Consider the following 55,379-nt stretch of genomic DNA (forward strand, 5'->3'; position numbering starts at 1 on the left):
CCGCTATCCGCTTGCTGCATAAGTTTGTAAATCGTTGGACGTGCTAACCCGACTATGCCCATTACTTCCGGCATACGGATCAGAATCGCTGAAGGATCTGCAGCAGGATGACTGGTTCGCTTGGCGTTCAGATCGCTCGTTTCGTAAGAGCGGATTTCGGTGGGATTTGCGTACTTGCGGGTATGGTCTTTCATGGATAACCCCTGGTTATGGATACAGGGGTATCTATCTATACATTTATCTAGACGAAGAAAACCACTTTTCCCCTAGACCGATCAATGTGTATTCAATATGGGGGCAACGCAGGGTGAACGCGGCGGTTTAGTAATTGCGCAGCTAGCACTGGTCGATCAGGTGGCAGGCGTCAGCGACCTGTCCACGGCAGAGATCATAGAGCGGTTGCGCTGAGAGAGATTTGAGCAGGCCGCTGCTTAGCCGAATGCAATACGGTTTGGCGATCAGTCATTGCCAAGTGTCTCAGGCACTGTGTAACCGAAAGTCCCACGCCCTGCGCTTGAAGGGCGGAGCCAGCGAAGGTCGCTTGGTAGGCTCGGGCGAAAAACGCCTGCCCGCAGCACCTGAGCGCTGACTTTTGCGTTACACGTTGGGCCAGCGTTACATCGGATGTACGCTATGTCGCTCAACTGTGTAACGGGCGTTAAAGCCAATGAATCCGGGCACTTGGCGAGTGGCGTTACACGAGTAACACGCGTTACACCGGATTCAGAGGGGGGGCAGGGTAAGTGCTCTCACACGGCTTTCCCAAATTGACCTTGCACTACATTCCCGGCCTCTAGGGAATCGAGATGATCGGCGTACCACTGCATCATCTGTGTGCGTTGCTCAAGGTACTGAGCCTTGTTGTAAATCCCTCGAACACCTTGTGACTTGTGGCTAAGTTGGGCCTCGATATGGTCAGCTGGATATCCGTGCTCGTTAAGGATCGTGCTGGCGATATGGCGGAAGCCATGGCCGGTCTGGCGGCCCTCGTAACCAAGGCGTCTGAGTGCCATTAGGAATACGGTATCGCTGCGAGGTTTAGTGCGATCGCTTCTACCGGGAAATAGGAGTGGGTAAGCGCCGGTGAATTGCCGAAGTTCCAATAGTGCTTCGATTGCTTGAGTGCAAAGTGGTACCAGGTGCTCACGACCTTTCTTACGACCCTTGCGCTCGACTGGTACGGTCCACAGCTTCTTGTCGAAATCGAACTCTACCCATTGTGCTTCTCGGAGTTCGCTGGGGCGTACAGCCATCAGGGTCAACAGCCTCAGGCCGAGCTGAACATCTTTGGCGTGGGGGTAGGAGCGTATCGCTCGAAGTAACCCCGGAAGCTCCTCAGGGGAGACGTGGGCGTAGTTCTCTGCTTTTCCCGAGGACAGAAATTTATGCACGCCTTCCAACGGGTTGTTGACGGCTCTGCCGGTCACGCGAGCCAGGTCATATATATCTTTGCAGTAAGCCCTCACACGGCTCATCTGCTCCAGAATCCCCTGACGTTCAAGCCCTCTCAATAGCTCCATCCACTCCATCGACATGATAGAGGTGTAGGGGCGTTTACCGAGCGAGGGGAATACATGACGTTCGAGTGCGCCGAGTATTCTTTTGGCCGTACCAGCATCCCAGCCGCTCAGGCGAGACGTGTGCCACTCCCTTGCCAATGCTTCAAAGGTGTCGTTGGCCGCATCGATCTCGGCGGCTTGGCGGGCTTTCTTGGAGGTGATTGGGTTCTTACCTTCCGATGCGTCTGAGCGTAGATCAGCCGCTTTCTGTCGAGCGAAAGCGCCGCCTACTTCCGGGTAGCCGCCAAGACCAAGCCATGACCATTTGCCGTCTGGCTTCTTGTAGCGTAACTCCCAGGACTTTTGGCCGTTCGGCTTGACCCTGAAATACAACCCTGGGCTGTCTAGTTCGCGGTATGCCCCGGCCTCAGGCTCCAGGCTGGAAAGTGTAGTGTCAGCGAGAGGGCGCCGCTTGATATCGGTGCGTTTCATCCTTGTATGCCTTCAGTTCAATTATTTATGAAGCATACACGTGGGCATACACGGAGGGGAAGGATAGGGGTAGATAGAGGTGGACAGCCAGAAACAAGAAAGCCCGCACTAGGCGGGCTTCTTGAGGTGATTCATAGACTGCTGTAGACATCTATGGATCGGTACTTGGTGGCTACACAGGGACTTGAACCCCGGACCCCAGCATTATGAATGCTATGCTCTAACCAACTGAGCTATGTAGCCAAGTGGCGCGCATTATTCGCGTAGAACGGGAATGCGTCAAGTATTTATTTTGAATTTTTATCTACGCTTTCAACTGTTTAAGCGAAATCAGCGGATCGGGCGACGAGTGGTTCGCGATTCACGCTGCCGAGCCCCCGGAAAGTCTGATCGCGTCGGGCAGATATCCCTGCCGCCCAACGCGGGGCCTGACTTTAAGGATACGTCGAATTGTGAGTGGCGCGTTTAAGCTGCTCGCGTGCCCGTGACAGGCGAGAGCGAACGGTGCCGATAGGAATCGCCAGGGCGTCGGCCGTGTCCTGGTAACTACCGTCGGTTTCCAATGAGGCGTACAGCGTCTTGCGCATTTCCATCGGCAGGAGGTCAATGGCGCTCAGGGTCTTTTCCAGGCGTCGGTTGACCTCAAACTCCCAATCCAGGTTGTGGGTGTCTTCCTGGCCATGCCACAGCGACTCATCGAATTCGCAATGCACGGGTTTGGCGTACAGGCGCCGGAAGTGATTGCGTATCAGGTTCTGCGCGATACCGCACATCCACGTCGTAAGGCTGGCATTGCCGCTGAAACGCTCGCGGTTTCGCCAGGCTTCCAGGTACGTCAATTGCAGCAGATCGTCTGCGTCTTCCGGGTTGAGTACGCGCTTGTGAATGAAGCGCCGAAGTTTTTTTTGCTGATCGTCTGTCAGGTGAAGCATGAATTGAGGCGAGCTGCCAACCAGGTGCGCTAAAGCTTCAATAGGGATATTCATGATTTTTTCCTTGGTGTAGACGCAGTCGAAAGAGTGTCGACGGGAAGCCCGTTTGCACTGGCTGTGCCAAAGAAAAATTTCTATTAACCTATTGATTTATATATATAAATATCTTGTATTGATGCAGTTTTGTGCAGCGACTTGCATAGCGCCTTGAAGGCGCGTGCAAGTCTTTTCAAATTTGCCGTGCAAGCGTTTATCGATGGAACCGCAAGGGCTGGCATTGCCACACAGGGAAACACTCTTCCTGTTCAGGCCTGTCCATGAAAGTCGAATCCTCCCACGATGTGCACAAGGTCCAGCAGCCGGACCAGCCTGTTATCAGCCAGACCTCCTTTCAGGCACCCGTCAAGGGAATGGACGAGCTCGCTCATCTGTTCAACCAGGAAGTGGAACTCAACAGTCGCACGCTGAGCGAGAGGAAGATTGGCGTGCGCGTGCTCCCATCCGAACAGCTGGCGCAGTTTTATGACCAACTGGGTCATCCCGCCCAGGCAAGCCTGGCGAGCATTTCACGTCGCGTGCGATGGCAATTGCTGCAGCAACCCCATGTCGACAAATTGCTGGAACTCACTGGCGGGGACCCCGCACGCGCGTTCGTGGTGCTCAAGTATGTGGCGGCCCAGGCCGACAGTGAGGTGCGCCCCTCCGAAGCAGCCCTGGCGCGTGATGCCCTTGCCAAGCTGGAGGTCCGCTTCAAAGGGGAGATCCAGGCGGGCCTCAACATCGCCGTGGCGTTGCAGGCGGCCAGTGTCGACCCACAGGAGCGCCAGGCGCTGCGTTCGCTCTACTATGCCAGCGTGGTTACGCGTCAATCGTTGGCGTCGATGATGCAGGCGCTGCTGGGCGTGTACGGCGGCGAACGGTTTGCTGACGGGCTCAAGGTGATGCGAAAGGCGTTGGCGGACGACATCGCGGCCAAGGTGTCGTCAATGCCAACACCTCTGTTGCGCACCTTGTTGCTGGGGCTGCAAAGCTGTGGGCAGTTGGGTGGGGTGCTGGCGGGGTGTCACACGCTACGTCAACGCCTGGGCGTCGATCATGACGCGGTCGCCCTGTTGCAGCGTCTTTTGGGCTTCGCTGGCAGCGGTATCACTGCTGCTGAAATCCTGCGGTTCGGGGCTGATTTGCTGGGTGGTTCCAACGCCCAGCAATTGTTGGCCCTGAATGCGCTTTACCCTTTGGTCCAGCAACTGCCATTGGCGCTATGGCTCGATGGCCGAGTGCGTGAAGAAACCCTGCGTGGCTTCCTGGCGGTGATGGGGGAGCTGGACAGAGTGACACGTAGCCCTGCACGTTTTCCCGGTGAGCCGGGGGCCGTGGCGTGACTGCGCTGTCGGCCATCAACCGCATTTTGCTCAAGGTCGCGCAGCGCGCTGAAGTGCTGGGCGCCGTGGTGGTGATGGCCATCGTGTTCATCTTCATCGTGCCGCTGCCCACTTGGCTGGTGGACATTCTGATCGCAATCAACATCTGCATCTCGTGCCTGTTGATCGTATTGGCGCTCTACCTGCCGGGCCCCTTGGCGTTCTCTTCGTTCCCCTCGATCCTGTTGCTGACCACCATGTTCCGCCTGGCACTGTCGATTGCGACGACGCGCTTGATCCTGCTGGAGCAGGACGCGGGTGATATCGTCGAGGCTTTCGGCAATTTTGTGGTCGGCGGCAACCTGGCCGTGGGGATGGTGATCTTCCTGATCCTGACCCTGGTCAACTTCCTCGTGATCACCAAGGGGTCGGAGCGGGTGGCTGAGGTGGCGGCGCGTTTCAGCCTGGATGCGATGCCCGGCAAGCAGATGTCCATCGACAGTGACTTGCGTGCCGGCTTGATCGACGGCATGCAGGCACGGGACAAGCGCGAGCAATTGTCCCGTGAGAGTCAATTGTTCGGGGCCATGGACGGCGCGATGAAGTTCGTCAAGGGCGATGCCATCGCCGGTTTGATCATCGTCGTGGTGAACCTGCTGGGCGGGTTCTCCACGGGCATGTTCCAGCACGGTTTGAGCGCTGCCGATTCAATGGCGCTGTACTCGGTATTGACCATCGGCGACGGCCTGATTGCACAGATTCCGGCACTGCTGATCTCCCTCACCGCCGGCATGATCATCACCCGTGTTGCACCGGACGGGCGCAAGGGCATCACGAACATGGGCACCGAAATTGCCCGGCAGATGACCAGTGAACCCAAGAGTTGGATGATCGCTTCGGTGGGCATGCTCGCCTTTGCGGCGGTACCCGGCATGCCCACCGGCGTGTTTATCCTGATAGCGCTGATCACCGGCTCCCTGGGGTATTACCTGGTGCGCCAGCGCCAACGGCAGGAACAGCCCGCAGCTGAAGCGGCTGAAGCAGTGCGTCCCGAAGAGAACGGCCGTGAGGACCTGCGTGGGTTTGATCCGTCAAGGCCCTACCTGTTGCAGTTCTCCCCGGTACTGCGAGGAACGCCTGAGGTGACGGATCTTATTCACGCCATTCGCCAGGCCCGAAATGCGTTGGTCGCCAATATCGGCCTGACACTACCACCGTTCGAAGTGGAGCTCGATGACTCGCTGGCCGCCGACGAAATGCGCTTTTGTGTGCATGAGGTGCCGATGGTCAAGGCGTCGGTTGTCAGCCGGGTGGCGGTTGAACGCAAAGCTCTGGCGGTTGAACCTGCGCACGCCATGCCGGGGCTGGCAGAGCGCGATGAGCAGGCTTGGCTTTGGTTGGCGCCCGATGATCCGCTGCTGGATGACCCGCAGTTGGAGCGCTTTACCGCGTCGAGCCTGATCGTTGAGCGCATGAAGCAGGCCATGATGCTCAGCGGGCCGCAGTTCCTGGGGATCCAGGAGAGCAAATCGATCCTCAGTTGGCTGGAGCACAACCAGCCGGAATTGGTTCAGGAACTGCAGCGGATCATGCCGCTGTCGCGGTTTTCGGCGGTGTTGCAGCGGCTGGCCGGCGAGGGCGTGCCGTTGCGCGCGGTGCGGCTGATTGTCGAGTCGCTGATCGAATACGGTCAGCATGAGCGTGAACCGGATGCGCTGGCCGATTACGCACGCATTGCGCTTAAGGCACAGATCTACCATCAGTACAGCGAAGCCGACGGCCTGCATGCCTGGTTGCTATCGCCGCAGACCGAAAACGTCTTGCGTGAAGGGTTGCGCCAGACCCAGACCGGGGTGTTCTTCGCACTCGACGACGAACACAGCGCGGGGTTGGTCAACCTGCTCAATCAAGCCTTTTCCGTACGGCCCAAACGCAAAAGCGTGATGCTCGTTGCCCAGGACTTGCGTAGCCCCCTGCGCACGTTGTTGCTGGAGGAATTCAACCATGTACCGGTGCTGTCCTTTGCCGAGCTGGGCAGTACCTCCAAGGTCAAGGTGCTGGGGCGCTTTGACTTGGGCCAGGATGAGTTGATGCGGGGTGCGGCGGCATGACGGCGTGGCGATGTCCCGCACGGTGGGCTCGATGATGTTCGAGCTGCGTGTGCTGGATGGACAGCATCAGGGCGCGGCACTGCCCTTGTTCGGGGAGCACTGGAGCATCGGCGCCCACGCCGATGCAGACCTGGTGCTCAGCGATCCGGGCATCGCCCAGCAGCATGCCCGGCTGCGGCTCATCGACTCGAACTGGTCGGTGCAGGCCGAAGCGGGGCTGTTGCAGGGGGCGGATGGTCAGGTGTTGGCACAAATCGCTTACCTGGCACCGAACATGGCGTTTTCGGTAGGCGGCGTTCGGCTGTGCGTCACCTTGGCCGATGAGCCGTGGCCGCAGGCGCCTGCCCCCGTTCCGACTGCGTCGCCACAGACCGATGAGCCGGCGCAGATGCTTAAGTTATCGACCCTCTCGCATTCGCAGCAAAAGCGCCTGTTGACCCTGGTGCTGGTCGTAACGGTCGTCTTCATCGGCGTGGGCATGGTCTCCACTGGAGAGCCTGAAGCCCAGGCGTCCCTGATGCCGCCGGTGGTGCACAAACTGGAACTGGCCTCGCCGTTTGAAGTGCGCCAACAGTTGTTGAAGATGCTCAGCGAACGTGAGTTGAGCCCACGCATTGATTTGCAGGTGATCAATGGGCAGGTCGCGCTCAGTGGGGACGTCTCGCAGGAGGATGTAGAGCTGGTGGCACGCATGCTCAGCCGTTTTGGCGAGCAATTCGACAGCGCGGTGCCCGTCATCAGCCGTGTGCGTGCGCGTGATGGAACCTTGCCGTTCAAGATTGTGCAGATCGTGGGTGGGCCCAATGGCCATGTGGTCCTGGAGGAGGGCCGGCGGCTTTTTGTCGGCGATGAACTGGACGGCCTGCGCCTGGTGCTGATCGACAACAGCAAGGTGGTTTTCGATGGCGTACAGCGTTATGAGGTGCGGTGGTGAACCCGCAGTTGCAAGCGCGTCTCGACGCCTGGCAGCAGCGCCAGGCCCAGTCGCTGGCCACCTTCGCGCCTGTGACGATGCGAGGTCGCATCCAGCGTGTAAATGGCATGTTGCTGCAGTGTCGGCTGCCCCAGGCGCGTATCGGTGATTTGTGCCAGGTCGAGAAAAAACCCGGCGACTACATGCTCGCCGAGATCATCGGCTTCGATCAGCAGGACGCGGTGCTCAGTGCGCTGGGCAACCTGGAAGGCGTGCAGGTGGGCGCCGGCGTGGAGCGCCTGGGGGTGTCGCATCGGGTGCAGGTCAGCGAGGCATTGCTGGGCCAAGTACTGGATGGTTTCGGGCGACCGATCACGGGAGAAGGCCCCAGTGCGTTCGTCGAGGCCGACTTGCCAGAGACCAGTGCAGTGTTGTGTGAGGCGCCGTTGCCCACCGAACGGCCACGGATCAGCCGTGCATTGGCCACCGGGGTACGTTCGATCGATGGCCTGCTGACGCTGGGTGAAGGCCAGCGCGTGGGCCTGTTTGCCGGGGCAGGGTGCGGCAAGACCACCCTGCTGGCCGAGATCGCCCGTAACGTGGAGTGTGACGTCATCGTGTTCGGCCTGATCGGCGAACGGGGCCGGGAGCTGCGCGAATTCCTCGATCATGAACTCGACGAGCAACTGCGCGCCAAGGCGGTTCTGGTGTGTGCCACGTCCGACCGTTCGAGCATGGAGCGGGCGCGAGCGGCATTTACGGCGACGGCATTGGCGGAAGGTTATCGGCGCAAGGGACTGCGCGTGTTGTTGTTGATCGACTCCCTGACCCGCTTTGCCAGGGCGCAGCGCGAAATCGGCCTGGCCGCCGGCGAACCCCTTGGTCGCGGTGGTCTGCCGCCCTCGGTTTACAGCCTGCTGCCGCGGCTGGTGGAGCGCGCGGGGTTGACCCGTGAAGGCGTGATCACCGCGATCTATACCGTGTTGATCGAGCAGGACTCCATGAACGACCCGGTGGCTGATGAAGTTCGCTCGTTGCTCGACGGCCATATCGTGCTGTCCCGCAAGTTGGCCGAGCGTGGGCACTACCCTGCGGTGGACGTACTGGCGAGCCTGTCGCGGATCCTGGGCAACGTTGCCGAGCCCGCGGATATCCAGGCGGGTACGGCGTTGCGACGCCTGCTGTCGGCCTATCAGCAGATCGAGCTGATGCTCAAGTTGGGCGAATACCAGCCGGGAAGCGATGCCTTGACTGACCTGGCAGTGGACAGTCGCCAGGCTGTCGATCGTTTCTTGCGCCAGGACTTGCGTGAGCCTTCACCGATGGCGGTCACGCTGGCGCAACTCAAGGAGCTGACCGCCTATGTCCCCTTCTGACGAGCTGCTCGGTGAAGTGGAAACGCTGCGACGGCTACGTCGACATCGAGCGGACCGGGCTGAGCGCGCCCTGCGTGAAGCGAAGCGGGCGCAGCAGGCGCTGCTTGCCCATATCCGCGAGGCTCAGGATGCACTTGAGCAAATCCGACAGGAAGAGGCGCTGCAAAGCGCCCAGTTGCTCGACCAGCACCAGGGGCAGGTGCTGACGCTGCAGGCCTTGAAATCCTGGGGCGCGCAGGAGCGCACCTTGTCTGCCAATACCCGGCGAGGCATGGGCCAATTGGAGACGTTGCAAGGCCAGCAGCAAGAGACGAGAACCCGTGTCGGCAGTGCCCAGAAGCAGGTGACTGAATGCCTGCGGCAGGTGGAAAAACTTCAAGAGTTATCCCTTTTACTGACGCAGGAGCCGACATGACCCAGGTTTCAGATAAACCGGCAGAACGTCCACGCCTGCACGAAGCGCGAGAAGAACGAGAGCCGGGAATGGCAGGCGCGGTGCCCGCAGAGTTGACGCGGTTGTTTGCTCAGTTCTGGGCTGCTGACGATGACGTGGCAGGCGCGCGGGGCGGCGGGGTGGCAACGAAGACGGCGGACGGTGCCGCCATGATCGAGGCGCTCGTCGACCAACTGGCGCCGCGTCTGCAGGCCGCTTCGCAGTGGCCGCTCAATGCCGTCCTGTACTTGCCCCGCCTGGGGCGGATCAATGCGAGCGTGCGCCGCGAACAGGGGGCCTGGAGTATCGATCTGGAGGCGCAAGAGGAGTCGACGGCGCGCTGGCTCAGCGGCATGCGGCAACAGTGTGAGGGCCGGCTCGCGGACACGCTCGGGCAGCCGGTCAGCCTGTGTCTGCCCTCTGTCGGTTGCGCATGATAGTGCCGTTGCTGACGTTGCCGTTGGTCAAGGGCGTCACGGTGGCGGCGCGACGTCGATTGGGGCGTGGCCTGTGCCTGGCGTTCCAGGTGGCTGGGCAGCGCGGCCAGTTGCGGCTCGAACCTGGACGTGCGCCAGCAGGTGGCGAAGCGGTATGCGTCGAAACCGCGTGCGGTGTGCTGGCGCTCGCCGAAGCCGGGCCGTTGCTCAGCCTGTTGGGCGAGTGCCCGGTCGCGTTGGCCCCGTGCGGTAACGATCCGGATTCCTGGTTCTGGGCATTGTTCCAGCTTCACCTGAGCCCGCAGGTGAGGTCGCTGTTGGGCTATGTGCGCTTGCTGGGCATCGACCCGCCCAAGGCGTTTGGCTGCCGACTCAGTGTGGCCCTGGGCAAAACACGGGTGGAGGGGTATGTGTGGCTGGCCCCCGAGAGCTTCTTGGCGCTGTGCGATGCCGGGCCGTGGCGGGCGATTGCCGGGCCGATGACGGCATCATTCCGGTTGTCGATTGCGGTGACCCTTGGGCGTTTGCGCTTGCCGATCGCGCAGGCACGCAGCCTGCGCGCGGGAGATGTGCTGGTGCTTGAACAGACGTTCTTTCTTGCCCAGGGCAGCGGCTACGTACAGGTTGGCACTCAGCGATTGCATGGGTGCATTGACGATGACAGCGGGCCGCTGTGCCTGACCCTTACTTCAATCGAGGAAACCTCTGTGGACGAAGATTTCATAGCCCCCCACCACGCTGGAGACGAGGGCGATGAACCTGTAGTGGACGTATTCGGCCATGAGCCATTCGATGAGCTGATGATGGCGTTGAACGTACGCTGCGGCACCTTGAACCTTACCCTGGGCGAGTTGCGCAACCTTGCGCCCGGCGCGGTGCTGGGCATTGCCGGTTACGCGCCGGGCATGGCAGGTCTCTATTACGGCGACCGACCGATTGGCCAGGGACAGTTGGTGGAAGTCGATGGGCGCCTGGGGTTGCAACTGTCCCGCGTGATGTTCGGCCAATGATACTCCAGGGGTTGGACCCCTTGGTCCTGGCGGTCTTTCTGGCGGCATTATCATTGATGCCCATGCTGTTGATCGTCTGCACGGCGTTCCTGAAAATCGTGATTGTGCTGATGATCACGCGTAACGCTATCGGTGTGCAGCAGGTGCCGCCGAGCATGGCCATCAATGGCATCGCGCTTGCGGCCACGCTCTTTATCATGGCACCGGTGGGGTACGAAATCGCCGAGAGCGTCAACGCCTCGCCTCTGGACATGAGCAACGTGCAAGCGCTCCTGCAATCGGGCAACGAAGCCATCAAACCGTTGCGCGCCTTCATGCTGCGCAACATTGATCCGGATGTGCTCACGCACCTGCTAGAGAACACCGCACGCCTGTGGCCCGCGCAAATGGCGCGGGAAGTGCAGCGCGAAGACTTGATACTGCTGATCCCGGCGTTTGTGCTATCGCAACTGCAAGCGGGGTTTGAGATCGGCTTTCTGATCTACATCCCTTTCATCGTCATCGACCTGATTGTCTCCAACTTGCTGCTGGCGCTGGGCATGCAAATGGTCTCGCCGATGACCATTTCCCTGCCGCTCAAACTGCTGTTGTTCGTGATGGTGTCCGGCTGGTCGCGGTTGCTCGACAGCCTGTTCCTTTCCTATCTCTGAGTGGCTTATGGAACCGATCGTGCTGTTCAAGCAAGGCATGTTGCTGGTGGTGGTGTTGTCGGCACCGCCGTTGATCGTGGCGGTGGTGGTGGGCGTACTGACGTCCCTGGTACAGGCGCTGATGCAGGTGCAGGACCAGACGCTGCCGTTTGGCATCAAGCTGGTGGCGGTGGGCATCACGCTGATCATGACCGGCCGATGGATTGGCGTGGAGTTGATCCAATTGATCAACCTGACCTTCGACATGATCGGCCGCTCGGCCCTGAACTGAGGTCCTGCCCGTGCTGATTTATCTCGAGTATCTGCCCAGCCTGTTGATCGGCATGGCGCGGATCTACCCCTGCGGGATCCTGGTGGCGGCGTTCTGTTTTCAGCATATACGTGGCATGCCCAGGCATACGATCGTGATGGTCATGGCATTGGTGCCTGCACCGGCTATTCATGCGGCGCTAGCCGGCCAGGACTATTCAGCAATGCTGCTGGGGGCGCTGGTGCTCAAGGAAGCGGCCCTGGGCATTCTGCTGGGCGTGCTGCTGGCGATGCCATTCTGGATGTTCGAGTCAGTGGGGGCGCTGCTGGATAATCAGCGCGGCGCCTTGGCTGGCGGCCAGCTCAACCCCTCGTTGGGACCGGATGCGACGCCGATCGGGCACTTGTTCAAGCAGCTTGCGATTTTCCTGCTGATGGTCAGCCTTGGGTTGGGGACGTTGACCCAGGTGATCTGGGACAGCTACCTGATCTGGCCTCCCACGGTGTGGTTTCCACTGCCGACGGCGAATGGAATGAACGTGTTTATCGACCTGCTGGGCGATACCTTCACCCACATGATGCTCTACGCCGCGCCCTTTATCGCGGTGTTGCTGTTGCTGGAGTTCGGTATCGCGTTACTGGGGGTCTACAGCCAGCAATTGCAGGTAAGCACGCTGGCGCCACCGGTCAAATGCCTGGCGGGTATCGGTATTCTGCTGCTGTACTTCGCGCTGCTGCAGGACCTGATTGTCGGGCGCATGGGCTTGCTGGGCGACCTGAAGCATTCGCTGAGACTCTTGATCAAGGTGGCAAGCCCATGAGTGATTCCGGCGAAAAGAAGCACCCGGCTTCAGCCAAGAAACTGCGTGACCAACGCAAGAAAGGCCAGGTTGCCCAAAGCCAGGATGTTGCAAAGCTGCTGGTGCTGACGGCGATCAGTGAGATTGCCTTGTTCACCGCCGAGACCAGCCTGCAACGCTTCCAGCAATTGATGCTGCTGCCGATGTCACGCCTGACGCAACCCTTTGCGCGAGCGCTGGAAGAAGTGCTGTTTGAGGGGCTGGTGATGTTTTTCTCATTTGCCTTGTTGATGGCCGGGGTCGCGATTGCCACCAAGCTGATCAGCAGTTGGATGCAGTTCGGGTTGCTGTTTGCACCGCAGACCCTGCAGCTGGATTTCAATCGCCTCAATCCGGTCAGCCAAATCAAGCAAATGTTCTCTGCCCAGCAGTTGATGAACCTATTGATGAGTGTCGTGAAGGCAGCACTTATCGGGTTGATCCTGTATGTCGTGATCCGTCCTTCATTGGGCACGCTGATCAACCTGGCCACCAGTGATCTGCAAAGTTACCTGCTGGCGTTGATTGCGCTGTTTCGTCACCTGCTGCATGTCTGTCTTGGCATGCTGCTGGTGCTGGCGCTCATCGACCTGGTACTGGTAAAGCACTTCTTTGCCAAGCGCATGCGCATGACCCAAGTGGAGGTCGTCAAAGAGTACAAGGACATGGAAGGTGACCCCCATGTCAAGGGACAACGGCGCTCGCTGGCGTATCAATTGGCCCAGGAAGAACCCAAGGTCAAGTTGCCCAAGTTGGAGGAGGCCGACATGCTGGTGGTCAACCCGACCCACTTTGCTGTTGCCTTGTATTACCGCCCGGGTAAAACGCCGCTGCCGTTACTGGTCGACAAGGGCACGGATGCCGAGGCCCGCAAGCTGATCCAGCGCGCCAAGGCCGCCGAGGTGCCGGTGATCCAGTGCGTATGGCTGGCCCGCACGCTCTACACGAAAAAACGGGGGGCAAGCATCCCCCGCGAAACCTTGCAGGCGGTGGCGCTGATTTACCGCACCTTGCGCGAGCTCGATGCTGATGCCAAGCGCGAAACCCTCGAACTGCCGGAGCTTGAGCAGCGTTGATCAGCGGCCTGAACCCGTATCCAGGGCTTGCAGGTTTGCCAGTGTCAGCATCCGGCTGAGGACCTTGTCGCGTGCGCTGTGCAGTGCCGGCAGCGCGTGCCAGATCACCAGGGCGTTCTGGGCGTCGAGGTAAATAAAGCAGCCGTCGAACGCCAACGCTTGCTCAAAGCGTCGCTCCAGCACGCGCTGCAATTGCCCGGCCTGCAACGCTTCACGAGCGACGTGCAGGGCAAGCCCCGGGCAATTTCCAGCGTTCAGTGCGCCTACCTTGATACCGGGCGCGAGGGACAGGTGAGCGGCAGTGCCGCTCACCAGGTCGTCCAGGAATGCCTGGCGTCGATCGTCGGGCATACCTTGAATCTTCACCGTTCCAGCGACACTGTCTGGTAATCCGGCCGCTCGCCGGCGGGCCCAGGTTCGACGCGCATCTGCGGCGGCCACCAGATCACCATCTTGTCCTGGGTCGACTGTGGGCGTGAGCATGAATCACCTTTGCAGGTGGGTGTACAACCGGCGAGGTGCAGGACTGCGAAGATCAGGGGGACGTACAACAAGCTGTGTGTCATGGCGTGGCCTTCCGGGCTGGAGTGATCAAGGAGGGGCGGGGCACGCTGAGGTGTTCGTCTTTCACCACCGGACGCATGGCGATAAACACCTCGGCTTCTTCGCCTGGCTTGAGCCAGGCGCGCGGCCACACGGTGACCGCCAGGGTCTGCGAGTTGCTGCACTCTTTTTCGTCGATCCGTACGTTGCGCTTGAACTGGTTGCGCAACACCACGACCGCCACGTTGTAATGCGGGCCTGCGTACCACTGGCTGCGCTCGGTATTGAGCGCCAGCAAGTCACGGGTGCTGCACAAGCTGTTCAGTCCCAGAGGCATTGGCGCCGAGTTGAACGCTTTGGGCACTTCCCCGCTGACCATACGTGCCAGGGTGCCGATGATGTCACTGCGCTTGATCACCGGTTCGTGCGGTGAAATCCGCCTGGCCAGCGGTGTGAGGGCGGCTTGCAACTCGGCCTGGTCGGCCTGCGGCAAATAGCGAGACGGGTCGTCCTGGTCCCCAATAACGCGGGGTGTGAGGATAAACAGGCGTTCACGTCGATTGTTCTGGCGCTCCGTCGAGGAAAACAGTGCCTTGCCCAGCAGGGGAATATCGCCCAGCAGGGGAATCTTTCTTTGTTTGTCGGTGCTTTCGGTGACATGGAACCCGCCGACCACCAGCGAGCGCTTTTCCGCCATCACGGCTTGGGTGCTGACTTTGCCGCGGCGTACATCAAGGTGGTTGGGGTCAGGGTTGGTCGCGTCGAAATTGCCATCTTCAATGTCCACTGCCAAATGGATCTGGTGACCGCCGCGGCTGGTGGTGACCCTGGGCACGACCTGAAAACTGGTGCCCACGGTGACGGGTAGAATGGTTGCGTTTTCGCTGCCTGGAGTGAGGTACTGGGTGCGGTTGAAATCGATCACCGCCGGTTGGTTTTCCAGGGTCAGCACCGATGGGTTCGACACCATGGTTGCCAGTCCCTTCTCTTCCAGCGCGCGGATGTCGGCGTAGAAACGGTCGCGGTTTTCAATCGACAACTGCGACGATGTGCCGGGTGCCATGTTGACGCCGCCCCGGAAGCGGCTGTTCTGGAAACCCCAGTTCACCCCGAATTCGCGCAATTGCGTACGCTCGATGTCGAGTATGATCGCGTCGATTTCGATCAACTTTCGCGCAACGTCGAGCTGGGTGATCAGTTCGCGGTACATCGCCTGGCGTTCCGGCAGGTCATAGATGAGCACGGCGTTATTGCGCACATCGGCTTCGACGCGGATCCGGCTGGCGGGTACCGGTGCTCTCGGCGTCAATGCGGGGGCTGCGTCCACTGGCCCGGTGTTGCCCTGTGTACCGAGCATTTGGCCCAGTAGCGGGTTGCCCAGTCGCGGCACATTGGGCGTGAGAGGCGCGGGTTGAGATGATGGGCGTGGGTTCAGCCCCGTGAGCGTAGAGGCAGCGCGTGGTTCCAGCAGCCCGCGTAAAATGCTGGCGACACCCGGAATGTTGAGTTTTTCTCCGCGGTAATCCACCTGGCGGTCCGTCGCATTGGCAAACTTCAACGGGTAACTCAACACGCTCTGTTTTTCGTCCGGTGAGCGGCGCTGGCTGCTGAACTGCTTGATCTGTTCGATATAGCGCTTGGGGCCGGAGACGAGTACGACCCCGTCTTCGGGCAACTCGCCCCATCCGAAACGGCTATCGAGCAGGCCGATATCGGTCAGCGCCTGCTTGAGGTCGGAAATCGTTTCTGATGAGACCTCCAGGCGTGCTGACTCCTGCTGATCCAGCGTGCTGATGTAGAGCGTGTTGTTATACAGGTACCACTGGAAACGGTGCTCGACACCTAGCCTGTCCAACAGGGACTGCGGGGTGTTCGCGCGGATCTTGCCGTTGACGTCCCCTTCCAGCAGGCCCTCGATTTGCAATTGCGTGCCAAAGGTCTGGGCGAAGTCTTCGAGGACTTCCCGCAGTGGTTTGTGTTCGGCCTCATAGGCGTAGGCGGTGTTTTTCCATTCCGGGGGAATGGCGGCCAGGACGCTTTGCGCGGGCATCAGCAACCAGGGGAGTGTGAACAGGCAACGCCAGGTGGCAAGCCTTGACGATGTTCCGGGCAAGGCAGTAGGCATGCGGTTATAACGGTGGGTCTTGTTGTACATAGAGTTCTCTGGTTAATACGACAGCGAACGTAACGAAGTAGGTTTGGATTGATGAGCCGGCAGGGCAAGGCGCACGACCGTCGAGCGCCACGTGTCGCGTTGGTTGAGCAGGGCTTCGAGGCTGTTGAGTAACGACGTCCCGTGAGGGTCAGTGCGCAGGCATTGGACCAACCAGAGCGCGCCACTGTCGGGCGCTTGGGCGAGCGAGCCTTGAAAGTGATTCAGGCTGGCCGCACCCAACCGCAGCCAACAGTGCAACGGTGCGTGATCCGGCCGACAGGACGTCAGTTGGACGCAGATCAACACCGCGCCGCCGTGACGTTTCAGTAGGATTTCGTCGTTGTTCTCGAGGACAAGCATCTGTTCCGCGTCGCTGCCCAACCAGTCAATAAGTTGATCTTCCAACTTATGGCACACCGTCCAGTGCGGTTTTGAACAGCATGTGGTTGACCCGGCTGTGCTCGTTGAACGCCCAATCGGAGTGATGCCTTTTAAACATGCTCTCGTAAAACATCAGCATGTCCTCTGAGGTTTCCGCAGGGGACTGTTCGATGGTTTTATAACGCAGGGTGTCAGCCTTAACTTGGCCCAGAAGCTCACGTTTGAAGCCGTTATAGAAGTCCATGATTCTCTCCTGATAGACCTCACCTCTGTGGTCAGTGCTGGCTATTCAGTTCCAAGTTGATTGCGCCAGGCCAGCCTGATCACCTTCTTTGGAAAACGGGGCAAGCATGGAGGCCCAATTGATGTGAAAGTCGCCTTCGTCGGTTTTCAGAACGAGGGTTTGAGTGCTGAGGGTGTCGTCTGGCTGAAGTCTCCAACGCGCGGCGTCATGGCGGCTGAGGCAATGTTTGAGTGCCTCGATTTCCCGTGGATGACACAACAGGACCGCATTCACCTCCGGGACCTGGCTTGCCAGCAATTGCTTGAGCAGCGCTGCCAGGCGTTGTGGCTGCGGCGTCTCGTCAAGCAGGTGCCTGATCGCCTGGTTGGCGACCCCTGTGATGTACCGCTCCAGGTTGTCGCACATTGCTTTTCGCTCGTTTTCCCATCGATGCATCTGTGCGTTGGCACGTTGCCAGAACGCCTGGCCCGCCTGCTCCAAAAGCGCCTCGCGGCTGAGTTGTGCGCGGTTGAGCAACGCGTCAGCCTGAGCCTTGGCGCGGGTCAACAGGTGTTCGGCTTGGGTGCAGTCAGCGAGCACCTCTCTGGGGATCAGCCCGTGCGACAGGCTATGGGCGTCCGGCGGCAGCGTGATTTTGCGTCGGCAGAGCATCGTCAGTTGTCCATTGCGTGGGGCGCAGGCACCAAGCGAGTGCTGGCGCGTGTTGTCATGCGCCACACCACGGCTTGCCACAGGGTATCCAGGCGACTCGCATCGCCGGCGTATGGGCGGTGGCTTCTTTCCAGTTCGAGCACACGCGCAAGGCAAAAGCGCAATCGGAGGCGTTGCCAGACGGGAGGCTCAACCCATGCACGCAGCAGCTGCAAAGGATCGTCTGCAGGTAACAGTGTTTGCGGGGGCAGGGCCTTGGCAATTCGCTTGCACCACAGGTGATGATCCTCCTGCAAAGCGGTGGTGGTGTGCGGCCTACAAATGCTGTCAATCAGGTCGAGCACGAAGTCGAGCTCCGAAGCCGACGCCAAGGCCAGCTTGAGCAGCGTGGGGTGAGGAGCAGGGGGCAGGCCGGGGGTAATCCCTTCGACGGTACAGTTCACGGAGGCATCGATAAGGCACAGCGCGTTGATTACCGGGGCGCCGAGGGTACGCCAGTCATCGTGCGCCGACCTCCAGGGACGCGCCCACCATTGCGCCCAGCCCAGGTGTTCACTCACGGGTTGGTCGCTTGCGAATTATCGGAGTAGCCGGCTGCCACTTGGATTGCCCGCTGTCGCCGGTTGCGCAGGAAGAGTAACGCGGCCGTCGCCATCACGATCGCAACCAACGTAAGGGTCATGCTGGCGCGCCAAAAGCCGAGGTCATCTGCGGGTATCAAGAACGGCCCGAAATACGCCAGCTGCCGTTGCTCTTGATAGGCGATTGAAGGCACAAAGACCACCGTGAGCTTTTGCGGGTTATCCACCGCCGTGGACATTCCCGGGATGCTGCTGGCAACCATTCGGCGAACCCGAGAACGGATATTGTCGGGGTCCAGCCGCGGATCATGCTTGATGAACACCGAAGCAGAGGCCGGTTGCACCGGTTCTCCCGGCGCGATGCGCTCTGGAAGCACCACATGCACCCGGGCGACGATGACACCGTCAATGTTCGACAAGGTCGCCTCAAGTTCCTGGGACAGGGCATAGATGTACCGAGCCCGCTCCTCCAGCGGTGTTGAAATGACGCCGTCCTTGCGAAACGTATCGCCCAGTGTGGTACGTGCGACCTTGGGCAACCCGACCGCCTCCAGCGTCCGCACGGCACGACCGATGTCGACGGCATTGACGACCACGACAACACCGTCTTTAGCAGGCACTTTTTGTGCGCGGATATGCTTGTCAGCCAATTCGGCAATGACCTCGTTGGCTTCTTGTTCGGATAGTTGGCGGTGGAGTTCGACGCGCTCACTGCAACCGTTCAGCAAGAAGGCGAGCCATAAAAGCAGCAGAGCGGGGAGGAGGGACTTCATGCCCATCTACTGCAGATTGCTGATTTTATCGAGGCCTTGGGCGGTTTTACCGACACCCTTGACCAGGATGTGGGTCAGCAGCAAGGTGTTGGAAAGGTGGCTGGGGTAGTCCCGCATCGCACGCTCGTTATTTTTTTTACTGAGGGCGCGCAAACTTTTGCCCATGCGCTCTGTTGAGTGAGCGAGCGCGTCTGATGCGTCTGCCAGCAGGCTGGTCCGTTCAGCCCGGTGCGTGGTGGCAGCCGGGGCGGTTGGCTGTGCCAGGGCTGAGGTGAAGTGATGGATATCGGCAGACGGTGAGGGTGAATATTCAACTGATCTGTGTGCGCTGCCAGTGTCGTCATGCTCTGCGGAAAAAACGGTTTTGATTTGCATGCCAGACCTTTTGCATCAAGGGCTCAGGAGGGCGACGCTGGGTAAGCGTCGCCGGTGTAGAAAACTTCCCCGACTGATTGCCTCGGGGAAGCTGGCCATTCTTAACGGTAGGTGTCAGCAACACTCTTCAAGCCGGTTTGCCACCTGGCTTCTCGACCCAACTCTGCGATCTTTTTGTTGTCTTCTTTAGACCCTTCGGTGGTTTCTTCCAAACTCGGTGCGCCTGAGCCATAACCATTGCCAACCGGATAAGGGTTAAAGCCAGTGTTAGAGGGTATCGTCATTGGGTGTTCTCCAGGGATGCCTGCAATAAAGATAGTGGGTTTACCAGTTTGATTCATAATGTTTGAATCGCTGCTGGCACTAACTATGTGGCCATTGGTGTGGATGGCGTTCCTGAAGTTTTCCGTGCAAATGTTTCGAATTATTAGTTGGTGGCCTGGGGTTTAATCCAACGAAATATGAAGGTGTTTCATTCGGTAGTAAAGTGTGCGTTTGGCCACGCCTAACTCGACGGCCACACTGTCCACATTGTGTTCGTGCCGCTGCAGAGACTCTTCAATCAGCGTCTTTTCAATCTGTTGAAGGCGGCCCTTGAGGCCTATCTCGACCCCTTCATCCGGCATGGCCGGCCCACACAGCGGTGGCAGTCCCAGTACGCAGCGCTTGGCGGCCGAGCGCAATTCACGCACGTTACCCAGCCAGGAATAGCCAAGCAGCTGCAGCAGCAGCGTGCAGGGCGGTGACGGTGGTGGGCGTTTGAAACGCTCGGCCTCCTGCCTGAGCATGCTCAAGAATAAAGGGATAATGCGTTCACGGCGCTCACGCAGGGGCGCGAGCTGGATGGTGACCACATTCAGGCGGAAATAAAGATCGCGCCTGAACGTTCCTCGCTCGACCATTTTGTGCAGCAGCTGCTGGGCAGACGCTATAACGCGCATATCTACCGGGATGAAGCGGGTCGAACCCAAGCGCTCGACGCCACGGGCCTCCAGTACTCGCAGCAGCTTGGCCTGGAGCGAGAGCGGCAAGCTGTCGATTTCATCCAGGTACAAGGTGCCCAGGTGCGCGGCTTCGATGAAGCCTGCCCGAGATTGCACGGCGCCGGTGTATGCGCCGCTGTTGACTCCAAACAGTTGACTCTCCGCCAGGGTCTCTGGAATGGCTGCGCAATTGACAGCGACCAGGTTGCCCCGTCGTCCTGATAGCCGATGAATGCGTTGTGCCAAGGTATCTTTGCCGGTGCCGGTTTCTCCCAGCAACAGGATGTCAACGTTGAGGGGGGCAGTGCTGCTCAAGACATGTTCAATGTCAGCGTCTTCAATGAGTGAGGTGCTTGTTTCGTTTTCCATGTGGTCAAGCGCCGACATCGGATGATTACTCCATACTCGCTCTTGCTTCACTGTCGAAAAGACAACGTGCAGGCTCTGCACAATAGAGCGAATTTTATAACAGTTATCACCGGTCCTCAGGGTGATTAGTTGCCGAAGTCATGTGGGATAAGTTTGATAGTTTTCGGGTGCTGATTGTATTAAGTAGAGCGGTGCAGGGGAGAGTAGGCGGAGTCTGAAAACCGTTGATATTTAGACTGATCTGTTGTGTCAGAGTATTCGTAAAGTCGTCGCCCACAAAAAAGCCGATGCAGTGCATCGGCTTTTTATATTCGGCGTAAACCGCGGGTGGCGATTACACGTTGAAACGGAAGTGCATCACATCGCCATCTTTAACGATGTATTCCTTGCCTTCCAGGCGCCATTTGCCCGCTTCCTTGGCACCGGCCTCGCCCTTGTACTGGATAAAGTCGTTGTAGGCGATCACTTCGGCGCGGATAAAGCCTTTTTCGAAGTCAGTGTGGATCACACCGGCGGCCTGTGGTGCGGTGGCACCGACCTTGACGGTCCAGGCGCGGACTTCTTCAACACCAGCGGTGAAGTAGGTCTGCAGGTTGAGCATCTCGTAGCCGGCGCGGATTACGCGGTTCAGGCCAGGTTCTGTCAGGCCAAGGGCCTCGAGGAACATGTCCTTTTCCTCGCCGTCATCGAGTTCGGCGATTTCCGCTTCGATCTTGTTGCACACCGGAACAACGATGGCGCCTTCTTCGTCAGCGATGGCCTTGACCACGTCCAGCAGCGGGTTGTTCTCGAAACCGTCTTCAGCAACGTTGGCGATGTACATCACAGGCTTGGTGGTCAGCAGGTGGAAGCCTTTGATCACGGCCTTCTCGTCAGCGCCCATGTTCTTCATCAGGCTGCGCGCAGGCTTGCCTTCGGTGAAGTGAGCGATCAGTTGCTCCAGCAGGCCTTTCTGGACCACGGCATCCTTGTCGCCGCCCTTGGCGTTACGTGCAACTTTCTGCAGTTGCTTCTCGCAGCTGTCGAGGTCGGCGAAGATCAGTTCCAGGTCGATGATCTCGATGTCGCGCTTAGGGTCAACGCTGTTGGAGACATGGATCACGTTCTCGTCTTCAAAGCAGCGGACCACGTGGGCGATGGCGTCGGTCTCGCGGATGTTGGCCAGGAACTTGTTGCCCAGGCCTTCACCTTTCGACGCGCCGGCTACCAGGCCTGCGATGTCGACGAATTCCATAGTGGTCGGCAGGATGCGCTTGGGGTTGACGATGGCCGCCAGAGCCTCCAGGCGCGGGTCGGGCATAGGCACGATACCGCTGTTGGGCTCGATGGTGCAGAAGGGGAAGTTCTCCGCTGCAATACCGGACTTGGTCAGGGCGTTGAACAGGGTGGATTTGCCGACGTTGGGCAGGCCGACGATGCCGCAATTGAATCCCATGGTGTTTCCCCTCGGTAAGAGTCAGGCCTTCTGGCTGTGCAGGTTTTTCATCGCGCGGTTCCATTCACCGGCGAAGATATCCGGCAGCACGCCGAGGGCAAAGTCGATGCTGGCATCGAGTTTTTCCTGTTCGGCGCGTGGCGCACGACCCAGGACGAAATTTGAAACCATACTGGCAACGCCTGGGTGGCCAATGCCGAGCCGCAGGCGGTAGAAATTATTCTGATTACCCAACTGCGCGATAATGTCGCGCAGGCCGTTGTGCCCGCCATGCCCGCCGCCCAGCTTGAGCTTGGCAACACCGGGTGGCAGGTCCAGTTCGTCATGGGCCACCAGGATTTCCTCGGGTTTGATCCGGAAGAAGCCCGCAAGCGCCGCGACAGCCTGGCCGCTGCGGTTCATGTAGGTGGTGGGAATCAGCAGACGAACATCCTGACCCTGGTGCGAGAAGCGCCCGGTCAGGCCAAAATATTTGCGATCGGCCACCAGGTTCACACCTTGGGCGTGGGCGATGCGCTCAACAAAAAGGGCCCCCGCGTTATGCCGGGTCTGTTCGTATTCGGCGCCTGGATTTCCCAGGCCAACGATCAGTTTAATGGCAGTCACGACAGGGGCCCTTCCTTTGGAGTTGTGGATAACATCGCCAGACCTGAGTGCGGCGAAAGTGGACAACACTACATCATTTACTCAAGAGTAAACGTCGCGTTATCGCCCGCTTTCTCGCTACGTTTCGGTCCGCGATGTTTCCTCAAGCTCCGGCAATACAGAGTGGATTACTCTGCAGCGCCTTCTTCTTCAGCTTCTGGAGCAACGCGTGGAGCGTGAACGTTGGCAACAGCTTTGTCATCACCGTGAGCCAGTGCGACAAATTCAACGCCTTTAGGGGCTTTGAGGTCGGACAGGTGAACGATCGCGCCGATTTCCAGAGCCGACAGGTCGACTTCGATGAACTCAGGCAGGTCTTTCGGCAGGCAGGTCACTTCGATTTCGTTCAGGACGTGCGAGATCTCGCCGCCTTTCTTGACCGGAGCTTCTTCACCCACAAAGTGCACAGGCACGATAGCGGTCAGTTTCTGGCCAGCTACAACGCGAACGAAGTCAGCGTGCATGATGAACTGCTTGGAAGGGTGACGCTGCATCGCTTTAACGATGACGTTCTGCTTGGCGCCGTCGACGTTCAGCTCGATAACGTGGCTGTAGGCAGCTTCGTTTTCGAACAGCTTGGCGATTTCCTTGGCCAGGATGGTCACGGATTCAGCAGGCTTGTTACCACCGTATACAACGGCTGGGATGTTGGCGGCGTGACGCAGGCGGCGGCTCGCACCTTTCCCCAGGTCAGTACGCGCTTGGGCGTTCAGAGTAAAGTCGTTCATGTTGTATCTCCAAAATAGCCATCATCGAGCGGCGTTTGCGACCAGCGCCAGACTCGACATGGGCAAAAAAGCCCCGCCCCAACAGAATGTCGGGGCGGGGCGCTTTTCGTCAGTGGGATGGACCGAAGGTTTGACCCTTAACGGAACATCGCGCTGATCGATTCTTCATTGCTGATACGGCGAACCGCCTCGGCAACAACCGGTGCGATATCCAGTTGACGGATACGCGAACAGGCTTGAGCAGCAGCGGACAACGGGATGGTGTTGGTCACCACCAGTTCGTCCAGCATGGAATTCTCGATGTTCTCGATCGCTCGGCCAGACAGCACAGGGTGTGTGCAGTAGGCGAAGACTTTAGCGGCACCGTGCTCTTTCAAGGCTTTCGCCGCATGGCACAGGGTGCCGGCGGTGTCGACCATGTCATCAACCAGAATACAGGTACGCCCTTCGACATCACCGATGATATGCATCACTTCAGAGTGATTGGCTTTCTCACGGCGTTTGTCGATGATCCCGAGGTCCACGCCCAGGGATTTGGCAACAGCACGTGCACGCACGACGCCGCCAATGTCCGGGGACACGATCATCAGGTTTTCAAAGCGCTGATCTTCGATGTCATCCACCAGTACAGGGGAGCCGTAGATGTTATCTACTGGAATATCGAAGAACCCCTGGATTTGATCAGCGTGCAGGTCAACCGTGAGAACACGATCGATACCTACCACGGTCAGCATGTCAGCAACGACTTTCGCGCTGATAGCCACACGTGCAGAACGCGGACGGCGATCCTGACGGGCATAACCAAAGTAAGGGATTACAGCTGTGATTCGAGTCGCTGAGGAGCGGCGGAAGGCATCAGCCATCACGACGAGTTCCATCAGGTTATCGTTGGTCGGAGCGCAAGTCGGCTGAATAATGAAGACGTCTTTACCGCGGACGTTTTCATTGATCTCGGCTGTAATTTCGCCGTCGGAGAACTTACCGACAGAGATGTCACCGAGAGGGATATGCAGCTGACGTACGACACGTCGAGCCAGATCGGGGTTAGCGTTCCCCGTAAAGACCATCATCTTGGACACGCGCAGTACCTAGAGGCTGAGGGTAACCTGGATGAGTATAGGAAAATGGCAGGGGCGGCTGGATTCGAACCAACGCATGGCAGGATCAAAACCTGCTGCCTTACCGCTTGGCGACGCCCCTGTATCTGTTGCAACGAGTGCCTAACACTCGGTTCCTTTAGAGCAGACTTTGCAGCTTGCGATGCAACATCGAAACGTTGCTTCCTTTTGCTACAAACCCTGTAAGGGTCTCTGTAAGAAGGGCCGAGACTTTATCAGCTTCAGCTTTGCTTGGGAAGCCCCCAAACACACAACTTCCAGTTCCGGTTAATTTTGCTTCGGTAAATTTACCTAACAAATTCAAAGCGTTACGTACCTCTGGATAACGCCTTGCTACAACCGGTAAGCAGTCATTTCGACTGTTTCCCTTGGGAACGGGGCGCACTTTAATGGGAGGAGAGTTACGTGTCAACAGTGGATCTGAAAAAATTTCTGCTGTACTTACAGATACTTGCGGAACAAGCACGACATACCACGGCTCTTCGGGGTATTCCGGGGTGAGTTTTTCGCCCACGCCCTCGGCGAAAGCCGCGTGCCCACGCACGAAAACCGGCACGTCCGCACCCAGCGTCAGGCCCAGCGCAGCCAGGCGATCGTGGTCCCAGCCCAGGTGCCACAAGTGGTTCAAGCCCAGCAAAGTCGTGGCGGCATTCGAGCTGCCGCCACCGATACCGCCGCCCATGGGCAGGATTTTATCGATCCAGATATCGATGCCGAGCGAGCAACCGGAGTGCTCCTGAAGTTTTCTCGCCGCCTTCACGATCAGGTTGCTGTCGTGAGGGACGCCTTCGAATTCGGTATGCAGCTTGATCACGCCATCGTCGCGCACGGCGAAGGTCAGTTCATCGCCGTAGTCGAGAAATTGAAACAGTGTCTGCAACTCGTGATAGCCGTCTTCACGACGCCCCAGAATGTGCAGCATCAGATTGAGTTTGGCCGGGGAGGGCAGGGTCAATGTTGGTGTGGACACGTTATTGCCCCAGCTTGCGCGGTTGCCAGTCCTTGATCACCAGCGTGACGTCAAGGTCGGGGCCATGCAGCTTGATGCGTTCCGGCAGCCAGTAACCGCTTTGTTCCACGTAGCTCAAATACTCAACCTGCCAGCCGTCCTGCTCCAGGGTCGCCAGGCGGCTATCGCCGTTCAGGCCCAGGCGGCTCTTGCTGTCAGGCGCGGGCAGGCCGCGCACCCACCAGACCAGATGGGACACCGGCAGTTTCCAGCCAATCTGCTCTTCCAGCAGGGCCTCTGGCGAGGTCGCTTCATAGCGGCCCTGGTTGGCCACTTCAAGGCTCACTTGCCCTGGGCGACCGGTCAGGCGGGCTGCGCCACGGCCCAGTGGGCCAGACAGGCGAATATCGTAGTAGTCCTGGCGTTGCAGCCAGAACAAGGTGCCGCTACCCGAGTCTTTCGGTGCGCGAACACCGACTTTGCCTTCGATCTGCCAGCCGTCGATGCTGCTGAGCTGATCCTTGTGTTGCTTCCATTGGGCCGGGTTGCCCTGGCCTTCAACGGATTCGCGGCTGCCTATGCCCGCGCAACCGGCGAGCAGGGCGATGAAACTGAAAACAACGAGGTGGCGCAAGAACATAAGCTTAAAGGGTCTCGGAGCCGGTCAGGCGTTTGATGGTGCCGCGCAAAATGGGGCTTTCGGGTTGTTCCTTGAGGAATTTTTCCCAGATCTGGCGTGCTTCGCGCTGCTTGCCATTGGCCCACAGCACTTCGCCCAGGTGGGCGGCGACTTCCTGGTCGGGGAAGCGCTCCAGTGCCTGGCGCAGCAAGCGTTCAGCCTCGTCCAGGTTGCCCAGGCGATAATTCACCCAGCCCAGGCTGTCGAGGACGGCCGGGTCTTCCGGATTGAGCTTGTGGGCTTGCTCGATCAGCACCTTGGCTTCGTCGTAGCGCGTCGTGCGGTCGGACAAGGTGTAGCCCAGGGCGTTGAGGGCCATGGCGTTGTCAGGGTCGCGCTTGATGATCAAGCGCAGGTCTTTTTCCATCTGCGCCAGGTCATTGCGTTTTTCCGCCTGCATGGCGCGGGTATACAGCAGGTTCAAATCGTCGGGGAATTGCAGCAGGGCCTGTTGCAGCAGTTTCCAGGCTCGCTCGCCCTGATTGTTGGCCGACAAGGTCTCGGCCTGGATCAGGTACAGCTGAATCGCATAGTCTGGTTCGGCATCCCGCGCAGCGGCCAGGCGTTTTTCCGCCTCGTCGGTACGGCCGTTGCTCATCAGGATATCGGCCTGGCGCAACTGGGCCGGCAGGTAGTCATTGCCGGGGCCCACCTGTGCGTATTCGAGCAGGGCAGCTTGCGGGTCGTTGCGTTCTTCGGCGATGCGACCGAGGTTCAGGTGTGCCGAGTCCACATGGCTTTCACGCTGGATCAGCTCTTCGAGATACCCCTTGGCCTCGTCCCAGGCCTTGGCTTCCAGGCACACCAGCGCCAGGGAGTAGCGCAGCTCGTCGTCGTCCGGGTATTGCTGCACCAGGTTGGCGAACTGCACCTTGGCGTCTTCCATGCGGTCCTGTTCGACCAGCATGCGTGCGTAGGTCAGGCGCAGGCGCTTGTCATCCGGGTACTTCTTGATGCTTTTTTCCAGCAGAGGAATGGCTTCCTTGCCGCGATTGAGGTTCTGCAGCAGGCGTGCGCGCAGCAGGATCGGGGCGATTTCGCCTTCTTCTGGCGGGTTCTGCTCCAGCAGCTTCAGCGCCGCGTCGGCTTCGTCGTCCTGTTGCAGCAACAATGCCTTGCCGAAAATCAGCTGACTGTTCTTCGGGTGCTTTTGCAGCAGGCGGTCGAAACTGTTCATCAGCCCATTGCGGGTGTCCTGGTCGGTGTCGGCAGCCGACAGTGCGAGGAAGTCGAAGTGGGTATCGCCCTTGCCCTGCAGGACTTTCTCCATATAGACCATGGAGTCGTCATAGCGCCCGGCCCGTGCCAGTTGAATGGCCGCCGCCCGTTGTGCTTCCAGATCGTCCGGGGCGTTTTTTGCCCAGATCAGCGACGTGTCCAGCGCAGCCTGGTCAGCGCCCAGGTACTCGGCGATGCGAAAGGCTCGCTCGGAAATCCCTGGATCCTGGGTGTTGATCGCCTGGGTCACGTAGTTATCCAGCGCAATATCGAAGCGATTGCGTTGGCCGGCCAGCTCTGCGGTCAGCAGGCTGTACACCGTTTCTTCCGTGAACGAGGAGTAAACCTTGGGCTTTTCAGGGGCTGGGGTGCTGTCTTCCACCGGCGGGGTACCGTCCGGCGACACGGGTGCCATGGCCTGGCAGCCGCTGAGGAAGACTAAAGCAAGGAGCAACGCGGAAGATCTATTCATATAGGAAGAGGACGACTAACCTGCGGTCGGATCATCATGACACAAGCCTTCGGCCAAACATAACCGAGTCTCAATGGGTGCCTTTATAGACACAAGGCATTAGGACAATAGACGACGGTGGTTGTTCTGAATCTTTCGAAGTAGGACAATTGTCGGCTTCCCGACATCATCAGCGATATTGAATGGCCTTCCTCGCACTCGGTATTAACCACAAGACTGCCTCCGTAGACGTGCGCGAGCGCGTGGCGTTTACGCCAGAGCAGTTGGTTGAGGCCCTGCAGCAGCTCTGCCGGCTTACCGACAGTCGCGAAGCTGCGATCCTTTCGACCTGCAATCGCAGCGAGCTTTATATAGAGCAGGAACATCTTTCGGCGGATGTCGTGCTGCGCTGGCTGGCCGATTACCACCATTTGAACCTCGACGACCTGCGCGCGAGCGCTTATGTGCACGAAGAGGATGCGGCAGTTCGTCACATGATGCGCGTGGCGGCGGGCCTCGATTCGCTGGTGTTGGGCGAACCGCAGATCCTCGGCCAGATGAAGTCCGCCTACGCCGTGGCGCGTGAGGCCGGCACCGTCGGTCCGCTGCTGGGTCGCCTGTTCCAGGCCACGTTCAATTCCGCCAAGCAGGTCCGCACCGACACCGCCATCGGCGAAAACCCGGTGTCCGTGGCGTTTGCCGCGGTCAGCCTGGCCAAACAGATTTTCAGTGACTTGCAACGCAGCCAGGCCTTGCTGATCGGCGCAGGCGAGACCATCACCCTGGTCGCCCGCCACCTGCATGACCTGGGGGTCAAGCGCATCGTGGTGGCCAACCGTACCCTGGAGCGCGCGAGCATCCTCGCCGAGCAGTTTGGCGCGCATGCTGTGCTGCTGTCGGACATCCCTGCCGAACTGGTGCGCAGCGATATCGTCATCAGCTCCACCGCCAGCCAGTTGCCGATCCTGGGCAAGGGCGCGGTCGAGAGCGCATTGAAGCTGCGCAAGCACAAACCCATCTTTATGGTGGACATCGCCGTTCCACGGGATATCGAGCCCGAAGTCGGCGAGTTGGACGACGTTTACCTCTATAGCGTCGACGATCTGCACGAAGTGGTGGCCGAGAACCTCAAGAGCCGCCAGGGCGCTGCCCAGGCCGCCGAGGAAATGGTCAGCACCGGCGCCGAAGATTTCATGGTGCGCCTGCGTGAGTTGGCAGCGGTGGACGTGCTCAAGGCGTATCGTCAGCAAGGCGAACGCCTGCGCGACGAGGAACTGATCAAGGCCCAGCGCTTACTGGCCAACGGCAGCAGCGCCGAAGAAGTGCTGATGCAACTGGCGCGTGGCCTCACCAACAAGTTGCTCCACGCACCCAGCGTACAATTGAAAAAGCTTACCGCCGAAGGCCGCCTTGATGCGCTGGCCATGGCCCAGGAACTCTTTGCCCTCGGTGAGGGCGCGTCAGATAGCTCTTCGGATAAAAAACCGCAATGAAAGCGTCACTGCTCAATAAACTGGACGTGCTCCAGGACCGTTTCGAAGAACTGACCGCCTTGCTCGGCGATGGCGAGGTCATCTCCGATCAGGCCAAATTCCGTGCCTATTCCAAGGAATACGCCGAAGTTGAGCCGATTGTGGCCACCTACAAAAACCTGACCAAGGTGCAGGCCGACCTTGAAGGCGCCCAGGCGCTGCTCAAGGACAGCGACCCGGACATGCGCGAAATGGCCGTGGAAGAGGTCCGCGAGGCCAAGGAAAAACTGGCCGAACTGGAGGGCGACCTGCAGCGCATGTTGCTGCCCAAGGACCCCAATGACGGTCGCAATGTGTTCCTGGAAATTCGTGCGGGCACTGGCGGTGACGAGGCGGCGATCTTCTCCGGCGACCTGTTCCGCATGTATTCGCGCTATGCCGAACGTCGCGGCTGGCGTGTCGAGATCTTGTCCGAGAACGAAGGCGAGCACGGCGGCTATAAAGAAGTCATCGCGCGGGTTGAAGGCGACAACGTCTATGGCAAGCTCAAGTTCGAGTCCGGCGCACACCGCGTACAGCGCGTGCCCGCAACCGAATCCCAGGGCCGTATCCACACCTCGGCGTGTACGGTCGCGGTGTTGCCGGAGCCGGATGAACAGGAAGCCATCGAGATCAACCCGGCCGACTTGCGCGTCGACACCTACCGCTCGTCGGGCGCTGGTGGTCAACACGTCAACAAGACCGACTCGGCGATCCGTATCACCCACTTGCCCTCGGGCATTGTGGTGGAGTGCCAGGAAGAGCGTTCCCAGCACAAGAACCGTGCGCGGGCCATGTCCTGGCTGTCGGCGAAGCTCAATGACCAGCAGACCAGCGCTGCCGCCAATGCGATTGCCAGCGAGCGCAAGTTGCTGGTGGGTTCGGGCGACCGTTCCGAGCGTATCCGTACCTATAATTTTGCCCAGGGCCGGGTCACCGACCATCGGGTGAACCTCACGCTTTACTCGCTGGACGAAATTCTCGCCGGTGGTGTTGACGCCGTGATCGAACCGTTGCTCGCCGAGTACCAGGCCGATCAACTGGCGGCGATAGGGGAATAAATGACCATCATCGCCAGCCTGCTGCGCGCCGCCGACCTTCCCGACTCGCCCACCGCACGCCTGGATGCCGAGTTGTTGCTGGCCGCTGCCCTGGGTAAATCCCGCAGCTACCTGCACACCTGGCCGGAAAAAATCGTCAGCAGCGAAGACGCGCTGACCTTTGCCGGCTACCTGCAGCGCCGTCGCGGCGGTGAGCCGGTGGCTTATATCCTCGGTCAGCAAGGTTTCTGGAAGCTGGACCTGGAGGTTGCGCCCCATACCTTGATCCCGCGTCCGGACACTGAATTGCTGGTAGAAGCCGCCCTGCAATTGTTGCCTGCCACGCCGGCCAAGGTCCTCGACCTGGGCACCGGCAGTGGCGCCATTGCCCTGGCCCTGGCCAGCGAGCGCCCGGCCTGGCAGGTGACTGCAGTCGACCGTGTGCTCGAAGCCGTGGCCCTGGCCGAACGCAATCGCCAGCGCCTGCACCTCAATAACGCCACGGTGCTGAACAGCCACTGGTTCAGCGCGCTGCAAGGTCATCGCTATGACCTGATCATCAGCAACCCGCCGTATATCGCCGATAACGATCCGCACCTGGTGGCGGGTGACGTGCGCTTTGAGCCTGCCAGCGCCCTGGTGTCCGGGCATGATGGGTTGGACGACTTGCGCCTGATCATCAAAGCAGCCCCCGCTCACCTCAATGCGGGTGGGCGACTGCTGCTGGAGCATGGTTACGACCAGGCCCCGGCCGTGCGCGACCTGCTGCTGAGTGAGGGCTTTGACGAGGTTCACAGCCGTATCGACCTCGGCGGTCACGAGCGCATTACCCTGGGGCGTCGGCCGTGCTGACCGATCAGGAGCTGTTGCGCTATAGCCGACAGATTCTGTTGCAGCATGTCGACATCGAAGGCCAATTGCGCCTGAAAAACAGCCGTGCGTTGATCGTCGGTCTTGGCGGCCTGGGCGCGCCCGTCGCGATGTACCTGGCGGCTGCCGGTGTGGGTGCGTTGCATCTGGCGGACTTCGACACGGTCGACCTGACCAACCTGCAGCGCCAGATCATCCACGACACGGACAGTGTCGGGCAGACCAAGGTCGACTCGGCCCAGCGCCGGCTGACCGCCATCAACCCCGAAATCACACTGGTTGCCCACCGTACCGCGCTGGACGCCGACTCCCTGGCCGCCGCGGTGGCAGCGGTGGACGTGGTACTCGATTGCAGCGACAACTTCTCCACCCGTGAAGCGGTGAATGCCGCCTGCGTCGCCGCCGGCAAGCCATTGATCAGCGGTGCGGCGATCCGCCTGGAAGGGCAATTGTCGGTCTTCGACCCGCGGCGTACCGACAGCCCGTGCTACCACTGTTTATACGGGCACGGCAGCGACACCGAACTCACCTGCAGCGAAGCCGGCGTGATCGGTCCGCTGGTGGGGCTGGTCGGCAGCCTGCAAGCCCTGGAAGCCCTGAAACTGCTGGCGGGTTTTGGTGAGCCCCTGGTGGGTCGCCTGTTGCTCATTGATGCCTTGACCACGCGTTTTCGCGAACTGCGTGTCAAGCGAGACCCCGGTTGCAGCGTGTGCGGGACACAACATGGTTAAGAGTGCGCCGATCGGTGTGTTCGATTCCGGAATCGGCGGGTTGACCGTGCTGGATGAAATCCAACAGCTGTTGCCCCACGAATCGCTGCTGTACGTGGCCGATTGCGGGCACATCCCCTACGGCGAGAAAAGCCCGGCGTTTATCCTTGAGCGTTCGCGGCGAGTCGCGGCGTTTTTCCGGGAGCAGGGCGCCAAGGCCTTCGTGATTGCCTGTAACACGGCCACCGTCGCCGCAGTCGCCGACCTGCGCGAGGATTTTCCCGATTGGCCCCTGGTGGGCATGGAGCCCGCCGTCAAACCTGCCGCTGCGGCCACTCGCAGTGGGGTCGTGGGGGTGCTTGCCACCACCGGTACGCTGCAAAGCGCCAAGTTCGCCGCCTTGCTCGACCGTTTCGCCACCGATGTGCGAGTGATCACCCAACCCTGCCCAGGCCTGGTGGAGCTGATTGAAAGCGGTGACCTGAGCAGTCCAGCCCTGCGTCAGTTGCTACAGGGGTACATCGAACCACTGCTCAGCGCGGGTTGCGACACCATCATCCTGGGCTGTACCCACTATCCCTTCCTCAAGCCGCTTCTGGCGCAGATGCTTCCTTCGAGCATCGTGCTCATCGACACCGGCGCCGCCGTGGCCCGCCAGCTCAAGCGTTTGCTGGGTGAGCGAGACCTGCTGGCCGTCGGTAATCCCGAACCTGCACAGTTCTGGACCAGCGGCGATGTGTATCACCTAAGAAATATCCTACCAACACTATGGAAATATTCCGGCGTTGTGCGAAGCTTCGGTGCGTGAAAATTTCGTGAAAATCCGGGGTTATTGACTGGAACTTCTGACTACACGCCAGCTTCTATAGCGAGATAGCCTGTTTACAACCCTATAACTTCGTTTGGAAAGGATGTTTCTTATGAAGCGCTTGTTCTGTTTGGCTGCGATTGCGGCCGCTGTAGTGGGGCACTCTGTTTCGGCACAGGCCGCGGGCCTGGAATTGGGTGTCGGGGGCACGAGCGATTCGACCATGACCTATCGGCTGGGGCTGACATCGGACTGGGATAAAAGCTGGCTGCAAAGCAATACCGGTCGACTGACCGGTTACTGGAGCGGTGCCTATACCTATTGGGACGGTGATAAGCGCGCCAGCGCCAGCAGCCTGTCGTTCTCGCCGGTATTTGTGTATGAATTCGCCGGGGAATCGGTGAAGCCTTACATCGAAGCCGGGATCGGGGTAGCGGTGTTCTCCCGCACCAAACTGGAAGACAACAACATCGGCCAGGCTTTCCAGTTCGAAGACCGCCTGGGCTTCGGCCTGCGCTTCGCCGGCGGGCATGAAGTGGGTATTCGTGCCACGCATTACTCCAATGCGGGCATCAGCAGCAACAACGATGGGGTAGAGAGCTACTCGTTGCACTACACCTTGCCGCTGTAACGCTCAAGAACACTGCAAAACACTGTGGGAGCTGGCTTGCCTGCGATAGCATCACCTCGGTGTGACTGACACACCCAGGCGCCTGCATCGCAGGCAAGCCAACGCCCACATTTGATTTTCGCCGTATTTACGATCAGCGATACGCTGTTGCAATGCCTTCGCGCTCGGTCAAGCACTCCGGCGCTCCCATCTCGAATTCCCGACAGATCAGCGGCCGTCGCTCGTAGATAGTGCACATCATCGTGTCCCGATCCAGCGCCGCGCACCAGCCATCGTCCAGGCGCAGCATGACTTCGCCGCCCCAGTCATCGGTGTCGATATAACGCTCCGGCACGCCCGTGTCGGTGATCAGCATGACTTCCAGCTGGCAGCAGCAGGCCGCGCACGTCGAGCAGGTGACGGTGGGTTCGGCGATTTGGGTGTGGGGGATGTTTGTCATAGGCACGCAGTGTAAGGCAAGCGAAGGACGCCCGTGTAAAACGACTGACAGACGTCAGCGTGCAAGGCGGTGCAATCCCACGAACACCACGGCCCACAGCAGCGCCAACGCGATCATTGTGGGGGCGAAGCCGAAACCAAACTGCACCCCCGCCAATTGGCTGCCGGCATAGTAGGAAAGCGGGCCGCCCAGGGCGCCCAGCACGGCTGCACGCCACCATGGGCGGGCGCTCCAGGCCAGGCAATGGCGCAATGTGGTCGCCAGCAATGCCCATAGCAGGATCAACCAGAAAGGAATCAACGGGCCTGGTTCAGCGAACTCGAATACTCCCAGTGCGCGCAACACGGTATCCAACAGCGTGCCCACGACGGTCACGCTGAGGATGAGCTTCCCGTCTTCGGCCCACGAACTTATCCACAGCAGGTGAATGGCAAGCACCGCCAGCCCGACCAGCAACCATAGGCTGTCACCGCCAAGCACGCAGGCAAACCAGCCGCACTGAAAGAGCGCGGCATTAGCCAGGGACTTAAGCACTGAAGCGCCCGAGCAGCGGCGGGTTGATCGCCGACGGTTTGGCCAGCAGCAGTTGCGCCGTGCCGATCGTGCGCTCCATAAACCCGCCTTCGCAGTAGCACAGGTAGAACTCCCACAGGCGCAGGAAATATTCGTCGTAGCCCAATTCTGCGAGGCGGCCGTGGGCACGGCGAAAATTCTCATGCCACAGGCGCAGGGTTCGCGCGTAGTGCAGACCGAAATCCTCCATGTGCAGCAGGTTCATATCGGTATCGCGGCTGACGATGTGCAGCATGTTCTGCACGCAGGGCAGGGCGCCGCCGGGGAAGATATAGCGCTGGATAAAATCCACGCTGCGCTTTGCCTGTTCAAAACGTTGCTCACGAATGGTGATGGCTTGCAGCAGCATCAGGCCGTCGCTCTTGAGCAAGTGCGCACATTGCTTGAAGTAGGTGGGCAGGAAGCGATGGCCCACTGCCTCGATCATCTCGATCGACACCAGCTTGTCGTACTGGCCGGTAAGGTCGCGGTAGTCCTGAAGCAACAGCGTTACCTGGTCTTGCAGCCCGAGGGCCGCGATGCGTTTCTCGGTGTAGGCGAACTGTTCCTTGGACAAGGTCGTGGTGGTGACCTTGCAACCGTAATGCTGCGCCGCATACAGCGCCATGCTGCCCCAGCCGGTGCCGATTTCCAGCAGGTGGTCGGTGGGCTTGAGGGCAAGTTTCTGGCAGATACGCTCCAGCTTGTTCAACTGTGCCTGTTCCAGGGTGTCGTCGGGGGACAGGAATTGCGCCGCCGAATACATCATGGTCGGGTCGAGGAATTCCTCGAACAGGTCATTGCCAAGGTCGTAGTGAGCGGCGATGTTCTTCTGCGAACCCTTGCGCGTGTTGCGATTGAGCCAGTGCAGGCCTTGGGTGAATGGCCGCGCCAAGCGCGCCAGGCCACCCTCCATCGCGTCGAGCACGTCCAGGTTGCTGACCATCACGCGCACGACGGCAGTCAGGTCCGGGCTGGTCCAGTAGCCGTGGATAAATGCCTCGCCGGCGCCGATGGAGCCGTTGGCCGCCACCAGGCCCCACACGGCAGAGTCGAGGATCTGGATCTCTCCGAGCAGGTGCGCTTCCCGCGCGCCGAATACTTGCCGCTCGCCCTCCTCCATCACCACCAACTGGCCATGGCGCAGCTGACTGAGTTGACGCAGTACGGCCTTGCGCAACAGCGCGGCAGTCATGCCGTTGACGTTCAGGCGGTTGCCCTTGACCGATAAGCTAGGGGATTTCATGGCGGCGATCCTTGGTATACCCGACTGCGGTGCGAGAGGCGCCTTCGGCGGCCTGGTGGGAGAAAATCGGTGTGCGTTTAAGCAAGAGGCGCATGGCCTGCCAGTAGATTGCGAGGCAGGTCTTGGCGGTCATCCACGGAAAGCGCCACAGGTAACGGTGCAGGCTGGCGCGGTTAAGCGTTTCTTTTTGCAGGCTGAGGGTCGCGTCGAAGACTTTTTGCGCGCCCTGCCAGTCAGCCATGTGCACGCCGAGCCTGGCGGCGGGCGGGCTGAAGCTCATGCGGTATTCCAGGTCGCGGGGTAGAAACGGCGACACATGGAAGGCCTTGGCCACGGCGAAGTGCTGATGCTCGTCCGTGCCCAAGGCCTGAGCCGGCAGCACATAGTGATAGCGCTCGCGCCATGGGGTGTTGGTCACTTCACACAGGATCGCAGCCAGACGTCCGTCAGACTCGAAGCAGTAGAAGAAACTCACGGGGTTAAAAGCCAGGCCCCAACTGCGGGCCTGGGTCAGTAGGCAGATAACGCCCTGGGGTGTACGCCCCAGCGCCTTGCCGACTTCCTGGCGCACGGCATCGCTCAAGCTCATGCCGGTGCGCGTCAATTGACGCAGGTAATCCTGCTGGCGAAAACCGAAGGGGGCCAGGCGGCTGCGTCCAGCCAGGGGGGACAGCCCAAGCACCTCCTGCTCTTCGCTCAGGTCCAGGTACAGCAAGCCGATGCGGTAGCGAAAGGCGTGGGCCTTGGGCGCAAACCGGCGATGCGCAATCCAGCCGCTGTACAGGGCGCTGTTCACAGGGTTTCCCCAAATGCCTGGGCCACGTGCAGGGCACTGACCACGCCGTCTTCGTGAAAGCCGTTGGCCCAGTAGGCGCCGCAATAATAAGTATTGCGCACGCCAGATATCTCGTCGCGACGGGCCTGCGCCGCTACCGCAGCCAGGCTGTACTGCGGGTGGGCATAGGTGTAGCGGGCAAGGATCTTCAGGGGGTTGATCATCTGCGTCTGGTTGAGGCTGACGCAGAACGTGGTGGCGCTGTCGATGCCTTGCAGGATGTTCATGTCATAGGTCACCGCCGCCTGCGTCTGCCGGTTGGCGGTCAGCCGGTAGTTCCAGCTGGCCCAGGCCAGTTTGCGCTCGGGTAACAGGCGAGTGTCGGTGTGCAGCACCACATCATTGTCGGCGTAGGGCAGTGCACCCAATATTTCCTGCTCGGCGTGGCTGGGGTCACCGAGCAATGCCAACGCCTGGTCGCTGTGGCAGGCAAACACCACTTTGTCGAAGGCTTCGGTGCCGGCGGCACTGTGGACAACCACGCCTTCTGCGTCGCGCTCGACCAGATGCACAGGGCAATCGAGGCGGATGCGTTCGCGAAAGCTGCGCGTCAGGGGTTCGATATAGCTGCTTGATCCGCCTTCGATCACACACCATTGCGGCCGGTTGTTCACCGAGAGCAACCCGTGGTTCTTGAAAAAACGCACAAAGAATTGCAGCGGAAACTTCAGCATGTCCACCAACGACATCGACCAGATCGCGGCCCCCATCGGCACGATGTAGTGCAGGATAAACCGCGGGCCATAACCACCGGCCTCAAGGTAGTCACCCAGGGTCATCTCGGCGCTGATGCGTTGCTCTTGCAGGTCCAGCGGTGCCTGGCGATTGAAGCGCAGGATGTCGCGCAGCATGCCCCAGAACCCGGGCGAGAGGATGTTGCGCCGCTGGGCGAACAGGCTGTTGAGGTTGTTGCCGTTGTACTCGAACCGGGTGTTCTCGTCGCACACCGAAAAGCTCATTTCAGTGGGTTTGAACTTCACCCCTATCTGCCCCAGCAGGCGGATGAAATGCGGGTAGGTCCAGTCGTTGAACACGATAAACCCGGTGTCTACCGCGTAGCTTTTACCCTCGACCGTCACGTTGACCGTGTGGGTATGCCCGCCGATGCGGTCGCCCGCTTCGAACAGCGTGATGTCATGGCGGCGACTGAGCAGGTAAGCACTGGTCAGGCCCGCGATGCCGCTACCGATGATGGCGATCTTCACAGTTCGTCCTTCTTCGGCGGTGGGCTGCGCAGCATGCGCTTGCCGATGATCAGTTGTGCGCGGTTAGGCAGTTTCGACAGCGGCCAGAGGGTGGCGATAAACAGCGCGGGAAAGGCAATTTCCAGCGGGCGCTTTTCCAGCTTGGCGAAGATATGGCGCGCGGCTTTGTCGGCGGGCCAGCTGAGCGGCATGGGGAAGTCATTGCGTTCGGTCAGCGGTGTGTCGACGAAGCCCGGGCTGATCACCGTCACGTCGATATTTTCCGGTGACAAGCCGATGCGCAGGGATTCGAACAGGTAACGCAAGCCTGCCTTGGAGGCGCCATAGGCTTCGGCGCGCGGCATGGGCAGGTAGGTCACGGCACTGGCGACGCCCACCAGGTGCGGCCTCACCCCGGCGCGCAACAGCGGCAGCGCGGCTTCGATGCAGTAACTGCTGGCGAGCAGGTTGGTGCGTACCACGTGCTCGATGATCGAGGAATCGAACTGCCGGGCGTCCACATATTCACAGGTGCCGGCATTCAGGATCACCGTGTCCAGCGAACCCCAGACCGTGGCGATATGCTCGCCGATCTCACGCACGGTCTGGCTGTTGGTCAGGTCGCCCGCCACCACTAACACCTGGCCGGGAAAACGTTGGGCGAGTGCTTCCAAAGGCCCTTGGGTGCGCGAACTCAGGGCCACCTGTGCGCCACTGTTGAGCAGCTCCAGGGCCAGTGCGGCGCCGATACCACTGCTGGCGCCAGTCAACCAATAACGGCGGGGCGGTGTCAGGCTCATCCCATTCTCCTTTTCAGCCAGCTAATGACCCTGCCCAGCACAGGCAAGTGTTCGTACAGCAGGGCGCCGGCATCGAAATAGTCGCGGTGGCGGTACACCTTGTCGCGCCACATCAAGTGCGAACAGCCTTCCACCCGGATCACCTTGCCGTTGGCCAGGCGCGGGTGGCAGAAACTCATTTTCCAGCGCAGGTAACCTTCGCCTTCGGCCACCTGATCGAACCCATGGAAGTCAAAGCGCAGCTGGCTGACGTTGCTGTACAACTCGGCGAAGTAGCGGTGCATGGCGGGCAAGCCATGGACTTCGTGCAGCGGGTCGGCGAAGGCGATGTCCTTGCTGTACAGGCTGTCGAGCAGGTGCAGGTTGTGCTTGTCCAGCGTGGCAAAGGCCTGGGCGAAGCGACGCAGGAAGTCACTCATATTCACCCCCGGCAGCCTGGCGCGAGGGCAGGCTGCGGAAAGCGGCCAAGGCCCGTTCGCGGGATTTCTTCAGGTCGACAATCGAGCGCGGGTAGTCGGCCACGCCGAACAGGCCCCCGGCGGCTTCGGGGTTGTGCACTTCCTTCTTGTTCAACGCAGCCAGTTCCGGCAGCCATTGCTTGATAAAGATGCCATCGCTGTCGAACTTCTCCGACTGGCTCAACGGGCTGAATATCCGGAAGTACGGCGCCGAGTCGGTGCCGGTGGACGAACTCCACTGCCAGCCGCCGTTGTTGGCCGCCAGGTCGCCGTCGATCAGGTGGCGCATGAAGAAGCGCTCGCCTTCGCGCCAGTCGATCAGCAGGTTTTTGGTCAGGAACATCGCCACGACCATGCGCAGGCGGTTATGCATCCAGCCGGTTTCCAGCAGTTGACGCATGGCGGCGTCGATAATCGGCAGGCCGGTACGCGCTTCCTGCCAGGCCGCGAGGTCCTTGGGCGCGTTGCGCCAGGCGACTGCTTCAGTCTCTGGACGGAACGCGCGATGCCGGGAGACCCGTGGGTAGCCCACCAGAATGTGCTTGTAGAACTCGCGCCACAGCAATTCGTTGATCCAGGTGATGGCGCCCATGTCGCCACTCTCAAACTCGCCGCCGTTGGTTTGCAGTGCGGCATGCAGGCATTGGCGCGGCGAAATCACACCCGCCGCGAGGTAGGCGGAGAGTTGGCTGGTGCCCGGCTTGGCGGGGAAGTCGCGCTCGTCCTTGTAATAGCTGATTTGCTGGTCGGCAAAGGCATCCAGGCGGCGGCGGGCTTCCTCCTCACCTGCCGGCCACAGGGCTCGCAGGGCGTCGGTGGGTGGTTCGAAGCCGTCGACGGTGGTGGGGATGGCGTCACTTTTCAGCGCGAGCGCGGCCTGAGCCTTGGGCGTGGCGACCAGGCGTGGCAGGGCGCTGTGCAACCGGGTGTAGCAGACCTTGCGAAACTGGCTGAACACCTGGAAATAAGTGCCGGTCTTGGTCAGTACGCTGCCGGGCTGGAAGAACAGCTGATCCAGGTAGCTGTGGAAGCTCACGCCTTGCGCCTCCAATGCCTTGGACACGGCTGCATCGCGACGGCTTTCGTGAAGACCGTATTCCTCATTGACGTGCACCGACTCCACCGACAGCTCGCGGCACAGTTGGCTCAATACGCCAGGCGCCTGGTCCCAAGTGGCGGCAGTGCGGATCAGCAGGGGAATGTTCAGCTCGCCCAGCGTTGTGCTCAGCACGTGCAAGTTGCGCAGCCAGAAATCCACTTTGCACGGGGCGTCGTCGTGTGCCAGCCACTGCTCGGGCGTGATCAGGTACACGGCCGCGATCGGGCCTCGCTGGCTCGCGGCGGCCAGGGCGGTGTTGTCGTGTAGGCGCAGGTCGGTGCGCAGCCAGATCAGATGCATTTAAACAAGTCCACGCTGGATCAGTAGCTGTTGGGCCGACAACGGCTCTTCAGCGCTGAACAATTCAGGGATTTCACGGGTTAATACGGCCAACTCGGCCTGGTGGATGCATACCGTTGGTCCGACGATCAACTTTGGGCAATGGATGCCGCTCAGAAGTTTGGCGAAGGTCGACAGGTGCAGGGCCTTGCTCGAATACAGCAGCACGGCGCGCGGTTGCAGGTGTTCCACTGCAAGGGCCAGTTCACCAGCGGGCAGTGGCCAGTCGAAGACTTCTACCGGGCAGTCGGCACTGCTGGCCAGCCAGGCGCTGAGCCATAAGTGCGGCTCCAGCGGCAGGTCGGATTGATTCACCAGCAACAACGGCGCGCCGTGCAACTGGCGGTTGTTGTGGTAGATGCGCGCACCGAATTTGCTGCGCAGCCAGGACAGGAAAAACACCCGCTCCATCTGTGCGCCGAATTGGCCCTGCCAGCGTTGTTCCAGCTCCTGCAGCAGTGGCAGCAGCAGTTGCTCGCACAGGGTGCGCGGCGGGTACAGCGCCATGGCCTGGTTGAAGGCATCGTCGACCCGGCGCTCGTTCAATTCGCTGATGGCCTGCACCAGGTTCTGGCGCAGGATGTGCCATTCATTTTCGACGGCATCGGGAACGGACTGGGCGGAGTCGATCAGGCCTTTGACCTGGCTGACCGGTACGCCACGATTGAGCCAGGTGAGGATGGTGTGGATACGTTGGACGTGCTCGTCGCTGAACAGCCGATGGCCCTTGGGCGTGCGGTGGGGCACGATCAGGCCGTAACGCCGCTCCCAGGCGCGCAGGGTCACAGCGTTGACACCGGTCTGGCGTGCCACTTCGCGAATCGGCAACCAGCCGTCTTCGAGGGCTTGGCCGATGTCTTCGCCGGGTTCGTCTAGCAAAACAGCTGTCATGGTTTAGATCGCATTTCGCAGGCTGAGGTTTTCCGGGTGCGGTTGCAGGTACGCCTGCTGCGCGATGTAGCGGTCCGGGTGTTGGCGAAAGTGGTGCTTGAGCAGGGTCATCGGCACCACCAACGGCACGATGCCGTGGCGGTACTGGCCGATGACGGTTTGCATTTCCTGCTTGTCGTCGGCGCTGATGGCCTGCTTGAGGTAGCCGCTGATGTGCTGCAGCACATTGGTGTGGGTGCCCCGGGTGGCGCACTTGGTCAGCCCGGTCATCAGTTCGCTGAAATAGCCGCTGGCCAATTCTTCCAGGTTGACGCCCTTGGTCATGCTGCCAAGCAGGTGGCCGAGACTTTTGTAGTGCGCAGGGCTGTGAGCCATCAACAAGTATTTGTAGCGCGAATGAAAGGCCAGCAGGCGGTGACGGGTCAGGCCGTCAGCCAACAGTTGCTGCCAGCTGGCATACACGAAGACGCGGGTCAGGAAGTTTTCACGCAGCACAGGGTCGTTCAGCCTGCCGTCTTCTTCCACCGGCAAGTTGGGGTGGCGTGCACAAAATGCCTTGGCATAAATGCCGCGTCCGCCACCGTCCACCGGGGTGCCGTTTTCGCGGTACACCTTGACCCGCTCCAGGCCACAGGACGGTGACTTCTGCATGAAGATGTAGCCGCACAGGTCGGTGTGTTCCGCCGCCATCTGCTGGCCGTAGTCGTCCAATGGCTGGGTGACGTTCAATTCGCGGTGCACGGTACCGACGGCTTGCGGGTGGGCAGGGTCACCCACGAGGCGAATCGGCTCGCGGGGGATGCCCAGGCCGATAGCAACTTCGGGACACAGCGGCACAAAGTCGAAATAATCGGCAAGGGTCTGGCTGCACAGCAGGGATTGTTTATGGCCGCCGTTGAAGCGCACATTCTCGCCCAGCAGGCAGGCGCTGATGGCGATCTTCGGTTTGGTGGTGCTGGACATACACGAACCCTCGCAAGATTCCTGTACAAGGCTCTAATCTTGTACAACTTAACCTCATCATAGGTTCGATGCTGTACAAGTCAAATTATTTGTACAAGTTTTGCGAGCGGGTTATTTCCAGCCGATTTTCCAGGCGTCGATATTTTGCAGGGTTTGCCACGGCAGGCGTTCGCTGCGGCGGGTCATCACGGCTTGCAGTTCGATTTCCAGCACGGTGCCTTCATCGTCAACAAACAGCTCGGTGACCAGGAAGTGCTTTTCCTTGTTGCGGGGGTGTGCTGCTGTCCACTTTGACAGCAGCAATTTGGCGGGGTTGATACGGTTCATTGCAGGTGTTCCATCAAGCGTCGTGCGGCTTCCTGGCCGCTGAGCCAAGCACCTTCCACGCGGCCCGACAGGCACCAGTCACCACACACGTACAGGCCCAGGTCGGCGTCGGCCAGCACGCCGAATTCGTGGCTGCTGGACGGTCGCGCATACAGCCAGCGATGTGCAAGGCTGAACGATGGGGCGGGCATAGCGCTGTGCAGCAGTTCGGCGAATGCGCCGTGCAGGTGCTCGATCACCGCCTCCTTGGGCAGGTCCAGGTGCGCCTTGCTCCAAGCGCTCGTGGCATGCAGCACCCAGGTGTCGAGGGTGGTGTCGCGCCCCGGTTTGCTGCGGTTGCGTGCCAGCCAGTCGAGAGGGCTGTCTTGTACAAAGCAGCCTTCCATGGGCGTATCCAGGGGTTTGTCAAAGGCCAGGGCGATCGCCCAGGTCGGGTCCATTTTTACCCCGGCGGCGGCACTCGCCAGCTTGGGCGCTGCAGCCAGTAGCGCAGTGGCCTGGGGCGCCGGGGTGGCGATGATCACATGGCTGAAAGGGCCGTGGTTTTCGCCGTCGGCATCCAACAGGTTCCAGTGTTGCTTGCCCTGGAACACTTCGGTGATGCGGCAACCGAATTCCACCGGCAGGTCATCGAGCAGGGCGCGGGTGATTGCGCTCATGCGCGGCGTGCCCACCCAGCGGATCTGTTCATCGGGAGACTGCGTGAGCTGGCCGGACTTGAAGTTGTAGAGCTGGGGCTTCCACTGCTCGGCCCAGCCATTGGTTTGCCAGCGCTGCACTTCGTTGACGAAGCGCCGGTCGCGGGCGGTGAAGTATTGTGCGCCCATGTCCAGGGAGCCGGCATCGCTGCGCTTGCTGGACATGCGGCCACCACTGCCGCGGCTTTTATCGAAGAGTTGCACGACGTGCCCCGCGTCTCGTAACGCTCGGGCGGCGGAGAGACCGGCGATGCCGGTGCCGATGATCGCGATGGGAACAGTCATGGGAGGCCTCGTTTTACCGTTGGGTACAGACTACGCCGACACCAATAGCTGTACAATATTGTTTTTTGGTATAAGTTTTGGCTGACCTGTTCTTACGGCGTGACCTATGGTTAGAGCAGAGGCTTAATCCAACGTCACGCCCGTTCAAATTGATCCCTGCTTATAAAATAGACCAGTGATGGGCGGCGAACGTTACATGAGGAAGATCCCATGCACATTTTGCTGACCGGCGGTACTGGCCTGATCGGCCGTCAACTCTGCCAGCACTGGCTCGCCCAGGGCCATCGCCTGACGGTGTGGAGTCGACATCCAGACCAGGTTGCCCGGCGATGCGGCGAGCAGGTGGCAGGTGTTGCCAGCCTGCAAGAGGTTATCGGCCCCGTCGACGCGGTCATTAACCTCGCCGGCGCGCCGATTGCCGACCGTCCGTGGACCCACAAGCGCAAGGCATTGTTGTGGAGCAGCCGCATCAGCCTGACCGAAACCCTGCTGGCATGGCTTGAAACCCTTGCGCAAAAACCAGCGGTGCTCATTTCAGGTTCGGCGGTCGGGTGGTACGGCGACGGTGGCGAGCGTGAGTTGACCGAAGCCAGCGGCCCGGTGCAAGACGATTTCCCCAGCCAGCTGTGCATCGCCTGGGAAGAAACCGCCCAGCGCGCCGAAGCCCTGGGCATTCGCGTGGTGCTGGTGCGTACCGGGCTGGTGCTGGCGGCGCAGGGCGGCTTTTTGTCGCGCCTGCTGCTGCCGTTCAAGCTGGCGCTGGGCGGGCCGATCGGCAATGGTCGGCAGTGGATGCCGTGGGTGCATATCAAGGATCAAATCGCCCTGATTGATTTTCTTCTGCACAAGCCTGACGCCAGCGGTCCTTATAATGCGTGTGCGCCACACCCGGTACGCAATCGCGAGTTTGCGAAAACCCTGGGCCAGGTGCTGCACCGCCCGGCGTTCATGCCGATGCCGGCCTTTGCGTTGAAGGTCGGCCTGGGCGAGTTGTCCGGCCTGCTGCTGGGTGGGCAGAAGGCGGTGCCCGAACGGTTGCTGGCCGCTGGTTTCACTTTCCAGTTCACTGAGTTGCGTGCGGCCCTGGACGACTTGTCCAGCCGCCTCTAGAGATAGGATGTTGCATGACGGATCACGCGTTGTTACTGGTCAACCTGGGCTCACCGGCGTCCACTTCGGTGGCCGATGTGCGCAGCTACCTCAATCAGTTCCTGATGGACCCCTATGTGATCGACCTGCCGTGGCCGGTGCGACGCTTGCTGGTGTCGCTGATCCTGATCAAGCGTCCCGAGCAGTCGGCCCATGCCTACGCCTCCATCTGGTGGGACGAGGGTTCGCCGCTGGTGGTGCTCAGTCGCCGCCTGCAACAGCAGATGACCGCGCAGTGGACTCAAGGCCCGGTGGAGTTGGCGATGCGCTACGGTGAGCCGTCCATTGAAACGGTGCTGACCCGCCTTGCCGCCCAGGGCATCCGTAAAGTCACCTTGGCGCCGCTGTACCCGCAGTTCGCCGACAGCACCGTGACCACGGTGATTGAGGAGGCAAAGCGTGTGGTGCGCGACAAAAAGCTCGATGTGCAGTTCTCCATCCTGCAACCGTTCTACGACCAGCCAGAATACCTCGATGCTCTGGTAGCAAGCGCGCGGCCTTACGTGGAGCAGGATTACGACCACTTGCTGCTGAGCTTCCACGGTTTGCCTGAGCGCCACCTGACCAAGCTCGATCCCACCGGCCAGCATTGCTTCAAGGATGCCGACTGTTGCAAGAACGCGTCCGCCGAGGTGCTCAAGACCTGCTATCGCGCGCAATGCTTCAGTGTCGCCCGTGACTTCGCCGCGCGCATGGGCTTGCCGGAGGGCAAGTGGTCGGTGGCCTTCCAGTCGCGTCTGGGCCGCGCGAAGTGGATCGAACCCTACACCGAGGCGCGCCTGGAGGCGTTGGCCCAGCAAGGCGTGAAGAAGCTGCTCGTGATGTGCCCGGCGTTTGTCGCCGATTGCATCGAGACGTTGGAAGAAATTGGCGATCGCGGCCTGGAGCAGTTCCGCGAGGCGGGCGGCGAGGAGTTGGTGCTGGTGCCGTGCCTGAATGATGACCCGCAATGGGCGAAGGCGCTTAATACCTTATGTGAAAGAGCGCCAATGGCGCTGTAATTGGACCCGAGTGAAGATCGAACGGTGGGAGCAGGCAAGCCTGCTCCCACCGTTTTTACCGCGTTACAGGTTGAGGGTCAGGCTGACCGTAAGGTTGCGCGGCTCACCGGGGGTGATCCAATAGTTGCTGTAGGAGCGCTCGTAGTACCGCTCATCAAACAGGTTGTTGAGGTTCAGCCCCACGGTGACGTTCTCCGTGGCCTTGTAATGGGCCAGCAGATCGACCGTGTGGTATGCCGGCAACTCGAAACCCGTGCCGGCTTCACCGGAGCGATCACCGACATAGGTGAACGCTGCACCCAGGTCCGAGCCGCGTAACGCGCCGTCCTGGAATTCATACACCCCCAACAGACTGCCGCTGCGCTTGGCGACGCCGAGAATCCGGCTGCCGGTGGGAATGGTTTTATCGCCCTTGGTCACTTCGGCGTCGATGTAGGCAAACGCGCCAATCACCCTCACGGCATCGCTGACTTGCCCGCTCACTTGCAGGTCCAGGCCCTGGCTACGTGCCTTGCCCATGGCGCGGTTGGTATTGGTGGCCGGGTCCAGCGCAAGCACGTTTTCCTTTTCGATATGGAACGCGGCGAGGGTGGCGCTGAGGCGGTCGTCAAACAGCTCGCTCTTGATCCCCACTTCATAGCCCACACCGTCTTCGGGCTTGAAGGATTTGCCGTCGGCATCCAGGCCACTGTTGGGCTTGAACGAAGTAGAGGCGTTGGCGAACACCCCGACTTGCGGCGTGAGCTGATAGAGCAGGCCGGCACGCTGGGTAAAGGCGTCGTGGGTTTGCCGGCTCTTGGCGTGGTTGCGTGTGAAGTCATCGGTGCTCTGCTCGAAATGCTCGAAGCGCGCACCGACCATACCGCGCAGGCGGTCGGTGAAGATGATCTGGTCCTGCAGGTTCAGCGCATGGCTTTTGGTCTGTTCGAAGACGTCGGTGCCGGAGCGTTCGCCGTTGGGCTTTGGCTGGCCGTAGACCGGGTTGTAGATGTCGATGGCATAGGGGCTGCCAGCGACAGCGGTCACGCGTTCCTTCTTGCGGTAGTCCTCGTACTCGGTGCCCACCAGCAGTTCATGCTGCCAGCGGCCACTGTCGAGCAGCCCCCGGAGCTCCAGCTGGGTGATGCTGTCGTGCCAACCTGTGGAACGTTCACGATAGCGGCGGTTGAGGGTGTGGCCGTTGGCATTCAGTGCACGGTTTTCCGAGGCGTCGCCCCACAGGCTGCCTTGCTTGTAGTGGCTGGCCAGGCGCAGTTTCCAGGCATCGTTGAGGTGATGCTCAAGGGTGGCCTGGATACGGTTGTTATGGTTGTCGATATCACCGTCGTTGGGTTCCCCGAGGAAGGTGGAGCGTGATACGCCGCTGGCGTCGACGATGCCGCGGTCGAAGGTGGAGCTGTGGCGCACAAATTCGCTTTCCACCAACAGGGTGGTGTCCGGGTCCAGTTGCCAGCTGAACGAGGGCGCGACTAATACTCGCTTGCTCTGCACGTGATCGCGGAAGCTGTGGTTGTCTTCCACCGCCAGGTTGACCCGCGACAGCACGTTGCCATCACTGTCCAGCGGGGTGTTGAGGTCAAGGGCAGTGCGGTAGCGATCCCAGCGGCCCGCGCTGGTTTGCAGGGTGGCAAAGGCTTCTGGCTGGGGCTTCTTGGTGACGATATTCACCGTGCCGCCGGGATCGCCACGGCCGTACAGGCTGGCGGCGGGGCCCTTGAGCACTTCGATGCGTTCGATGTTCGCCGTGTCCGGTGTGCTCGGGTAACCACGGTTGGCGCTGAAGCCATCCTGATAGAGCTCCGACGTGGTGAAGCCGCGCACGCTGTATTCGTAGAGGGTGAGGCCACCAAAATTGTTCTGCCTGGACACACCGCCAGCAAACTCGAGGGCGCGTTCCACGTTGGTGCTGCCCAGGTCCTTGAGCACCGTAGCGGGAATCACGCTGATGGACTGTGGGATATCGCGCAGGGCGGTGTCGGTTTTGGTCGCACTGGCGGAACGCGTGGCGCGGTAGCCCATGACCGGGCTGGTGGCGGACTCATAGGCGTCGGTGGTGACGCTGATGGTGTCGAGCTCCAGGGTGTTTTCTTCGGCGAAGGCGGGATCAAGCAGCAAGCCCAAGGCCAGGCCAGCCAAGGGGGCGGTTCTTCGAGACGGCATGATAGAGCGTTCCAATATCGATATTGAAACAATATAACATGACTAATGAGAATGGATTGCTTTGAAATATTGGGTTACAGGTGCCCGCGTACGGGCACCTCGATCAAGCGCTTATTCCTCTTCCTTGACCGGCGCAGGCGGAGGGCGTAGTCCGATTTCCGCCAGCAGCTTGATCTCTTTACCGTTGCGCATGACCTGGATCGCGACCTTGTCGGTCGGTTTGATCCGCGCCACCTGGTTCATCGACTTGCGGCCATCTCCGGCCGGTTCGCCGTTGATGCTGAGGATCACATCCCCCAGTTGCAGGCCGGCTTTCTGTGCCGGGCCGTCGCGGAAGATCCCGGCGACCACGATGCCAGGCCGACCGGTCAAGCCAAAGGACTCGGCCAGCTCCTTGGTCAACGGTTGCACTTCGATCCCCAGCCAGCCGCGAATCACCTGGCCGTGCTCGATGATCGACTTCATCACTTCCATCGCCAGCTTCACCGGGATGGCAAAACCAATACCCTGGGAGCCGCCGGACTTGGAGAAAATCGCCGTGTTGATACCGGTCAGGTTGCCATTGGCATCCACCAGCGCACCGCCGGAGTTGCCCGGGTTGATCGCCGCATCGGTCTGGATGAAATCCTCGTAGCTGTTGAGGCCCAACTGGTTACGCCCGGTGGCGCTGATGATGCCCATGGTCACGGTCTGCCCTACGCCGAACGGGTTGCCGATGGCCAATGCCACGTCGCCCACGCGCAAACCGTCGGAGCGGCCGAGGGTGATCGAAGGCAGGCTCTTGAGGTCGATCTTAAGGACCGCGAGGTCGGTCTCCGGGTCGCTACCCACCACGCGAGCCAGGGTTTCGCGGCCGTCACGCAGGGCCACCACGATCTGGTCGGCACCGGTGGTCACGTGGTTGTTGGTGAGGATGTAGCCTTCTGGGCTCATGATCACCCCGGATCCGAGGCTGGACTCCATGCGGCGCTGCTTGGGGCCGTTGTCACCGAAGTAGCGGCGAAACTGTGGGTCCTCAAACAGCGGATGGGCCGGTTTGTTGATGACCTTGGTGGTATACAGGTTGACGACCGCCGGGGCGGCAATGGTGACCGCGTCGGCATAGGTCACCGGGCCTTGCACCACCGCGTTGCTCTGCGGTGCCTGCTGCAGGTTGACATCAAGGCTGGGAAGCCCCACCAGCTCGGGGAAACGCTGAATAATCAACATCGCGATCAGCACGCCAGCCAACAATGGCCATCCAAAAAAACGCAGCGCCTTGAGCATCAAGTAAGTCCTGACAGGTTGCAGGGGGCGGGAGAGCGCCCATAATGTCGCGCATTATACGAGGCTGCGAGCGCCTTCGAACGGGATATTTAGGAGTCTTTTATGGCAGTCCCCCTTACCACCCTCGTCGAGGAAGCGGACCGCTACCTCGGCAGCGCAAAAATTGCCGACTATTGCCCCAATGGCCTGCAGGTCGAGGGGCGCCCCCAGGTGATGCGTATCGTCAGCGGCGTGACCGCAAGCCAAGCCCTGCTCGATGCAGCCGTCGAGGCCCAGGCCGACCTGATCCTGGTGCACCATGGCTATTTCTGGAAGGGCGAAAACCCCTGCGTCACCGGCATGAAGCAGCGCCGCCTGAAAACGTTGCTCAAGCACGACATCAGTCTGCTGGCCTACCACCTGCCCCTGGACCTGCACCCCGACGTCGGCAACAACGTGCAGTTGGCCCGTCAACTGGACATCACCGTCGAAGGCCCGCTGGACCCGAGCAACCCGAAAATCGTCGGCCTGGTCGGCTCCCTCGCCGAGCCCCTCTCGCCCCGTGATTTTGCGCGCCGAGTGCAGGAAGTCATGGGCCGCGAACCCCTGCTGATCGAAGGCAGCGAGATGATCCGCCGCGTCGGCTGGTGCACAGGCGGTGGCCAAGGCTATATCGACCAGGCGATTGCCGCGGGCGTCGACCTGTACCTGAGCGGTGAGGCCTCCGAGCAGACCTTTCACAGCGCCCGTGAAAACGACGTCAGCTTCATCGCGGCCGGCCACCATGCCACCGAGCGTTACGGCGTACAGGCGTTGGGGGAGTACCTGGCACGGCGCTTCGCCCTGGAGCATCTGTTTATCGATTGCCCCAACCCGATCTAAGCCAGACAGCTGAACCAATGTGGGCGCTGGCTTGCCTGCGACGGCTCCAACTCGGTGTGGCTGACGTACCGAGTTGTCTGCACCGCAGGCAAGCCAGCTCCCACTCATGAACGCGTTTCACCCCCAAACCTCGGGGCATATTCATATACCGTTTCGATCTAGCCCGCGTCCTGAATAGAAGCAGGTGCTGTGCTAGCATGCCCCGCTCGAACACGGCCCGCTGGCCGTCCATAAGATCGTTTTTCCGTGAGTAACCATGGTCGACAAACTGACGCATCTGAAACAGCTGGAGGCGGAAAGCATCCACATCATCCGCGAGGTCGCCGCCGAGTTCGACAACCCGGTGATGCTCTACTCGATCGGTAAAGACTCCGCCGTGATGCTGCACCTGGCACGCAAGGCCTTTTTCCCGGGCAAGCTGCCGTTCCCGGTGATGCACGTCGACACCCGATGGAAATTCCAGGAGATGTACAAGTTCCGCGACAAGATGGTCGAGGAACTGGGTCTGGACCTGATCACCCACGTCAACCCGGACGGCGTGGCGCAGGGCATCAACCCGTTCACCCACGGCAGCGCCAAGCACACCGACATCATGAAGACCGAGGGCCTCAAGCAGGCGCTGGACAAGCATGGTTTCGATGCAGCCTTCGGCGGTGCCCGTCGCGATGAAGAGAAATCCCGCGCCAAAGAGCGCGTGTACTCGTTCCGCGACAGCAAGCACCGCTGGGACCCGAAGAACCAGCGCCCCGAGCTGTGGAACGTCTACAACGGCAACGTCAACAAGGGCGAGTCCATCCGTGTGTTCCCGCTGTCCAACTGGACCGAGCTGGACATCTGGCAGTACATCTACCTGGAAGGCATCCCGATCGTGCCGCTGTACTTCGCCGCCGAACGCGAAGTGATCGAGAAGAACGGCACGTTGATCATGATCGACGACGACCGCATCCTCGAGCACCTCTCCGACGAAGACAAAGCCCGAATCGTCAAAAAGAAAGTACGTTTCCGTACCCTTGGCTGCTACCCGTTGACGGGCGCGGTGGAGTCCGAAGCCGAGACGCTGACGGACATCATTCAGGAAATGCTCCTGACGCGAACTTCCGAGCGCCAGGGCCGTGTCATCGACCACGATGGTGCAGGCTCGATGGAAGATAAAAAACGTCAAGGCTATTTCTAAGGGGTTGTCATGTCGCATCAATCTGATTTGATCAGCGAGGACATCCTCGCCTACCTGGGCCAGCACGAGCGCAAGGAAATGTTGCGCTTCCTGACCTGTGGCAACGTCGACGACGGCAAGAGCACCCTGATCGGGCGCCTGCTGCACGACTCCAAGATGATCTACGAAGATCACCTGGAAGCCATCACCCGCGATTCGAAGAAGTCCGGCACCACCGGTGACGACATCGACCTGGCGTTGCTGGTCGACGGCCTGCAGGCCGAGCGTGAGCAGGGCATCACCATCGATGTTGCCTACCGCTACTTCTCTACCGCCAAGCGCAAATTCATCATCGCCGACACCCCTGGCCATGAGCAGTACACCCGCAACATGGCCACCGGTGCTTCCACCTGTGACCTGGCGATCATCCTGATCGACGCCCGCTACGGCGTGCAGACCCAGACCCGTCGCCACAGCTTCATCGCCTCGTTGCTGGGCATCAAGCACATCGTGGTGGCCGTCAACAAGATGGACATCAACGGCTTCGACCAAAGCGTATTCGAGCAGATCAAGGCCGATTACCTGAAGTTCGCCGACGGTATCGCCTTCAAGCCGAGCACACTGGCCTTCGTGCCGATGTCGGCGCTCAAGGGTGACAACGTGGTGAACAAGAGCGAGCGTTCGCCTTGGTACACCGGGCAATCGCTGATGGAGATTCTCGAGACCGTCGAGATCGCCAACGACCGCAACTACACCGACCTGCGTTTCCCGGTGCAGTACGTCAACCGTCCGAACCTGAACTTCCGTGGTTTTGCCGGCACCCTGGCCAGCGGCATCGTGCACAAGGGCGACGAGGTCGTGGTGCTGCCGTCGGGCAAGAGCAGCCGCGTCAAATCCATCGTCACCTTTGAAGGTGAGCTGGAGCACGCAGGCCCAGGCCAGGCCGTGACCCTGACCATGGAAGACGAGATCGACATCTCCCGTGGCGACTTGCTGGTACATGCCGACAACGTGCCGCAAGTGACTGACGCCTTCGACGCCATGCTGGTGTGGATGGCCGAAGAGCCGATGCTGCCGGGCAAGAAATACGACATCAAGCGCGCCACCAGCTACGTGCCGGGTTCCATCACCAGCATCGTGCATCGCGTGGATGTGAACACCCTCGCCGAAGGCCCGGCGAGTTCGCTGCAGTTGAACGAGATCGGCCGCGTCAAGGTCAGCCTCGATGCTGCCATCGCCCTGGACGGCTATGACAGCAACCGCACCACGGGCGCGTTTATCGTCATCGACCGTTTGACCAACGGCACGGTGGCTGCGGGCATGATCATCGCGCCGCCGGTCAGCCATGGTGGTGCTGCGCAGCACGGCAGCCTCGCTCATGTCGCCACCGAAGAGCGCGCCCTGCGCTTCGGCCAGCAACCGGCCACCGTGTTGTTCAGCGGCCTGTCCGGCGCTGGCAAGAGCACCTTGGCCTACGCGGTCGAGCGCAAGCTGTTCGACATGGGCCGTGCGGTGTTTGTACTCGATGGCCAGAACCTGCGTCACGACCTGAACAAGGGCTTGCCGCAGGACCGCGCCGGTCGTACCGAGAACTGGCGCCGTGCCGCTCACGTGGCGCGCCAGTTCAACGAAGCCGGCCTGCTGACCCTGGCCGCGTTTGTGGCACCGGATGCCGAAGGCCGTGAGCAGGCCAAGGCGCTGATCGGCGGCGACCGTCTGCTGACCGTCTACGTGCAAGCGTCGCCGTTGGTGTGCGCCGAGCGTGATCCGCAAGGCTTGTACGCCGCTGGTGGGGATAACATCCCTGGCGAGTCCTTCCCCTACGACGTGCCATTGAATGCCGATCTGGTGATCGACACCCAGGCCCTGTCGGTGGAAGAGAGCGTCAAGCAAGTGCTGGAACTGTTGCGTCAGCGCGGCGCGATCTAACCCTCGCGGCCACAAAAAAGCCCGCCACCGATGACTCGGTGGCGGGCTTTTTCATGGCGTCTTGAAAACAACTCGGTCAACTGTGGGAGCGGGCCTGCTCGCGAAAGCGGAGTGTCGGTCAATACATGTGTGGCTGACCCACCGTATTCGCGAGCAAGCCCGCTCCCACATGTTGATCACTTATTATCCGGGAAGTCTGTGTGCAGTTTGTCCAGCAGCGCATCCTTGTCTTCCCACAGCTGGTTGATCCAGCCCTGAAACGCCAACCGATACGCCCCATCCTGCTCATAATTCTTGCCAATGAACTCGGCCGGGATCTGCACCTCTTCAAAGTGCACCACCACGTCCTTCACCTTCCCGCACAGCAAGTCCCAATACCCGGGGCGCCCGCCAGGGTAGTGGATGGTCACGTTTACCAGCGACTTCAATTGCTCACCCATGGCATCCAGCACAAACGCGATACCGCCGGCCTTGGGCTTGAGCAGGTAGCGAAACGGCGAGTTCTGCTGGGCGTGCTTGCCCGGTGTGAACCGTGTGCCCTCGGCAAAGTTGAAAATGCCCACCGGGTTGTCGCGAAACTTTGCACATGTCTTGCGGGTGGTTTCCAGGTCTTTGCCTTTCTTCTCCGGGTGTTTTTCAAGGTAGGCCTTGGTGTAGCGCTTCATGAACGGGAAGCCCAGCGCCCACCACGCCAGGCCAATCACGGGCACCCAGATCAACTCTTGCTTGAGGAAGAACTTCAGTGGGCGAATCCGCCGGTTCAGCACGTATTGCAACACCATGATGTCGACCCAGCTCTGGTGGTTGCTGGTCACCAGGTACGAGTGCTGATAGTCCAACCCTTCGAGCCCGGTCAGGTGCCAGCGGGTGCGGCGTACCAGGTTCATCCAGCCCTTGTTGTTGGTTACCCAGGCTTCGTGGGTGTGGTTCATCAGCCATTCGCTGAAACGCTTGGCAAACGGCAGCGCCTTGAACAACGCCACGATAAACAGGAACGAGCACAGCAGGATCGTGTTCAGCGCCAACAGCAGTGAAGCGATCACACCGCGTAGGGCGGCAGGTAGAAAATCCAGCATTTAGATATCCATGGGTCGGTTGGCGGCTTGGATCGCAGTGAGCGCGATGGTGTACACGATGTCATCCACCTGGGCGCCGCGCGGCAGGTCGTTGACCGGTTTGCGCAGGCCCTGGAGCATCGGCCCCAGGCTGACGCAATCGGCGCTGCGCTGCACAGCCTTGTGCGTAGTGTTGCCGGTATTGAGGTCGGGGAACACAAACACCGTGGCCTTGCCAGCGACCTGGCTGTTGGGCGCCAACTGCCGGGCCACGTTTTCGTTGGCTGCGGCGTCGTATTGCAGCGGCCCGTCGATCAGCAGCGAGCTTTGCTGTTCGTGGGCGAGCAGGGTGGCTTCGCGGACTTTTTCCACTTCCTCACCGCTGGCCGATTCGCCGCTGGAATAGCTGATCATCGCCACGCGCGGGGTGATGCCGAACGCGGCCGCCGAGTCGGCGCTCTGCAGGGCAATTTCCGCCAGCTCGGCGGCGCTCGGGTGCGGGTTCATCACGCAGTCGCCGTACACCAGCACCTGCTCGGGGAACAGCATGAAGAACACCGACGACACCAGGGTGCAGCCCGGCGCGGTCTTGATCAGCTGCAGGGCAGGGCGGATGGTATTGGCGGTGGAGTGAATGACGCCGGAAACCAGGCCGTCCACTTCATCCAGCGCAAGCATCATGGTGGCGATCACCACGGTGTCTTCCAGTTGTTGCTCGGCCATTGGCGCGTTGAGGCTCTTGCTCTTGCGCAGCGCGACCATCGGTTCGACATAGCGTTGGCGAATCAGGTCGGGGTCGAGAATCTCCAGGCCTTCGGGCAGTTCGATGCCCTGGGCACGCGCGACCGCTTCCACGTCCGCCGGCTTGGCCAGCAGCACGCAACGGGCAATCCCCCGTGCTTGGCAGATGGCGGCGGCTTGCACGGTCAATGGCTCGCTGCCTTCGGGCAGCACGATGCGCTTGTTGGCCGCCTGGGCGCGCTGGATCAGTTGATAGCGGAACACCGCGGGTGACAGGCGCATTTCCCGTGGCGTGCCACAGCGTTGGTGCAGCCAGCGCGCATCGAGGTGACTGGCGACGAAGTCGGTAATGATCTCTGCACGTTCGCGGTCATCAATGGGGATTTCTTTATTGAGGCTATTGAGCTGGTTGGCGGTGTCGTAGGAGCCGGTGCTCACCGACAGCACCGGTAGCCCGGCCTGGAACGCACCGCGGCACAAATCCATGATGCGTGGGTCGGGCAGGGTGTCACTGGTCAGCAACAGGCCGGCCAGGGGGACGCCGTTGATCGACGCCAGGCTGACCGCAAGAATGATGTCGTCGCGGTCGCCGGGCGTCACCACCAGCACGCCGGGCTTGAGCAGCTCCACGGTGTTGCGCATGGTGCGGGCGCAGATGATGATCTTGGTCATGCGCCGTGTTTCGTAGTCACCGGCGTTGAGGATCTGCGCGCCCATCAGGT

59 protein-coding genes and 2 tRNA genes (2 of these 61 cut by a window edge) are annotated in these 55,379 nt (G+C 60.4%); 22 read left to right on the plus strand and 39 right to left on the minus strand.

The window, feature by feature from the left end:
* The 4 genes from ATH90_RS03740 to ATH90_RS03755 form a co-directional block, all read right to left on the minus strand.
* On the minus strand, positions 1–194 hold the 5' portion of the coding sequence (locus ATH90_RS03740; protein WP_098465736.1) for a helix-turn-helix transcriptional regulator. Its footprint begins 124 nt before the window's first position; 194 of the gene's 318 nt are visible here — the first part of the coding sequence; the start codon lies at positions 192–194; the stop codon falls past the left edge of the window.
* A gap of 555 nt (positions 195–749) precedes the next feature.
* Positions 750–1,991 carry a tyrosine-type recombinase/integrase gene (locus ATH90_RS03745; RefSeq protein ID WP_098465737.1) on the minus strand — a complete coding sequence of 414 codons (1,242 nt, stop codon included), beginning with the start codon at positions 1,989–1,991 and terminating at the stop codon, positions 750–752.
* 166 nt (positions 1,992–2,157) lie between these two features.
* Positions 2,158–2,234, minus strand: a tRNA-Met gene (locus ATH90_RS03750).
* A gap of 191 nt (positions 2,235–2,425) precedes the next feature.
* Entirely contained in the window at positions 2,426–2,977 is a 552-nt protein-coding gene (locus ATH90_RS03755; protein WP_034101981.1) for an RNA polymerase sigma factor, read from the minus strand.
* A 263-nt stretch (positions 2,978–3,240) separates the two neighbouring features.
* Here ATH90_RS03755 and ATH90_RS03760 point away from each other — a divergent pair, with 263 nt between their 5' ends.
* Genes ATH90_RS03760 through sctU form a run of 11 tightly spaced genes read left to right on the plus strand, consistent with a single transcriptional unit; the run spans position 3,241 to position 13,378 of the window.
* The gene (locus ATH90_RS03760) at positions 3,241–4,305 is read left to right on the plus strand and encodes an HrpJ domain-containing protein (RefSeq protein ID WP_098465738.1); all 1,065 of its coding nucleotides are present in this window, start codon (positions 3,241–3,243) and stop codon (positions 4,303–4,305) included.
* A complete protein-coding gene (gene sctV, locus ATH90_RS03765; RefSeq protein WP_069021634.1) occupies positions 4,302–6,395 on the plus strand; it encodes a type III secretion system export apparatus subunit SctV in 2,094 nt (697 codons plus the stop codon). Before ATH90_RS03760 ends, sctV begins: the two co-directional genes overlap by 4 nt.
* A 34-nt stretch (positions 6,396–6,429) precedes the next feature.
* Positions 6,430–7,329: an FHA domain-containing protein gene (locus ATH90_RS03770; RefSeq protein WP_098467641.1), complete on the plus strand. Its 900-nt coding sequence runs from the start codon at positions 6,430–6,432 to the stop codon at positions 7,327–7,329.
* A complete protein-coding gene (locus ATH90_RS03775; RefSeq protein ID WP_034102483.1) occupies positions 7,326–8,684 on the plus strand; it encodes a FliI/YscN family ATPase in 1,359 nt (452 codons plus the stop codon). The genes ATH90_RS03770 and ATH90_RS03775 overlap by 4 nt, the downstream gene beginning before the upstream one ends.
* Entirely contained in the window at positions 8,671–9,099 is a 429-nt protein-coding gene (gene sctO / locus ATH90_RS03780) for a type III secretion system stalk subunit SctO (RefSeq protein ID WP_034101987.1), read from the plus strand. Before ATH90_RS03775 ends, sctO begins: the two co-directional genes overlap by 14 nt.
* A complete protein-coding gene (locus ATH90_RS03785) occupies positions 9,096–9,554 on the plus strand; it encodes a type III secretion system HrpP C-terminal domain-containing protein (protein WP_098465739.1) in 459 nt (152 codons plus the stop codon). The genes sctO and ATH90_RS03785 overlap by 4 nt, the downstream gene beginning before the upstream one ends.
* The gene (locus ATH90_RS03790) at positions 9,551–10,564 is read left to right on the plus strand and encodes a FliM/FliN family flagellar motor switch protein (protein WP_098465740.1); all 1,014 of its coding nucleotides are present in this window, start codon (positions 9,551–9,553) and stop codon (positions 10,562–10,564) included. Before ATH90_RS03785 ends, ATH90_RS03790 begins: the two co-directional genes overlap by 4 nt.
* Positions 10,561–11,214, plus strand: a complete 654-nt coding sequence (gene sctR / locus ATH90_RS03795; RefSeq protein WP_034101994.1) for a type III secretion system export apparatus subunit SctR — start codon at positions 10,561–10,563, stop codon at positions 11,212–11,214. Before ATH90_RS03790 ends, sctR begins: the two co-directional genes overlap by 4 nt.
* Positions 11,215–11,221: 7 nt before the next feature.
* Entirely contained in the window at positions 11,222–11,485 is a 264-nt protein-coding gene (gene sctS / locus ATH90_RS03800) for a type III secretion system export apparatus subunit SctS (RefSeq protein WP_016977094.1), read from the plus strand.
* A gap of 10 nt (positions 11,486–11,495) precedes the next feature.
* Positions 11,496–12,284: a type III secretion system export apparatus subunit SctT gene (sctT, locus tag ATH90_RS03805; RefSeq protein ID WP_098465741.1), complete on the plus strand. Its 789-nt coding sequence runs from the start codon at positions 11,496–11,498 to the stop codon at positions 12,282–12,284.
* Complete coding sequence (gene sctU, locus ATH90_RS03810) at positions 12,281–13,378, plus strand: type III secretion system export apparatus subunit SctU (protein ID WP_034101998.1); 1,098 nt, start codon at positions 12,281–12,283, stop codon at positions 13,376–13,378. The genes sctT and sctU overlap by 4 nt, the downstream gene beginning before the upstream one ends.
* On the opposite strand, the gene ATH90_RS03815 is transcribed toward sctU, so the two are convergent.
* The 19 genes from ATH90_RS03815 to ATH90_RS03900 all read right to left on the minus strand — a co-directional run bounded on the left by ATH90_RS03815 (position 13,379) and on the right by ATH90_RS03900 (position 27,677).
* On the minus strand, positions 13,379–13,729 hold the full coding sequence (locus ATH90_RS03815) for a hypothetical protein (RefSeq protein ID WP_034101999.1): 351 nt from the start codon (positions 13,727–13,729) through the stop codon (positions 13,379–13,381).
* Positions 13,730–13,740: 11 nt separating this feature from the next.
* A complete protein-coding gene (hrpT, locus tag ATH90_RS03820; RefSeq protein ID WP_098465742.1) occupies positions 13,741–13,944 on the minus strand; it encodes an HrpT family type III secretion system protein in 204 nt (67 codons plus the stop codon).
* Positions 13,941–16,076, minus strand: coding sequence for a type III secretion system outer membrane ring subunit SctC (gene sctC / locus ATH90_RS03825; protein WP_034102001.1), 2,136 nt, complete (start codon positions 16,074–16,076; stop codon positions 13,941–13,943). The genes hrpT and sctC overlap by 4 nt, the downstream gene beginning before the upstream one ends.
* A 12-nt stretch (positions 16,077–16,088) precedes the next feature.
* A complete protein-coding gene (locus ATH90_RS03830) occupies positions 16,089–16,481 on the minus strand; it encodes a zinc-binding metallopeptidase family protein (RefSeq protein WP_098465743.1) in 393 nt (130 codons plus the stop codon).
* A 1-nt stretch (position 16,482) separates the two neighbouring features.
* The gene (locus tag ATH90_RS03835) at positions 16,483–16,701 is read right to left on the minus strand and encodes a hypothetical protein (RefSeq protein ID WP_028618740.1); all 219 of its coding nucleotides are present in this window, start codon (positions 16,699–16,701) and stop codon (positions 16,483–16,485) included.
* Between the two features lie 45 nt (positions 16,702–16,746).
* Positions 16,747–17,352 (minus strand): type III secretion system stator protein SctL, encoded by a 606-nt coding sequence (gene sctL, locus ATH90_RS03840; RefSeq protein ID WP_098465744.1) that lies wholly within the window; start codon positions 17,350–17,352, stop codon positions 16,747–16,749.
* 2 nt (positions 17,353–17,354) lie between these two features.
* On the minus strand, positions 17,355–17,912 hold the full coding sequence (locus ATH90_RS03845) for a type III secretion protein (RefSeq protein ID WP_098465745.1): 558 nt from the start codon (positions 17,910–17,912) through the stop codon (positions 17,355–17,357).
* Entirely contained in the window at positions 17,909–18,706 is a 798-nt protein-coding gene (gene sctJ / locus ATH90_RS03850; RefSeq protein WP_098467642.1) for a type III secretion system inner membrane ring lipoprotein SctJ, read from the minus strand. Before sctJ ends, ATH90_RS03845 begins: the two co-directional genes overlap by 4 nt.
* Positions 18,707–18,712: 6 nt before the next feature.
* Complete coding sequence (locus tag ATH90_RS29505; protein WP_237142783.1) at positions 18,713–19,081, minus strand: EscI/YscI/HrpB family type III secretion system inner rod protein; 369 nt, start codon at positions 19,079–19,081, stop codon at positions 18,713–18,715.
* A 101-nt stretch (positions 19,082–19,182) separates the two neighbouring features.
* Entirely contained in the window at positions 19,183–19,422 is a 240-nt protein-coding gene (locus tag ATH90_RS28965; RefSeq protein WP_141537458.1) for a hypothetical protein, read from the minus strand.
* 105 nt (positions 19,423–19,527) lie between these two features.
* Positions 19,528–20,451 carry a sigma 54-interacting transcriptional regulator gene (locus tag ATH90_RS03860; protein WP_098465746.1) on the minus strand — a complete coding sequence of 308 codons (924 nt, stop codon included), beginning with the start codon at positions 20,449–20,451 and terminating at the stop codon, positions 19,528–19,530.
* A 316-nt stretch (positions 20,452–20,767) separates the two neighbouring features.
* Positions 20,768–21,868, minus strand: coding sequence for a redox-regulated ATPase YchF (gene ychF, locus ATH90_RS03865; RefSeq protein WP_034102007.1), 1,101 nt, complete (start codon positions 21,866–21,868; stop codon positions 20,768–20,770).
* Positions 21,869–21,889: 21 nt separating this feature from the next.
* Positions 21,890–22,474: an aminoacyl-tRNA hydrolase gene (gene pth / locus ATH90_RS03870; protein ID WP_010213318.1), complete on the minus strand. Its 585-nt coding sequence runs from the start codon at positions 22,472–22,474 to the stop codon at positions 21,890–21,892.
* 167 nt (positions 22,475–22,641) lie between these two features.
* A complete protein-coding gene (locus ATH90_RS03875; RefSeq protein ID WP_034102008.1) occupies positions 22,642–23,241 on the minus strand; it encodes a 50S ribosomal protein L25/general stress protein Ctc in 600 nt (199 codons plus the stop codon).
* A 137-nt stretch (positions 23,242–23,378) separates the two neighbouring features.
* A complete protein-coding gene (locus ATH90_RS03880) occupies positions 23,379–24,320 on the minus strand; it encodes a ribose-phosphate pyrophosphokinase (protein WP_003208392.1) in 942 nt (313 codons plus the stop codon).
* Between the two features lie 46 nt (positions 24,321–24,366).
* Positions 24,367–24,441, minus strand: a tRNA-Gln gene (locus ATH90_RS03885).
* A gap of 36 nt (positions 24,442–24,477) precedes the next feature.
* Entirely contained in the window at positions 24,478–25,281 is an 804-nt protein-coding gene (gene ispE, locus ATH90_RS03890; protein ID WP_189655511.1) for a 4-(cytidine 5'-diphospho)-2-C-methyl-D-erythritol kinase, read from the minus strand.
* Between the two features lie 49 nt (positions 25,282–25,330).
* Positions 25,331–25,948, minus strand: a complete 618-nt coding sequence (gene lolB / locus ATH90_RS03895) for a lipoprotein insertase outer membrane protein LolB (protein ID WP_069021609.1) — start codon at positions 25,946–25,948, stop codon at positions 25,331–25,333.
* A 4-nt stretch (positions 25,949–25,952) separates the two neighbouring features.
* On the minus strand, positions 25,953–27,677 hold the full coding sequence (locus ATH90_RS03900; protein ID WP_098465748.1) for a tetratricopeptide repeat protein: 1,725 nt from the start codon (positions 27,675–27,677) through the stop codon (positions 25,953–25,955).
* A 182-nt stretch (positions 27,678–27,859) separates the two neighbouring features.
* On the opposite strand from ATH90_RS03900, the gene hemA reads away from it, so the two are divergent.
* The 6 genes from hemA to ATH90_RS03930 all read left to right on the plus strand — a co-directional run bounded on the left by hemA (position 27,860) and on the right by ATH90_RS03930 (position 33,226).
* Positions 27,860–29,149, plus strand: a complete 1,290-nt coding sequence (hemA, locus tag ATH90_RS03905) for a glutamyl-tRNA reductase (RefSeq protein WP_034102012.1) — start codon at positions 27,860–27,862, stop codon at positions 29,147–29,149.
* On the plus strand, positions 29,146–30,228 hold the full coding sequence (prfA, locus tag ATH90_RS03910; RefSeq protein WP_034102013.1) for a peptide chain release factor 1: 1,083 nt from the start codon (positions 29,146–29,148) through the stop codon (positions 30,226–30,228). Before hemA ends, prfA begins: the two co-directional genes overlap by 4 nt.
* A complete protein-coding gene (prmC, locus tag ATH90_RS03915) occupies positions 30,229–31,059 on the plus strand; it encodes a peptide chain release factor N(5)-glutamine methyltransferase (RefSeq protein WP_034102014.1) in 831 nt (276 codons plus the stop codon). It abuts the gene before it with no gap.
* Positions 31,053–31,808, plus strand: a complete 756-nt coding sequence (locus ATH90_RS03920) for a molybdopterin-synthase adenylyltransferase MoeB (RefSeq protein WP_069021606.1) — start codon at positions 31,053–31,055, stop codon at positions 31,806–31,808. Before prmC ends, ATH90_RS03920 begins: the two co-directional genes overlap by 7 nt.
* A complete protein-coding gene (gene murI / locus ATH90_RS03925; RefSeq protein WP_098465749.1) occupies positions 31,801–32,595 on the plus strand; it encodes a glutamate racemase in 795 nt (264 codons plus the stop codon). Before ATH90_RS03920 ends, murI begins: the two co-directional genes overlap by 8 nt.
* A gap of 112 nt (positions 32,596–32,707) precedes the next feature.
* Positions 32,708–33,226 carry an acyloxyacyl hydrolase gene (locus tag ATH90_RS03930; RefSeq protein ID WP_034102018.1) on the plus strand — a complete coding sequence of 173 codons (519 nt, stop codon included), beginning with the start codon at positions 32,708–32,710 and terminating at the stop codon, positions 33,224–33,226.
* A 133-nt stretch (positions 33,227–33,359) separates the two neighbouring features.
* Here ATH90_RS03930 and ATH90_RS03935 read toward each other — a convergent pair whose 3' ends face one another.
* The 12 genes from ATH90_RS03935 to ATH90_RS03990 all read right to left on the minus strand — a co-directional run bounded on the left by ATH90_RS03935 (position 33,360) and on the right by ATH90_RS03990 (position 43,342).
* Positions 33,360–33,665, minus strand: coding sequence for a YkgJ family cysteine cluster protein (locus ATH90_RS03935; RefSeq protein ID WP_034102020.1), 306 nt, complete (start codon positions 33,663–33,665; stop codon positions 33,360–33,362).
* Positions 33,666–33,719: 54 nt separating this feature from the next.
* Positions 33,720–34,199 (minus strand): DUF2878 domain-containing protein, encoded by a 480-nt coding sequence (locus ATH90_RS03940; RefSeq protein ID WP_034102022.1) that lies wholly within the window; start codon positions 34,197–34,199, stop codon positions 33,720–33,722.
* Entirely contained in the window at positions 34,192–35,463 is a 1,272-nt protein-coding gene (locus tag ATH90_RS03945; protein ID WP_034102024.1) for an SAM-dependent methyltransferase, read from the minus strand. The genes ATH90_RS03940 and ATH90_RS03945 overlap by 8 nt, the downstream gene beginning before the upstream one ends.
* Positions 35,450–36,259 carry a DUF1365 domain-containing protein gene (locus ATH90_RS03950; protein WP_098465750.1) on the minus strand — a complete coding sequence of 270 codons (810 nt, stop codon included), beginning with the start codon at positions 36,257–36,259 and terminating at the stop codon, positions 35,450–35,452. The genes ATH90_RS03945 and ATH90_RS03950 overlap by 14 nt, the downstream gene beginning before the upstream one ends.
* A complete protein-coding gene (locus ATH90_RS03955; RefSeq protein WP_098465751.1) occupies positions 36,256–37,503 on the minus strand; it encodes an NAD(P)/FAD-dependent oxidoreductase in 1,248 nt (415 codons plus the stop codon). Before ATH90_RS03955 ends, ATH90_RS03950 begins: the two co-directional genes overlap by 4 nt.
* Positions 37,500–38,282, minus strand: a complete 783-nt coding sequence (locus ATH90_RS03960) for an SDR family NAD(P)-dependent oxidoreductase (protein ID WP_098465752.1) — start codon at positions 38,280–38,282, stop codon at positions 37,500–37,502. The genes ATH90_RS03955 and ATH90_RS03960 overlap by 4 nt, the downstream gene beginning before the upstream one ends.
* Complete coding sequence (locus ATH90_RS03965; protein WP_034102032.1) at positions 38,279–38,701, minus strand: nuclear transport factor 2 family protein; 423 nt, start codon at positions 38,699–38,701, stop codon at positions 38,279–38,281. The genes ATH90_RS03960 and ATH90_RS03965 overlap by 4 nt, the downstream gene beginning before the upstream one ends.
* Positions 38,694–40,139 carry a deoxyribodipyrimidine photo-lyase gene (phrB, locus tag ATH90_RS03970; protein ID WP_098465753.1) on the minus strand — a complete coding sequence of 482 codons (1,446 nt, stop codon included), beginning with the start codon at positions 40,137–40,139 and terminating at the stop codon, positions 38,694–38,696. The genes ATH90_RS03965 and phrB overlap by 8 nt, the downstream gene beginning before the upstream one ends.
* Complete coding sequence (locus ATH90_RS03975) at positions 40,140–41,069, minus strand: MerR family transcriptional regulator (protein ID WP_034102035.1); 930 nt, start codon at positions 41,067–41,069, stop codon at positions 40,140–40,142.
* A 3-nt stretch (positions 41,070–41,072) separates the two neighbouring features.
* Complete coding sequence (locus ATH90_RS03980; protein ID WP_034102036.1) at positions 41,073–42,032, minus strand: YbgA family protein; 960 nt, start codon at positions 42,030–42,032, stop codon at positions 41,073–41,075.
* A 111-nt stretch (positions 42,033–42,143) separates the two neighbouring features.
* Positions 42,144–42,359: a TIGR02450 family Trp-rich protein gene (locus ATH90_RS03985; RefSeq protein WP_034102037.1), complete on the minus strand. Its 216-nt coding sequence runs from the start codon at positions 42,357–42,359 to the stop codon at positions 42,144–42,146.
* Positions 42,356–43,342: an NAD(P)/FAD-dependent oxidoreductase gene (locus ATH90_RS03990; RefSeq protein ID WP_069021585.1), complete on the minus strand. Its 987-nt coding sequence runs from the start codon at positions 43,340–43,342 to the stop codon at positions 42,356–42,358. The genes ATH90_RS03985 and ATH90_RS03990 overlap by 4 nt, the downstream gene beginning before the upstream one ends.
* Positions 43,343–43,552: 210 nt before the next feature.
* On the opposite strand from ATH90_RS03990, the gene ATH90_RS03995 reads away from it, so the two are divergent.
* The gene (locus ATH90_RS03995; protein ID WP_098465754.1) at positions 43,553–44,452 is read left to right on the plus strand and encodes a TIGR01777 family oxidoreductase; all 900 of its coding nucleotides are present in this window, start codon (positions 43,553–43,555) and stop codon (positions 44,450–44,452) included.
* A gap of 14 nt (positions 44,453–44,466) precedes the next feature.
* Positions 44,467–45,492 (plus strand): ferrochelatase, encoded by a 1,026-nt coding sequence (gene hemH, locus ATH90_RS04000; RefSeq protein WP_069021581.1) that lies wholly within the window; start codon positions 44,467–44,469, stop codon positions 45,490–45,492.
* Positions 45,493–45,555: 63 nt separating this feature from the next.
* Here hemH and ATH90_RS04005 read toward each other — a convergent pair whose 3' ends face one another.
* Together ATH90_RS04005 and algW are read right to left on the minus strand one after the other, a co-directional pair.
* Positions 45,556–47,652 carry a TonB-dependent siderophore receptor gene (locus ATH90_RS04005; protein WP_098465755.1) on the minus strand — a complete coding sequence of 699 codons (2,097 nt, stop codon included), beginning with the start codon at positions 47,650–47,652 and terminating at the stop codon, positions 45,556–45,558.
* A 111-nt stretch (positions 47,653–47,763) separates the two neighbouring features.
* Positions 47,764–48,918, minus strand: a complete 1,155-nt coding sequence (algW, locus tag ATH90_RS04010) for a Do family serine endopeptidase AlgW (RefSeq protein ID WP_034102043.1) — start codon at positions 48,916–48,918, stop codon at positions 47,764–47,766.
* A gap of 102 nt (positions 48,919–49,020) precedes the next feature.
* On the opposite strand from algW, the gene ATH90_RS04015 reads away from it, so the two are divergent.
* From ATH90_RS04015 to cysN, 3 genes are all read left to right on the plus strand, one after another.
* A complete protein-coding gene (locus ATH90_RS04015; protein ID WP_034102044.1) occupies positions 49,021–49,779 on the plus strand; it encodes a Nif3-like dinuclear metal center hexameric protein in 759 nt (252 codons plus the stop codon).
* A 256-nt stretch (positions 49,780–50,035) separates the two neighbouring features.
* A complete protein-coding gene (cysD, locus tag ATH90_RS04025) occupies positions 50,036–50,953 on the plus strand; it encodes a sulfate adenylyltransferase subunit CysD (RefSeq protein WP_005784641.1) in 918 nt (305 codons plus the stop codon).
* Between the two features lie 9 nt (positions 50,954–50,962).
* Positions 50,963–52,861, plus strand: coding sequence for a sulfate adenylyltransferase subunit CysN (gene cysN / locus ATH90_RS04030; RefSeq protein ID WP_069021576.1), 1,899 nt, complete (start codon positions 50,963–50,965; stop codon positions 52,859–52,861).
* Between the two features lie 176 nt (positions 52,862–53,037).
* Here the strand turns inward: cysN and ATH90_RS04035 are convergent, their stop codons facing one another.
* Both ATH90_RS04035 and pta read right to left on the minus strand, forming a co-directional pair.
* A complete protein-coding gene (locus ATH90_RS04035; RefSeq protein ID WP_034102051.1) occupies positions 53,038–53,937 on the minus strand; it encodes an acyltransferase in 900 nt (299 codons plus the stop codon).
* Positions 53,938–55,379 carry the 3' portion of a phosphate acetyltransferase gene (gene pta / locus ATH90_RS04040; RefSeq protein ID WP_098465757.1) on the minus strand. 658 nt of this gene lie beyond the right edge of the window, so only the last 1,442 of its 2,100 coding nucleotides appear in the window; its start codon lies off the right edge, out of view — the gene reads right to left on this strand; it ends in the stop codon at positions 53,938–53,940.

It is taken from the genome of Pseudomonas lurida (assembly GCF_002563895.1).
Classification (GTDB): domain Bacteria; phylum Pseudomonadota; class Gammaproteobacteria; order Pseudomonadales; family Pseudomonadaceae; genus Aquipseudomonas; species Aquipseudomonas lurida.

What these genes read in the sequence shown, in the direction of transcription:
- ATH90_RS03745 (WP_098465737.1), bottom strand. Translation starts at nt 1,991, where the DNA reads ATGAAACGCACCGATATCAAGCGGCGCCCTCTCGCTGACACTACACTT.
- ATH90_RS03755 (WP_034101981.1), bottom strand. Translation starts at nt 2,977, where the DNA reads ATGAATATCCCTATTGAAGCTTTAGCGCACCTGGTTGGCAGCTCGCCT.
- ATH90_RS03760 (WP_098465738.1), top strand. Translation starts at nt 3,241, where the DNA reads ATGAAAGTCGAATCCTCCCACGATGTGCACAAGGTCCAGCAGCCGGAC.
- ATH90_RS03770 (WP_098467641.1), top strand. Translation starts at nt 6,430, where the DNA reads ATGTTCGAGCTGCGTGTGCTGGATGGACAGCATCAGGGCGCGGCACTG.
- sctO (WP_034101987.1), top strand. Translation starts at nt 8,671, where the DNA reads ATGTCCCCTTCTGACGAGCTGCTCGGTGAAGTGGAAACGCTGCGACGG.
- ATH90_RS03785 (WP_098465739.1), top strand. Translation starts at nt 9,096, where the DNA reads ATGACCCAGGTTTCAGATAAACCGGCAGAACGTCCACGCCTGCACGAA.
- ATH90_RS03790 (WP_098465740.1), top strand. Translation starts at nt 9,551, where the DNA reads ATGATAGTGCCGTTGCTGACGTTGCCGTTGGTCAAGGGCGTCACGGTG.
- sctR (WP_034101994.1), top strand. Translation starts at nt 10,561, where the DNA reads ATGATACTCCAGGGGTTGGACCCCTTGGTCCTGGCGGTCTTTCTGGCG.
- sctS (WP_016977094.1), top strand. Translation starts at nt 11,222, where the DNA reads ATGGAACCGATCGTGCTGTTCAAGCAAGGCATGTTGCTGGTGGTGGTG.
- sctU (WP_034101998.1), top strand. Translation starts at nt 12,281, where the DNA reads ATGAGTGATTCCGGCGAAAAGAAGCACCCGGCTTCAGCCAAGAAACTG.
- ATH90_RS03815 (WP_034101999.1), bottom strand. Translation starts at nt 13,729, where the DNA reads ATGCCCGACGATCGACGCCAGGCATTCCTGGACGACCTGGTGAGCGGC.
- hrpT (WP_098465742.1), bottom strand. Translation starts at nt 13,944, where the DNA reads ATGACACACAGCTTGTTGTACGTCCCCCTGATCTTCGCAGTCCTGCAC.
- sctC (WP_034102001.1), bottom strand. Translation starts at nt 16,076, where the DNA reads ATGTACAACAAGACCCACCGTTATAACCGCATGCCTACTGCCTTGCCC.
- ATH90_RS03835 (WP_028618740.1), bottom strand. Translation starts at nt 16,701, where the DNA reads ATGGACTTCTATAACGGCTTCAAACGTGAGCTTCTGGGCCAAGTTAAG.
- sctL (WP_098465744.1), bottom strand. Translation starts at nt 17,352, where the DNA reads ATGCTCTGCCGACGCAAAATCACGCTGCCGCCGGACGCCCATAGCCTG.
- sctJ (WP_098467642.1), bottom strand. Translation starts at nt 18,706, where the DNA reads ATGAAGTCCCTCCTCCCCGCTCTGCTGCTTTTATGGCTCGCCTTCTTG.
- ATH90_RS29505 (WP_237142783.1), bottom strand. Translation starts at nt 19,081, where the DNA reads ATGCAAATCAAAACCGTTTTTTCCGCAGAGCATGACGACACTGGCAGC.
- ATH90_RS28965 (WP_141537458.1), bottom strand. Translation starts at nt 19,422, where the DNA reads ATGAATCAAACTGGTAAACCCACTATCTTTATTGCAGGCATCCCTGGA.
- ATH90_RS03860 (WP_098465746.1), bottom strand. Translation starts at nt 20,451, where the DNA reads ATGTCGGCGCTTGACCACATGGAAAACGAAACAAGCACCTCACTCATT.
- ychF (WP_034102007.1), bottom strand. Translation starts at nt 21,868, where the DNA reads ATGGGATTCAATTGCGGCATCGTCGGCCTGCCCAACGTCGGCAAATCC.
- ATH90_RS03875 (WP_034102008.1), bottom strand. Translation starts at nt 23,241, where the DNA reads ATGAACGACTTTACTCTGAACGCCCAAGCGCGTACTGACCTGGGGAAA.
- ispE (WP_189655511.1), bottom strand. Translation starts at nt 25,281, where the DNA reads ATGCTGCACATTCTGGGGCGTCGTGAAGACGGCTATCACGAGTTGCAG.
- lolB (WP_069021609.1), bottom strand. Translation starts at nt 25,948, where the DNA reads ATGTTCTTGCGCCACCTCGTTGTTTTCAGTTTCATCGCCCTGCTCGCC.
- ATH90_RS03900 (WP_098465748.1), bottom strand. Translation starts at nt 27,677, where the DNA reads ATGAATAGATCTTCCGCGTTGCTCCTTGCTTTAGTCTTCCTCAGCGGC.
- hemA (WP_034102012.1), top strand. Translation starts at nt 27,860, where the DNA reads ATGGCCTTCCTCGCACTCGGTATTAACCACAAGACTGCCTCCGTAGAC.
- prfA (WP_034102013.1), top strand. Translation starts at nt 29,146, where the DNA reads ATGAAAGCGTCACTGCTCAATAAACTGGACGTGCTCCAGGACCGTTTC.
- prmC (WP_034102014.1), top strand. Translation starts at nt 30,229, where the DNA reads ATGACCATCATCGCCAGCCTGCTGCGCGCCGCCGACCTTCCCGACTCG.
- murI (WP_098465749.1), top strand. Translation starts at nt 31,801, where the DNA reads ATGGTTAAGAGTGCGCCGATCGGTGTGTTCGATTCCGGAATCGGCGGG.
- ATH90_RS03930 (WP_034102018.1), top strand. Translation starts at nt 32,708, where the DNA reads ATGAAGCGCTTGTTCTGTTTGGCTGCGATTGCGGCCGCTGTAGTGGGG.
- ATH90_RS03935 (WP_034102020.1), bottom strand. Translation starts at nt 33,665, where the DNA reads ATGACAAACATCCCCCACACCCAAATCGCCGAACCCACCGTCACCTGC.
- ATH90_RS03945 (WP_034102024.1), bottom strand. Translation starts at nt 35,463, where the DNA reads ATGAAATCCCCTAGCTTATCGGTCAAGGGCAACCGCCTGAACGTCAAC.
- ATH90_RS03960 (WP_098465752.1), bottom strand. Translation starts at nt 38,282, where the DNA reads ATGAGCCTGACACCGCCCCGCCGTTATTGGTTGACTGGCGCCAGCAGT.
- ATH90_RS03965 (WP_034102032.1), bottom strand. Translation starts at nt 38,701, where the DNA reads ATGAGTGACTTCCTGCGTCGCTTCGCCCAGGCCTTTGCCACGCTGGAC.
- phrB (WP_098465753.1), bottom strand. Translation starts at nt 40,139, where the DNA reads ATGCATCTGATCTGGCTGCGCACCGACCTGCGCCTACACGACAACACC.
- ATH90_RS03975 (WP_034102035.1), bottom strand. Translation starts at nt 41,069, where the DNA reads ATGACAGCTGTTTTGCTAGACGAACCCGGCGAAGACATCGGCCAAGCC.
- ATH90_RS03980 (WP_034102036.1), bottom strand. Translation starts at nt 42,032, where the DNA reads ATGTCCAGCACCACCAAACCGAAGATCGCCATCAGCGCCTGCCTGCTG.
- ATH90_RS03985 (WP_034102037.1), bottom strand. Translation starts at nt 42,359, where the DNA reads ATGAACCGTATCAACCCCGCCAAATTGCTGCTGTCAAAGTGGACAGCA.
- ATH90_RS03990 (WP_069021585.1), bottom strand. Translation starts at nt 43,342, where the DNA reads ATGACTGTTCCCATCGCGATCATCGGCACCGGCATCGCCGGTCTCTCC.
- ATH90_RS03995 (WP_098465754.1), top strand. Translation starts at nt 43,553, where the DNA reads ATGCACATTTTGCTGACCGGCGGTACTGGCCTGATCGGCCGTCAACTC.
- hemH (WP_069021581.1), top strand. Translation starts at nt 44,467, where the DNA reads ATGACGGATCACGCGTTGTTACTGGTCAACCTGGGCTCACCGGCGTCC.
- ATH90_RS04005 (WP_098465755.1), bottom strand. Translation starts at nt 47,652, where the DNA reads ATGCCGTCTCGAAGAACCGCCCCCTTGGCTGGCCTGGCCTTGGGCTTG.
- algW (WP_034102043.1), bottom strand. Translation starts at nt 48,918, where the DNA reads ATGCTCAAGGCGCTGCGTTTTTTTGGATGGCCATTGTTGGCTGGCGTG.
- ATH90_RS04015 (WP_034102044.1), top strand. Translation starts at nt 49,021, where the DNA reads ATGGCAGTCCCCCTTACCACCCTCGTCGAGGAAGCGGACCGCTACCTC.
- cysD (WP_005784641.1), top strand. Translation starts at nt 50,036, where the DNA reads ATGGTCGACAAACTGACGCATCTGAAACAGCTGGAGGCGGAAAGCATC.
- cysN (WP_069021576.1), top strand. Translation starts at nt 50,963, where the DNA reads ATGTCGCATCAATCTGATTTGATCAGCGAGGACATCCTCGCCTACCTG.
- ATH90_RS04035 (WP_034102051.1), bottom strand. Translation starts at nt 53,937, where the DNA reads ATGCTGGATTTTCTACCTGCCGCCCTACGCGGTGTGATCGCTTCACTG.